The organism is Paenirhizobium selenitireducens ATCC BAA-1503, assembly GCF_900492185.1.
Lineage (GTDB): Bacteria > Pseudomonadota > Alphaproteobacteria > Rhizobiales > Rhizobiaceae > Allorhizobium > Allorhizobium selenitireducens_A.
This window is the reverse complement of the sequence record NZ_UEYP01000014.1, coordinates 1-57,671: the sequence shown is the minus strand read 5'-3', so window position 1 is coordinate 57,671 and position 57,671 is coordinate 1. Positions and strand designations below refer to the sequence as shown.

General features: G+C 63.3%; 47 protein-coding genes and 1 riboswitch (1 of these 48 running past the window's edge). Of the genes, 15 read left to right on the top strand and 32 right to left on the bottom strand.

What is annotated here, in order from left to right; genetic code table 11:
* A protein-coding gene (locus tag RHIZ70P_RS18670) for a 1-phosphofructokinase family hexose kinase (protein ID WP_115671986.1) crosses the window boundary here: on the top strand, positions 1-416 show its final stretch. It extends 508 nt beyond the left edge of the window; the window shows 416 of its 924 coding nt (coding positions 509-924); its start codon lies off the left edge, out of view; its stop codon occupies positions 414-416.
* A gap of 27 nt (positions 417-443) precedes the next feature.
* On the opposite strand, the gene RHIZ70P_RS18665 is transcribed toward RHIZ70P_RS18670, so the two are convergent.
* The 5 genes from RHIZ70P_RS18665 to ppsA form a co-directional block, all read right to left on the bottom strand.
* Positions 444-1,553, bottom strand: a complete 1,110-nt coding sequence (locus tag RHIZ70P_RS18665) for an ABC transporter ATP-binding protein (RefSeq protein ID WP_115671985.1) — start codon at positions 1,551-1,553, stop codon at positions 444-446.
* Positions 1,554-1,557: 4 nt separating this feature from the next.
* Positions 1,558-2,451 (bottom strand): carbohydrate ABC transporter permease, encoded by an 894-nt coding sequence (locus RHIZ70P_RS18660; RefSeq protein WP_115671984.1) that lies wholly within the window; start codon positions 2,449-2,451, stop codon positions 1,558-1,560.
* Positions 2,448-3,347 (bottom strand): carbohydrate ABC transporter permease, encoded by a 900-nt coding sequence (locus tag RHIZ70P_RS18655; RefSeq protein ID WP_115671983.1) that lies wholly within the window; start codon positions 3,345-3,347, stop codon positions 2,448-2,450. The genes RHIZ70P_RS18660 and RHIZ70P_RS18655 overlap by 4 nt, the downstream gene beginning before the upstream one ends.
* 114 nt (positions 3,348-3,461) lie before the next feature.
* Positions 3,462-4,700 (bottom strand): ABC transporter substrate-binding protein, encoded by a 1,239-nt coding sequence (locus RHIZ70P_RS18650; RefSeq protein WP_210209760.1) that lies wholly within the window; start codon positions 4,698-4,700, stop codon positions 3,462-3,464.
* A gap of 222 nt (positions 4,701-4,922) precedes the next feature.
* Positions 4,923-7,319 carry a phosphoenolpyruvate synthase gene (gene ppsA / locus RHIZ70P_RS18645; RefSeq protein ID WP_115671981.1) on the bottom strand — a complete coding sequence of 799 codons (2,397 nt, stop codon included), beginning with the start codon at positions 7,317-7,319 and terminating at the stop codon, positions 4,923-4,925.
* A gap of 231 nt (positions 7,320-7,550) precedes the next feature.
* Between ppsA and RHIZ70P_RS18640 the strand changes: the two genes are divergently transcribed.
* The 4 genes from RHIZ70P_RS18640 (at position 7,551) to RHIZ70P_RS18625 (ending at position 11,192) form a co-directional block, all read left to right on the top strand.
* Positions 7,551-8,513 carry a LysR family transcriptional regulator gene (locus RHIZ70P_RS18640; protein WP_115671980.1) on the top strand — a complete coding sequence of 321 codons (963 nt, stop codon included), beginning with the start codon at positions 7,551-7,553 and terminating at the stop codon, positions 8,511-8,513.
* 189 nt (positions 8,514-8,702) lie between these two features.
* A complete protein-coding gene (gene exbB / locus RHIZ70P_RS18635) occupies positions 8,703-9,749 on the top strand; it encodes a tonB-system energizer ExbB (RefSeq protein WP_419178316.1) in 1,047 nt (348 codons plus the stop codon).
* A gap of 4 nt (positions 9,750-9,753) precedes the next feature.
* A complete protein-coding gene (gene exbD, locus RHIZ70P_RS18630) occupies positions 9,754-10,230 on the top strand; it encodes a TonB system transport protein ExbD (protein WP_115671979.1) in 477 nt (158 codons plus the stop codon).
* Positions 10,227-11,192 (top strand): energy transducer TonB family protein, encoded by a 966-nt coding sequence (locus tag RHIZ70P_RS18625; protein ID WP_115671978.1) that lies wholly within the window; start codon positions 10,227-10,229, stop codon positions 11,190-11,192. Before exbD ends, RHIZ70P_RS18625 begins: the two co-directional genes overlap by 4 nt.
* Here RHIZ70P_RS18625 and RHIZ70P_RS18620 read toward each other — a convergent pair.
* From RHIZ70P_RS18620 to RHIZ70P_RS18610, 3 genes are all read right to left on the bottom strand, one after another.
* The gene (locus RHIZ70P_RS18620; protein WP_115671977.1) at positions 11,189-12,718 is read right to left on the bottom strand and encodes an AAA family ATPase; all 1,530 of its coding nucleotides are present in this window, start codon (positions 12,716-12,718) and stop codon (positions 11,189-11,191) included. The two genes, RHIZ70P_RS18625 and RHIZ70P_RS18620, sit on opposite strands and share 4 nt — an antisense overlap.
* A 182-nt stretch (positions 12,719-12,900) precedes the next feature.
* Positions 12,901-14,442 (bottom strand): aldehyde dehydrogenase family protein, encoded by a 1,542-nt coding sequence (locus tag RHIZ70P_RS18615; protein ID WP_115671976.1) that lies wholly within the window; start codon positions 14,440-14,442, stop codon positions 12,901-12,903.
* Positions 14,443-14,500: 58 nt separating this feature from the next.
* On the bottom strand, positions 14,501-15,784 hold the full coding sequence (locus RHIZ70P_RS18610; RefSeq protein ID WP_115671975.1) for an NAD(P)/FAD-dependent oxidoreductase: 1,284 nt from the start codon (positions 15,782-15,784) through the stop codon (positions 14,501-14,503).
* A 203-nt stretch (positions 15,785-15,987) separates the two neighbouring features.
* Here RHIZ70P_RS18610 and RHIZ70P_RS18605 point away from each other — a divergent pair, with 203 nt between their 5' ends.
* Positions 15,988-16,905, top strand: a complete 918-nt coding sequence (locus RHIZ70P_RS18605; protein WP_115671974.1) for a LysR family transcriptional regulator — start codon at positions 15,988-15,990, stop codon at positions 16,903-16,905.
* A gap of 7 nt (positions 16,906-16,912) precedes the next feature.
* On the opposite strand, the gene RHIZ70P_RS18600 is transcribed toward RHIZ70P_RS18605, so the two are convergent.
* The 3 genes from RHIZ70P_RS18600 to purU all read right to left on the bottom strand — a co-directional run bounded on the left by RHIZ70P_RS18600 (position 16,913) and on the right by purU (position 21,406).
* On the bottom strand, positions 16,913-17,317 hold the full coding sequence (locus tag RHIZ70P_RS18600; protein WP_115671973.1) for a DUF3307 domain-containing protein: 405 nt from the start codon (positions 17,315-17,317) through the stop codon (positions 16,913-16,915).
* Between the two features lie 175 nt (positions 17,318-17,492).
* The gene (locus RHIZ70P_RS18595) at positions 17,493-20,420 is read right to left on the bottom strand and encodes an aminotransferase (protein ID WP_115671972.1); all 2,928 of its coding nucleotides are present in this window, start codon (positions 20,418-20,420) and stop codon (positions 17,493-17,495) included.
* 101 nt (positions 20,421-20,521) lie between these two features.
* Entirely contained in the window at positions 20,522-21,406 is an 885-nt protein-coding gene (gene purU / locus RHIZ70P_RS18590) for a formyltetrahydrofolate deformylase (protein ID WP_115671971.1), read from the bottom strand.
* A gap of 276 nt (positions 21,407-21,682) precedes the next feature.
* On the opposite strand from purU, the gene RHIZ70P_RS18585 reads away from it, so the two are divergent.
* Entirely contained in the window at positions 21,683-22,774 is a 1,092-nt protein-coding gene (locus RHIZ70P_RS18585) for a glycoside hydrolase family 5 protein (protein WP_115671970.1), read from the top strand.
* Here the strand turns inward: RHIZ70P_RS18585 and RHIZ70P_RS18580 are convergent.
* A complete protein-coding gene (locus RHIZ70P_RS18580) occupies positions 22,722-24,095 on the bottom strand; it encodes a UDP-phosphate alpha N-acetylglucosaminyltransferase (RefSeq protein WP_115671969.1) in 1,374 nt (457 codons plus the stop codon). The two genes, RHIZ70P_RS18585 and RHIZ70P_RS18580, sit on opposite strands and share 53 nt — an antisense overlap.
* 39 nt (positions 24,096-24,134) lie before the next feature.
* Positions 24,135-26,165: a GumC family protein gene (locus RHIZ70P_RS18575; RefSeq protein WP_115671968.1), complete on the bottom strand. Its 2,031-nt coding sequence runs from the start codon at positions 26,163-26,165 to the stop codon at positions 24,135-24,137.
* Between the two features lie 336 nt (positions 26,166-26,501).
* Between RHIZ70P_RS18575 and RHIZ70P_RS18570 the strand changes: the two genes are divergently transcribed.
* Positions 26,502-27,689 carry a glycosyltransferase family 4 protein gene (locus tag RHIZ70P_RS18570; RefSeq protein WP_115671967.1) on the top strand — a complete coding sequence of 396 codons (1,188 nt, stop codon included), beginning with the start codon at positions 26,502-26,504 and terminating at the stop codon, positions 27,687-27,689.
* A complete protein-coding gene (locus RHIZ70P_RS18565) occupies positions 27,686-28,837 on the top strand; it encodes a hypothetical protein (RefSeq protein ID WP_115671966.1) in 1,152 nt (383 codons plus the stop codon). The genes RHIZ70P_RS18570 and RHIZ70P_RS18565 overlap by 4 nt, the downstream gene beginning before the upstream one ends.
* 27 nt (positions 28,838-28,864) lie before the next feature.
* Here RHIZ70P_RS18565 and RHIZ70P_RS18560 read toward each other — a convergent pair whose 3' ends face one another.
* From RHIZ70P_RS18560 to epmA, 7 genes are all read right to left on the bottom strand, one after another.
* Positions 28,865-31,339: a glycoside hydrolase family 2 protein gene (locus tag RHIZ70P_RS18560; protein WP_115672022.1), complete on the bottom strand. Its 2,475-nt coding sequence runs from the start codon at positions 31,337-31,339 to the stop codon at positions 28,865-28,867.
* A 9-nt stretch (positions 31,340-31,348) separates the two neighbouring features.
* Positions 31,349-32,317: a DUF1839 family protein gene (locus RHIZ70P_RS18555; protein ID WP_235842277.1), complete on the bottom strand. Its 969-nt coding sequence runs from the start codon at positions 32,315-32,317 to the stop codon at positions 31,349-31,351.
* Positions 32,318-32,321: 4 nt separating this feature from the next.
* On the bottom strand, positions 32,322-33,230 hold the full coding sequence (locus tag RHIZ70P_RS18550) for an amino acid--[acyl-carrier-protein] ligase (protein WP_115671964.1): 909 nt from the start codon (positions 33,228-33,230) through the stop codon (positions 32,322-32,324).
* A gap of 5 nt (positions 33,231-33,235) precedes the next feature.
* The gene (locus RHIZ70P_RS18545) at positions 33,236-34,417 is read right to left on the bottom strand and encodes an acyl-CoA dehydrogenase family protein (RefSeq protein WP_115671963.1); all 1,182 of its coding nucleotides are present in this window, start codon (positions 34,415-34,417) and stop codon (positions 33,236-33,238) included.
* Positions 34,417-34,668: an acyl carrier protein gene (locus RHIZ70P_RS18540; protein ID WP_115671962.1), complete on the bottom strand. Its 252-nt coding sequence runs from the start codon at positions 34,666-34,668 to the stop codon at positions 34,417-34,419. The genes RHIZ70P_RS18545 and RHIZ70P_RS18540 overlap by 1 nt, the downstream gene beginning before the upstream one ends.
* 195 nt (positions 34,669-34,863) lie before the next feature.
* On the bottom strand, positions 34,864-35,904 hold the full coding sequence (locus RHIZ70P_RS18535; protein ID WP_115671961.1) for a lysine-2,3-aminomutase-like protein: 1,041 nt from the start codon (positions 35,902-35,904) through the stop codon (positions 34,864-34,866).
* Entirely contained in the window at positions 35,901-36,965 is a 1,065-nt protein-coding gene (gene epmA, locus RHIZ70P_RS18530) for an EF-P lysine aminoacylase EpmA (protein ID WP_115671960.1), read from the bottom strand. The genes RHIZ70P_RS18535 and epmA overlap by 4 nt, the downstream gene beginning before the upstream one ends.
* A 144-nt stretch (positions 36,966-37,109) precedes the next feature.
* Here epmA and efp point away from each other — a divergent pair, with 144 nt between their 5' ends.
* A complete protein-coding gene (gene efp / locus RHIZ70P_RS18525; protein ID WP_115671959.1) occupies positions 37,110-37,679 on the top strand; it encodes an elongation factor P in 570 nt (189 codons plus the stop codon).
* A gap of 68 nt (positions 37,680-37,747) precedes the next feature.
* On the opposite strand, the gene RHIZ70P_RS18520 is transcribed toward efp, so the two are convergent.
* Complete coding sequence (locus RHIZ70P_RS18520) at positions 37,748-38,752, bottom strand: sodium-dependent bicarbonate transport family permease (RefSeq protein ID WP_115671958.1); 1,005 nt, start codon at positions 38,750-38,752, stop codon at positions 37,748-37,750.
* A 143-nt stretch (positions 38,753-38,895) separates the two neighbouring features.
* The gene (locus RHIZ70P_RS18515) at positions 38,896-39,126 is read right to left on the bottom strand and encodes a YdcH family protein (RefSeq protein WP_115671957.1); all 231 of its coding nucleotides are present in this window, start codon (positions 39,124-39,126) and stop codon (positions 38,896-38,898) included.
* A gap of 102 nt (positions 39,127-39,228) precedes the next feature.
* On the opposite strand from RHIZ70P_RS18515, the gene RHIZ70P_RS18510 reads away from it, so the two are divergent.
* Positions 39,229-40,137 (top strand): hydrogen peroxide-inducible genes activator, encoded by a 909-nt coding sequence (locus tag RHIZ70P_RS18510; protein WP_115671956.1) that lies wholly within the window; start codon positions 39,229-39,231, stop codon positions 40,135-40,137.
* 65 nt (positions 40,138-40,202) lie between these two features.
* Here RHIZ70P_RS18510 and RHIZ70P_RS18505 read toward each other — a convergent pair whose 3' ends face one another.
* Both RHIZ70P_RS18505 and RHIZ70P_RS18500 read right to left on the bottom strand, forming a co-directional pair.
* A complete protein-coding gene (locus RHIZ70P_RS18505) occupies positions 40,203-41,687 on the bottom strand; it encodes an NAD-dependent succinate-semialdehyde dehydrogenase (RefSeq protein WP_115671955.1) in 1,485 nt (494 codons plus the stop codon).
* A complete protein-coding gene (locus tag RHIZ70P_RS18500) occupies positions 41,687-42,970 on the bottom strand; it encodes a 4-aminobutyrate--2-oxoglutarate transaminase (protein ID WP_115671954.1) in 1,284 nt (427 codons plus the stop codon). The genes RHIZ70P_RS18505 and RHIZ70P_RS18500 overlap by 1 nt, the downstream gene beginning before the upstream one ends.
* A 160-nt stretch (positions 42,971-43,130) precedes the next feature.
* On the opposite strand from RHIZ70P_RS18500, the gene RHIZ70P_RS18495 reads away from it, so the two are divergent.
* Positions 43,131-43,961, top strand: a complete 831-nt coding sequence (locus RHIZ70P_RS18495) for a MerR family transcriptional regulator (RefSeq protein WP_115671953.1) — start codon at positions 43,131-43,133, stop codon at positions 43,959-43,961.
* A 102-nt stretch (positions 43,962-44,063) separates the two neighbouring features.
* Here the strand turns inward: RHIZ70P_RS18495 and RHIZ70P_RS18490 are convergent, their stop codons facing one another.
* From RHIZ70P_RS18490 to RHIZ70P_RS18465, 6 genes are all read right to left on the bottom strand, one after another.
* Entirely contained in the window at positions 44,064-45,476 is a 1,413-nt protein-coding gene (locus RHIZ70P_RS18490; protein ID WP_115671952.1) for an efflux transporter outer membrane subunit, read from the bottom strand.
* A gap of 142 nt (positions 45,477-45,618) precedes the next feature.
* Positions 45,619-48,732 carry an efflux RND transporter permease subunit gene (locus RHIZ70P_RS18485; RefSeq protein WP_115671951.1) on the bottom strand — a complete coding sequence of 1,038 codons (3,114 nt, stop codon included), beginning with the start codon at positions 48,730-48,732 and terminating at the stop codon, positions 45,619-45,621.
* A 41-nt stretch (positions 48,733-48,773) separates the two neighbouring features.
* Positions 48,774-49,988 (bottom strand): efflux RND transporter periplasmic adaptor subunit, encoded by a 1,215-nt coding sequence (locus RHIZ70P_RS18480; RefSeq protein ID WP_115671950.1) that lies wholly within the window; start codon positions 49,986-49,988, stop codon positions 48,774-48,776.
* 154 nt (positions 49,989-50,142) lie between these two features.
* Complete coding sequence (locus RHIZ70P_RS18475; RefSeq protein WP_235842279.1) at positions 50,143-50,703, bottom strand: TetR family transcriptional regulator; 561 nt, start codon at positions 50,701-50,703, stop codon at positions 50,143-50,145.
* A gap of 120 nt (positions 50,704-50,823) precedes the next feature.
* The gene (locus tag RHIZ70P_RS18470) at positions 50,824-51,774 is read right to left on the bottom strand and encodes a phosphoribosylaminoimidazolesuccinocarboxamide synthase (protein ID WP_115671949.1); all 951 of its coding nucleotides are present in this window, start codon (positions 51,772-51,774) and stop codon (positions 50,824-50,826) included.
* Positions 51,775-51,968: 194 nt separating this feature from the next.
* Positions 51,969-52,622, bottom strand: coding sequence for an energy-coupling factor ABC transporter permease (locus RHIZ70P_RS18465; protein WP_115671948.1), 654 nt, complete (start codon positions 52,620-52,622; stop codon positions 51,969-51,971).
* A 51-nt stretch (positions 52,623-52,673) separates the two neighbouring features.
* Positions 52,674-52,889, bottom strand: a riboswitch (cobalamin riboswitch).
* A 39-nt stretch (positions 52,890-52,928) separates the two neighbouring features.
* Between RHIZ70P_RS18465 and RHIZ70P_RS23305 the strand changes: the two genes are divergently transcribed.
* Positions 52,929-53,306 carry a hypothetical protein gene (locus RHIZ70P_RS23305; protein WP_235842276.1) on the top strand — a complete coding sequence of 126 codons (378 nt, stop codon included), beginning with the start codon at positions 52,929-52,931 and terminating at the stop codon, positions 53,304-53,306.
* A 38-nt stretch (positions 53,307-53,344) separates the two neighbouring features.
* Here the strand turns inward: RHIZ70P_RS23305 and RHIZ70P_RS18455 are convergent, their stop codons facing one another.
* Positions 53,345-54,223, bottom strand: a complete 879-nt coding sequence (locus RHIZ70P_RS18455; RefSeq protein WP_115671947.1) for a helix-turn-helix domain-containing protein — start codon at positions 54,221-54,223, stop codon at positions 53,345-53,347.
* Positions 54,224-54,343: 120 nt separating this feature from the next.
* Between RHIZ70P_RS18455 and RHIZ70P_RS18450 the strand changes: the two genes are divergently transcribed.
* Both RHIZ70P_RS18450 and RHIZ70P_RS18445 read left to right on the top strand, forming a co-directional pair.
* The gene (locus RHIZ70P_RS18450; RefSeq protein ID WP_115671946.1) at positions 54,344-55,795 is read left to right on the top strand and encodes an aldehyde dehydrogenase; all 1,452 of its coding nucleotides are present in this window, start codon (positions 54,344-54,346) and stop codon (positions 55,793-55,795) included.
* A 58-nt stretch (positions 55,796-55,853) separates the two neighbouring features.
* Positions 55,854-57,299: an aldehyde dehydrogenase gene (locus tag RHIZ70P_RS18445; protein WP_115671945.1), complete on the top strand. Its 1,446-nt coding sequence runs from the start codon at positions 55,854-55,856 to the stop codon at positions 57,297-57,299.
* 179 nt (positions 57,300-57,478) lie between these two features.
* Here RHIZ70P_RS18445 and RHIZ70P_RS23175 read toward each other — a convergent pair.
* Positions 57,479-57,671 (bottom strand): hypothetical protein (locus RHIZ70P_RS23175; protein WP_210209759.1); only part of this gene is annotated, 193 nt, incomplete at its 5' end.

Sequence of the window (57,671 nt, the reverse complement as noted above, 5' to 3'; positions counted from 1 at the left end):
CTTTGCACGAGACGCTGTCGAAGTCTAAAGTCTTCCTCGTCAAGCCGAGCCTTGGCGAACTGGCGAGCTTTGTCGGGCAGGAGATCGATCACGACAATGCGGGTTCCGCCGCCCAGGCCGTCGTGCGCAGCGGTGCTGCAGACTATATCGCGGTCACGCTCGGTGGCGACGGTGCGATCCTCGTTGGTGCCGAAACGATCCAGCGCGTGCCGGCGATCGAGGTGCCGGTTCAGTCGGCGGTCGGCGCAGGCGACAGCTTCGTCGCCGCGATGACCTGGTCACTGGCGGAGGGTCACGAGATCGGCGAGGCTTTCCGCTTCGGCCTGGCGGCGGGTGCCGCCGCCGTCATGACGTCGGGAACGGAACTCTGCCGTCGTGCGGACGTGCTGGCGCTCTATGAGGCAAACAAGGGCTGAGCTTCGCCCGGCCGCTTGGTCGATGCCTCATAGCCGCATGCCGGTCTTTCCGTCGAACAGCTTGGCCTTGCCCATGTTGACCTCGAAGCGGAACGTCTCGCCCGGCCTGACGCGCTCTTCGGGCCTGACCCGCGCGATCGCCTCCATGCCGCCGAGCGTGAAGACCAGCATCGTGTCCGGTCCGGTCGGCTCGACCACGTCGACCGCCCGTTCAAAGACGAACAGGTCGGATTGCGGCGCGCCGTGGGCGCCGACATGGGTGATCGTCTCGGGGCGAAGACCGAGATGGATCTCCTCGCCCTCCCGCCCCTTGACCTTTGCCGCCTGTTCGGACCCGAGCGGAAAGCGGATCGTTCCCTCCTCGTCGGTGACGGCGATGGCATAGCCATCCTCGTTGACGACCTTGCCTTTGACGATGTTCATCGACGGCGAGCCCATGAAGCCGGCGACGAAGAGGTCGACCGGGTTTTCATAGATCTCCTCCGGCGTGCCGAACTGGCGGACGTGGCCGTTGTCCATCACCGCGATACGCGAGGCGAGCGTCATCGCCTCGATCTGGTCATGGGTGACGTAGACGATGGTCTTGCCGAGACGCAGGTGCAGCTTCTTCACTTCCGTGCGCATTTCGATGCGCAGCTTGGCGTCTAGGTTCGAGAGCGGCTCGTCGAACAGGAAGACGTCGGGATTGCGCACCAGGGCGCGGCCCATGGCGACGCGCTGGCGTTGGCCGCCCGACAATTGCCCCGGCTTGCGGTCGAGCAATTGCTCGATATGCAGGAGCTGGGAGACGTCGGCGAGCGCCTTGTCCTGGACGGCGCGATCGACGCCGCGGGTCTGCATGCCGAAGGTGATGTTCTCCTGCACTGTCTTGGTCGGATAGAGTGCGTAGGACTGGAACACCATGGCGATGTTACGGTCCTTCGGCGGCACGTCGTTCACCAGCGTGTCGCCGATGCGAATCTCGCCGCTGGTCAGGGTTTCCAGGCCGGCGATCAGATTGAGCAGGGTCGACTTGCCACAGCCCGAAGGTCCGACGAGCACGACGAACTCGCCGTCGTCGAGGTCGATGCTGACCCCCTTGATGACCTCGACATTGCCGAACTTCTTCCAGACGTCCCGCAGTTCTACTTTCGCCATCTCATCATCCTTTCACGGCGCCTGCGGCCAGACCGCGCACAAAGTATTTCCCCGCCACGATGTAGACGAGGAGCGTCGGCAGGGCGGCGATAATCGCTGCCGCCATGTCGACATTGTATTCCTTCACGCCGGTGCTCGACGCGACGATGTTGTTGAGCGCAACCGTGACCGGATTGCTGTCGCCGACCGTAAACGCGACGCCGAACAGGAAGTCGTTCCAGATCTGGGTGAACTGCCAGATGACGGCGACGACGATGGTCGGCAGCGACATGGGCAAGAGCAGGGTAAAGAAGATGCGGAAGAAACCGGCACCGTCGATCTTCGCCGCATGGACGATGCCGTCCGACACGCTGACGAAGAAATTGCGAAAGAACAGCGTGGTGAAGGAAAGGCCGTAGACGGTGTGGACCAGGATCAGGCCGTAGACGCTGCCGGCGAGGCCAAAATAGCCGAGCATGCGGGCCATCGGCAGCAGCACGACCTGGAAGGGGATGAAGGAGCCGAACAGCATTAGCGCGAAGATGATGTCGGCGCCGGGGAACTTCCACTTGGTTAGTGCATAGCCGTTGAGGGCACCCAGCAGGGTTGAGATGGCGACCGCCGGGATCACCATCAGGATCGAGTTCATGAAATAGGGCTGCAGGCCGGTGCAGCGCACACCGACGCAGGCCGCACTCCAGGCCTTCTCCCAGGCCGCGAAGGTCACGTCCTTCGGCAGGCTGATGAGTGAGGACGTGCGTATCTCTTCCAGCGATTTCAACGAGGTCGAAATCATGACGAAGAGGGGCATCAGATAATAGAGGCAGAAGAGCCCGAGGATGGCGAAAAGCAAGAGCCGCAGCAGCGTGTTCTTCAGGCCGCGGGGTCGGACAATGCCGGAGATGGCGGCTCTACTCATTTCGCCGGCCTCCTCAGTTCCGAATAGAGATAGGGGATGAAGATCGCCGTCACGGTGACCAGCATCATCACCGCACTTGCGGCCGCCGTGCCGAGTTCGCTGCGTTGGAACGCGAAAGAATACATGAACGTCGCCGGCATGTCGGTGGCATAGCCCGGTCCGCCGCCGGTCAGCGCCATGACCAGGTCGAAGCTCTTGATCGCGAGGTGCGCGAGAACGACGAAGGCGGAGAAGAAGACCGGCCGGACGATCGGCAGGATGATGCTCCAGTAGGTCCGGAACGGGCCTGCGCCGTCGATCGCCGCAGCCTTGATGATCTCGTCGTCGACCGAGCGCAGGCCGGCGAGAAACAGCGCCATGACATAGCCGGAGGACTGCCAGACGCCGGCAATGACGACGGTGTAGATCGCCATGTTCGGATCGACGAGCCAGTCGAAATTGAAATTGGGAAAACCCCAGCCCTGGATGATCTTCTCGATGCCGAGCGTCGGGTTGAGGATCCATTTCCACGCCGTGCCGGTGACGATGAACGACAGCGCCATGGGGTAGAGATAGATGGTACGGATCATGCCCTCGGCACGAATCCGCTGGTCGAGCAGGATCGCCAGGAACAGGCCGATCACCATACAGCAGACCATGAACAGGCTAGTGAAGATGAACAGGTTCTCGATCGCCACGAACCAGCGTGGCGTGGTCCACAGCCGCTCATACTGGGTGAGGCCCGCCAGCGTATAGTTCGGCATCACGCCGGATTTGGTGAAGGAAATATAGACCGTCCAGGCGATGAAGCCGTAGACGAACAGCAGGCTCGCGGCAAACATCGGCGACACGACGATCTGTGGCAGCCATCGCTCGAAAAAACGATCGAAGGCGACCCGTCGGCTTTTGGCATTCATTTCCCAGCTCCTCCCCGCCTGGCTTTCTCCCCGCCGCGGTTCTGCGCCGCGTCAACAGGAACCACCGGAGTCCGGCTTGGCCGCACCCCGGTGGGCATCGATCGGAAATGGGCCTTACTGGGCGCGCTTCACCGCTTCGCCCATGGCCTTGGCCGCATCGGCCGAGCTCATGTCCGAGTTGAAGAAGTTGGTGACGACGTCGAGGAACTCGCCGCGCACCGTGCGGGGAACCGCCATTTCATGGGCCATGGACGGAACGAAGGTGTTGTTCTTCACCGCGGCCGTCATGTCTTCGAAGGACTTGAGGGCGCAAGTGTCGAACTTGTCCAGCTTGATGTCGGTGCGCGCCGGGATGGAGCCCTTGGCAAGGTTGAAGGTTTCCTGGAACTCGGGCGACATGATCAGGCTTGCGAGCACCTTCTGGCCTTCGATACGGTCTTCGCCCGAGACCTTGAAGAAGGCGAAGCTGTCGGTGTTGAAGCTGAAGCCGTTGCCAGGTGTCGGGGCGCAGATGAAGTCCTTGCCCGGCACCTTGCCGGCGGCGAGGAACTCGCCCTTGGCCCAGTCGCCCATGATCTGGAAGCCGGCTTCGCCGTTCATCACCATGGCGGTCGCAAGATTCCAGTCGCGGCCGGAGAAACCCGGATCGACATAGCCACGCAGCTTGCGGAGCTGGTCGAAGACCTTGACCATGGTTTCGCCGGTCAGAGCTTCCTGGTCGAGCTCGATCAGGGCTTTGCGATAGAAGTCAGCACCCTCGCTCAAGACGATCGTCTCGAAAACGGTGGCGTCCTGCCAAGGTTGGCCGCCGTGGGCGAGCGGCGTAATGCCGGCGGCCTTCAGTTTGTCGGCTACCGCGTTGAATTCGTCCCAGGTCTTGGGCACTTCGGCGCCGACCTTGGCGAGCACGGCGGGATTGATCCACATCCAGTCGATGCGGTGGACATTGACCGGGGCGGCGACGTACTTGCCTTTGTATTTCATGATTTCAGCCAGCGTCGGTGGGAGGACATCGTCCCATTTCTCGGCCTTGGCCACATCCTCGACGTCGGCGAGGCCACCCTGGTCGGCCCATTCCTGGATGCCGGGACCCTTCAGCTGCACGGCTGCCGGCGGGTTGCCGGCCATCACGCGGGCGCGAAGCGCTGTCATGGCCGCATCGCCGCCGCCGCCGGCGATCGGCGAGTCTTCCCACTTGCCGCCCTGCTTCTCGAAGGCTTCCTTCAGCGTGCCGACGGCTTTCGCCTCGCCACCCGAGGTCCACCAGTGCAGGACCTCCACGGTGCCGCCGGCATGGCCGGCCGCCGGAAGCATGAAGAGGGAAACGGCGGTGGCAGTCAAAATGGATTTCAATTTACGCATGGCATCCTCCCGATTATTGCGGACGCAAGGGTCCGATTGCCGAATGGCTTTGGAAAAGGCTACTTGGTTCTGCGTAGAAACCCGCTCACGAATATGCGCGTTCTGCGGGCATGCGAACGATATCACGATACAACGATAGGGGCTGCATGTTTTGACACCGATCAATCGGTGCGGGAGATTCTGCCCGCACCGCTTCTTCTTGCCGCCGGACCGTCAGCCGCGGCCGGCCTTGGCCTTTTCGGCCGCAGCGACGATCTGCTTGACCGCGATGAAGCTGTCCGGGCTAACGGACATCGAGTCGATGCCGCATTCGACCAGGAACTCGGCGAATTCCGGATGGTCGCTCGGCGCCTGGCCGCAAAGGCCGATCTTGGCGCCCGCCTTGTTGGCCTCGGATATCACCTTTTCGATCATCCATTTGACCGCCTCGTCCTGCTCGTCGAACAGGTCGGCCAGTTCGCCGGAGTCGCGGTCGACGCCGAGGGTGAGCTGGGTGAGGTCGTTCGAGCCGATCGAGAAGCCATCGAAACGGTCGGCGAACTTGGCTGCCAGGATGACGTTGGAGGGGATTTCGCACATGACATAGACCTGCAGGCCGTTTTCGCCGCGCTTCAGGCCGTTCTCCGCCATGACGGAGAGGACCTTGTCGGCCTCGCCGACCGAGCGGCAGAAGGGGATCATGACGACGACGTTGGTGAAACCCATCTCGTCGCGCAGCCGCTTGATCGCCTGGCATTCGAGCGCAAAGCCCTCGCGATAGCGCGGCGAATAATACCGGGAGGCGCCGCGAAAGCCGATCATCGGGTTTTCCTCGGCCGGCTCGAATTCGGCGCCGCCGACGAGGCCGGCATATTCATTGGTCTTGAAGTCGCTCATGCGGATGATGACAGGCTTTGGATAGACCGCGGCGGCAAGACGGCCGAGCCCGCGGGCCAGCTTGTCGACGAAGTAGTCGGGCTTGCTGTCGTAACCCGCCGTCAGCGTGGCGATCTCGGCCTTGGCCGCTTCGTCCTTCAGCCGGTCGAAATGAACGAGCGCCATCGGATGGACGCGGATCGCGTTCGACACGACGAACTCCATACGGGCAAGGCCGATGCCGTCGGCCGGCAGGCGCCACCAGCGGAACGCAGAACCCGGATTGGCAAGGTTCAGCATCACCTTGGTGGTGGTTTCCGGCAGGTCGTTGACGTCGAGTTCCTCGACCGAGAATTCGGCGATGCCCTCGTAGATGAAGCCTTCGTCCCCCTCGGCGCAGGAAATCGTCACGTCCTGGCCGGTATGCAGGATTTCCGTGGCATTGCCGGTGCCGACGACGGCGGGCAGGCCGAGTTCGCGGCTGACGATGGCGGCATGCGAGGTGCGTCCGCCGTGATCGGTGACGATGGCCGCGGCGCGCTTCATGATCGGCACCCAGTCCGGGTCGGTCGTCTGGGTGACGAGGATCGAACCGTCGACGAACTTGTCGATGTCCCTGGCCGTTTCGATCAGGCAGACCTGACCGCTGGCGATGGCATCGCCGATCGACAGGCCCTTGGTCAGGACCTTGCCCTTGTTCTGGACGGTGTAGGACTTGAAGATGCCGACGTCCCGTCGCGCCTGAACGGTTTCCGGACGAGCCTGGACGATGTACATGTCGCCGGTCTTTCCGTCTCGGGCCCATTCCATGTCCATGGGGCAACCGTAATGCGCCTCGATGGTCGCCGCCCAGCGGGCGAGTTCGACGATTTCCGGATCGCTCAGCACCCAGGCGGCGCGCTCGGCCTTGGAGGTCGGCACATTGCGGGTCGGCTTGTCGCCGACCGCATAGATCATCTTGATGGCCTTGGCGCCCTTCTTCTTCTCGATGATCGGCGACAATGCCTTGTGGTCTAGCAGCGGCTTGAACACCTGATATTCGTCCGGGTCCACCGTGCCCTGCACGACGTTCTCGCCCAGGCCCCAGGCGGCATTGATCAGCACGACCTTGTCGAAACCCGTCTCGGTGTCGATCGAGAACATCACGCCCGATCCGCCGATGTCGGAGCGCACCATCTGCTGCACGCCGATCGACAGCGCCACTTTCATGTGGTCGAAGCCCTTGGTCTTGCGATAGCTGATCGCGCGGTCGGTGAAGAGAGAAGCATAGCAGCGACGGCAGGCGTCGATCAGCGCTGTCTCTCCCTTGATGTTAAGGAAGGTCTCCTGCTGGCCGGCAAAGCTGGCATCCGGAAGGTCCTCGGCGGTGGCGCTGGAGCGCACGGCAACCTCGACCTCGTCCATGCCGGCCCGTTTTGACAATGTGCGATAGGCCTCACGGATCGCTACCTCGATCTCGGCCGGCCAATCGCCCTTGAGGAAGATGTTGCGGATTGCCAAGCCGGTCTCGGCGAGCGTCGCCTTGCCGGACTCCCATTCGGCGAGGAAGGACGTCATGCGTTCCTTGAGGTTGTTTGCCGTGACATAATTCCAATAGGCGTCCGCAGTGGTGGCAAAACCCTGGGGCACGCGTATGCCGCCCGCGGCCAGGGCTTGCACCATTTCACCGAGCGAGGCGTTCTTGCCGCCGACGCGCGGCACGTCGTGGCGTCCCAGCGTTTCAAACCATGCGATGGACTGCTGCACTGCGGACATGGAAACCCTCCCGGATGGTGTTCTTGATGACGGCTCGCTCGGAGCGATTGTATGTTGTCGACAATAACCACTGTATTGTCACCGTGCTTTGACAATAATCAAAGAGATGCGCGAATGCGGGCCTCGGTGCAGCCTGTCTTATGACCGGATATTCGACCTGGCCGGACTTGAAGCGGATTTCACTTTTTGGCAGTATTCATTCTCAGGATTCATCAAAGGAATGACTGATTCATGCGCGTCGATTTCCTCGGCCTCGAGGCCTTTCTGTGCATTGCCGAGCGTGGCAGCTTTCACCGGGCGGCCGCCCATCTCAATCTGTCGCAGACGGCGCTCAGCCACCGGATGAAGAAGCTCGAGGACGATCTGGGTCTGAAGCTTCTGGCGCGGACGACGCGTCAGGTGACCTTGACCCCGACCGGGGTCGAACTGCTGCCGAAAGCGCGGCGGATGATGGACGAAATCACCTCGTCGTTCGAGCAGCTTCGCCTGCGGGGCAAGGAGCGGCAGGAGCATATCTCGATCGCCTGCCTGCCCACGATCGCCTCGATCTACCTGCCGCGCATCCTTGGCGGCTTCCTCGAAGACTATCGCGATGTGCGCGTGCGGATCCTCGACCATTCCGCCTCGGAGATCATCGACCACGTTCGCAATGGCGAGGTCGAGTTCGGCATTTCCATCGTTTCCTCCATGGCCATGGACCTGGAGATCACCCCGCTTTTCAAGGAATCCTTCGTTCTTGCCTGCCCCAAAAGCCATCCGCTTGCCAAGGGCGACGCCGCGACCTGGCAGGACCTCGAAGGTGAGCCGCTGATCCGTATCGGCACGCTGACGGGCAATCGCATCCTGATCGACGATGCGCTCGGCAGTCGCCGGGAGAGCCTGCTGTGGCGATACGAAGTGCGCCACATCGCGACCGCCATCAACATGGTGCAGGCGGGGCTCGGATTGACGGTGCTGCCGGAATTCGCACTCGGCGCTAGCCGGGCCTCCGACATCGTCGCCGTGCCGATCCGCAATCCGTCCGTCGTGCGTACCATCGGCATCATCATGCGCAAGGGCATTCCGCTGAGCCCGCCCGCCGAGGCGCTTTGTGCGCTGGTCATGCGGGAATTCCGCCAGGAGAAACCGGTCAGGTCGTCCCGCAAGCCGGCAGATGCCGATCACCTGGATTCGGAGACGGGCAGCGCTGCGTAAACCTCACCGTCTCGCTCAACTTTTTCAGCGCAGCAGGTGCGTTATTACTTGTCAAGATAACTCAAGTTAATTATCGAGGGGTATGCCAGCGCGTGATCGTGGCAGGTCCTGTCGCGATCACGGCGGACAATCATATCATTTTATCAGACAAAGGAGCTCCCAGTGTTTCCTCATCATTCGGGACCTTCCATCACCGGCCTCGCCCTGACCGGATGCCTGCTTCTTTCTTCCGCCGCCGCATTCGCACAGGAGCCTGCGCCTGGGGGTGTTGCGCCTTCCGCGCCCGCAGCAGCGGCGGTCGCGCCGACTCCGGTTCAGCCGGGTCAGGCAGTTTCTTCCGAACCTGTGAGCGATGCGGCGCCGGCCCCAGCGGAAGCGGCAGCGCCTGGCGCGGTTGAAGCGACGCCGGCTGCAGAACCGGTCGCGGTGCAAGCGGTTGCTCCGGTCGTCGGGCCGGGTGCGGCCTCTACGGCGCTGGATGAACCGGCCAGTGCCGGACAGATCGCCCGCGAAGATCTGCCGCATAATCTCTCGCCTCTCGGCATGTTCATGGCAGCCGATTGGGTGGTCAAGGCGGTGATGACCTCGCTGGCCTTCGCCTCCCTCGTCACCTGGACCGTGTGGCTTGCCAAGACGCTGCAACTGGCTGGCGCCCGGGTGCGGGCGACGCGTGGACTGAAGGCCATCCTCAAGGCCCACACGCTCGAAGCGGCCATGGGCGACATGGCTGGTCGCGGTGGCGTCGTCGTCTCGATGCTGCGCAGTGCCAGCGATGAAATCCGTCTCTCCGATGCCGCCGTCGACCGGGCCGGCGGCGCCGGTGTGAAGGAGCGCGTCGCCTCCGCGCTTTCGCGGATCGAGGTGCGTGCCGGCCGCCATATCGCCAAGGGCACCGGGGTATTGGCGACGATCGGTTCGACGGCGCCGTTCGTTGGCCTGTTCGGTACGGTCTGGGGGATCATGAATTCCTTCATCGGCATTTCCGAATCCCAGACGACCAATCTTGCCGTCGTCGCGCCCGGCATTGCCGAGGCCTTGCTCGCCACCGCGATCGGCCTGGTTGCCGCTATCCCGGCGGTGATCATCTACAACGTCTTTGCCCGCTCGGTGACCGGTTATCGCCAGTTGCTGGGCGATGCGGCGGCCGGCATCGAGCGCCTGGTCAGCCGCGATCTCGATTACCGCAAGGTCTCTCCCGCGGCCAAGAGCGCCGCCGTGGCGCTTGCGGCGGAGTAAAGAGATGGCCGGCGGCATTCGGGAAAACCATTCAGGCGACGATCTGGCGGAAAACCACGAGATCAATGTCACGCCCTTCATCGACGTGATGCTGGTCTTGCTGATCATCTTCATGGTGGCCGCACCGCTTGCCACGGTCGATGTCAGCGTCGACCTGCCTGCATCGACGGCGAAGCCGGCCGAGCGGCCGGATACGCCGGTCTATGTCACACTCAAGGAAGACATGAGCCTGTCGCTCGGCAACGAGACGGCTGTCCGCGAAACACTGGGTGCCGATCTCGATCGCCTGACCGAGGGTAACAAGGATGCGCGGATATTCCTGCGCGCCGACAAGGCGGTGGACTATGGCGCCTTCATGGAGGTGATGAACCTTCTGCGCGATTCCGGCTATCTGAAGATCGCGCTGGTGGGGCTGGAAACCCTGCCGTCGCCGCAGCTTTCGCCGGACGAGCCGTCGCCCGCGCCCGGGGTGCAGCCATGACAAGCCACCCGGTGCAGCGCTCCAGGGGCAGGGTGGCGGGTGAAATTCTGCTCTGGTCGGCGGCTGCCGTTTGCGTGGCCGCCGCCCATGCCGGTGCGGTTGCGCTGCTGTTGCAGGAACCGGAGCTTGTTGCAGCCGATGCGGTCCCCCCGTCGGCGATCATGATCGAGCTTGCGCCGGAGCCTGTTGCAGAAAAGGTCGAGGAGGAACAGATCGTCCCCGACCAGGTCGATGCCGAGGAGATCAAGACGGCGTCGCATGAGCCCATCCCGGAGCCTGTCGAGCAGCCGGAACCCGAGCCTATGCCCGAGCGGATCGTGGAGCCGCCGGTCGAGGAGGTCGTGGATCAGGTGCCGGAGCCGGTTGTCGAGCCCGTCGTCGAACCGCCGCCGCTCGAACCCGAGCCGCTCCCGGACCCTGTCGATGAGATCGATCCGATCGAGCAGATGGTGATGGCCCAGCTTGAAAACGTGGCCGTGCCGATCCCGGTCATGCGTCCGCCGCCGCCCGCTCCGAAGCCGGTGGAGGAAAAGCCGAAGAAGCTGGAAGCGAAGAAGCCCGTCGCCAAGCCGAAGGCGCCGCCGCCGCCCGCGTCGGAGGCGGCGCGCAAGGCGAAGGCCGAGGTCGCCCAGGCTGATCGCACGGCGGCAAAGGCGACCAGCAGCGGCGGGGGTCGCAATGTCAGCCCTGCCAAGTGGCAGTCGCGTCTGATGTCGCATCTCGAACGGCGCAAGCGCTATCCGTCGGAGGCCCGCAGCAATCGGGAAGAGGGGACCGTCTATGTGCGGTTCCGGATCGATGACGGCGGCAATGTCCTGTCGGTGTCGCTGTCGCGATCATCCGGCCATTCGAGCCTGGACCAGGCTGTGCTCGATATGGTGCGCCGCGCCTCGCCCGTACCGGCCCCGCCGCCGGGGGCAAGCAAGACGATCACCGCGCCGGTGCGGTTCAACATCCGCTAGGCAGGCTGGCCGAGGAGCGCTTCGACGGCTTCTAGCACATCATCGATCGCACCGGTCGCGTCGATGCGGTGCCAATCCATGGGGCCAAGGTCCCTGGCGAGTTGCATTTCAAGCACGTCGAGCGTGGCGTCGGATTGGCCCTTCGGCCTTGACGCAATGCGCGACTGCAAGGTGTCGGCGCCTGCGTCCAACCAGAAACCGCTGAATGGTACACCCAATTGCTCGACGATGGCGCTTATGTGGCGGCGGTCGTCGGGCCGGTCGAAAACGGCGTTGACGATCGCCGTGCCACCGCCCTCGATCACCAGGCGCGCCCGATCGACCATTTGCGCGTAGACCTTCGCCGAGACGTCCGGTCGATAGGCTTCCGGAGGCAATTGCTGGTTGGCTGCGACGCCGAACATCGCCTTGCGGATCCGGTCGCTTTCGAGGATGCGGGCACCCGGCGGACCGGCGAGACGGGGGGCGAGCCGATCGGCGAGTGTCGACTTGCCGGAGCCGCTCAGGCCGCCGATTGCCACGAGCCTTGGCAATCGGTGGGTGAGAAGCGATGCGGCGAAGTCAAAATAGGTCTCGGCGCTGTGCGCCAGCTTTCCGCCCGCATCTCCGCCCGACTCGATCTGGGTGCCGGTCACATGGGCGCGGACAGCGGCCCTGACCGCCATGAAGAAGGGCAGAAGGGAAAAGCCCTCGTCGTCGTGGGTGATGTCGAGATAGCGATTGGCCGCGACATTCGCCAGATCCGGGAAGCCGCGATGCCACAGGTCCATCAGCAGGAAGGCGAGGTCGTAAAGGACGTCGACGGTTGCGATCTGGTCGTTGAAGTCGATGCAGTCGAACATGCGCGGCCCGGCGGCGCTGAGGAACAGGTTTCTCAGATGCAGGTCGCCATGGCAAAGGCGCACCTTGCCCTCGGCTTCGCGTCGGTCCATCAGGGCTATATGATCCGTCCAAGCGCTTCGGAAGGCCGCGTTCAGTGCAGCGACGGCATCGTCGGGGAAGACATGGCTGGTGGCGAAGCCCGCAGCGTTGATGTCCAGCACCCCGCCAAGGTTGGCCGAGCCGCTGGCGGTGTGGACGATCGGGGCTTGCGCATGGACGGCGGCGATCATCCGCGCCGTTTCCTCCATCAGCGAGGCGTCCAGCTTGCCTTCGTCCGCCATGCGGTCGAACAGGTCGTGTTGGGCAAACCGGTTCATCTCGACGACGACCTCGACGGCCTCGCCCGCGCCGTCAAAGGTCAGGCGCCCGTCGGCTTCGCGGGTGATGCGACGGATGCCGAGGTAGAGGTCGGGCGTGGCCCGACTGTTGAGCTCGACCTCGCGCCGGCAGTAATGCAGGCGAAGTTCATAGGTCGAAAAGTCGGCGTAAGGCAGTTTGACCGCACGCTTCAGCTTGTAGGCGCGGCCATCGATCAGGAAGACGAGCGAGATGTGGGTCTCGATGATCTTGACTGCGCCTGTTTCGCCGTAGGTCTCAGCCGCGCTCAGGAAGGCAATCGCTGCCGACTGATCGTGAATGTTCATTCGCCCGCCCCGAAATGCCGCCAGATCATGCGGGCACCTTGGCCGATTTGAAAGGGGAAGACCAGTGCAGGCCATCAAACCTTGGTCTGAGGCTTTTGAACTTTCACATAAAGTTCAAACAGGAAAGGCCGCGCGGTCTGTTGCAACCGCGTGGCCTTCCCTCGAAACAACGAGAGGGTCGATCAGCCCACGTCGAACTTGACGCCCTGCGCGAGCGGCAGGGTCTTGCCGTAGTTGATCGTGTTGGTGGCGCGGCGCATGTAGGCCTTCCAGGCGTCGGAGCCGGATTCGCGACCGCCGCCGGTTTCCTTCTCACCACCGAAGGCGCCACCGATTTCAGCGCCGGAGGGGCCGATATTGACATTGGCGATGCCGCAATCCGACCCGCGATCCGACACGAAGGCTTCCGCCTCGCGCAGGTCGTTGGTGAAGATCGACGACGACAGGCCCTGCGGCACGTCGTTGTTGAGAGCCAGGGCTTCATCGAAGTCGTTGTACTTGATGATGTAGAGGATCGGCGCGAAGGTCTCGTCCTTGACCGGACCGGTCTGGGCCGGCATCTCGACGATTGCCGGGCGTACGTAATAAGCGTCGGCCGCTTCGTTCTGCATCAGGCGGTCGCCACCGGAGACCTTGCCGCCAGCTGCCTTGGCTTCATCGAGCGCCTTCTGCATACGGCTGAATGAGCCTTCGTCGATCAGCGGGCCTACCAGCGTCGAGGACTGCAGCGGGTTGCCAACGGTGACCGAGCCATAGGCCTGGATCAGGCGCGGGACGAGCTTGTCGTAGACGCTTTCGTGGACGAACAGGCGGCGCAGCGAGGTGCAGCGCTGGCCGGCCGTACCCATGGCGGCAAAGGCGACGCCGCGCAGCGTCAGGTCGAGGTCGGCGGTCGGGCAGACGATCGCGGCGTTGTTGCCGCCGAGTTCGAGGATCGAGCGGCCGAAGCGGGTTGCGACGCGCGGGCCGACGGCGCGACCCATGGCGGTCGAGCCGGTGGCGGAGATGAGCGGAACCTTCGGGCTGTCGACGAGGATCTCGCCGATGTCGCGGCCGCCGATCAGGAGCGTCGAGAGATTGGCGGGCGCCTTGCCGCCATCGGCGACATAGCGGCTGACGGCCTTTTCGAAGATCGCCTGGGTGGCGATGGCGGTGAGCGGGGTCTTTTCCGACGGCTTCCAGATGGTCGAGTTGCCGCAGACCAGAGCCAGAGCCGAGTTCCACGCCCAGACGGCGACGGGGAAGTTGAAGGCCGAGATGATGCCGGTGATGCCGAGCGGATGCCAGCTTTCCATCATGCGATGTTCGGCGCGTTCGGTGGCGATGGTCAGGCCGTAGAGCTGACGCGACAGGCCGACGGCGAAATCGCAGATGTCGATCATTTCCTGCACTTCGCCGAGGCCTTCGGAGACGATCTTGCCGACTTCGATGGAAACCAGGCGACCGAGGTCAGCCTTGGCGGCGCGCAGTTCCTCGCCGAGCAGGCGGATAAGTTCGCCGCGCTTGGGGGCCGGAACGAGGCGCCATTCGAGGAAAGCCTGATGGGCGGCGTCGATGGCGGCCTTGGTGTCGGCGGCATTGATCTCGGCAACGGCGGCGATTTTCTCGCCGTTGATCGGCGAGCGGACGGAAAGCGTGCCGCCGGCGAGGCTGGTGGCGGGCACGCCGAGGCGGCCCATGATGGCGGCCACTTCGGCCGAGAAGTTCAGGTTGGCAAGGGTCATGGTCTTCCTTCCAGTAATTGCGGATGTTCCGTTATCGGTTGTCTTCGAGGGCTTCCGTTCAGAAGCGCGCCCCGGCGAAATGGGCGATCTGGGCGCCGGCTTCGTAATAGGCGCCCTTCAGGTTGCGAAGCGGAGCTTCGACGACGTCCCTGACCGGCAGCGGCAGATCCGTCTCCGAAAGTTCGCCGAGGATATGGCGAGCCAGTGTCTTACCGAAAACCGTTCCCGGCGCAATGCCGCGGCCGTTATAGCCGGAAAAGCCCACGACATTTGGCGCGAACTTGTGGAAACGCGGGATGGCGTCGTTGGTCATGCCGATGCGGCCATACCATTCGGTTTCGAATTCGACCTTGCCGAGGTCGGGAAACAGCTTCTTGAGCGCCCTTTTGGCCCAGGAGCGGTGAATGGCGGCGCCTGTGTTGCGAAGGGCGCCGCAGCTGCCGAAGACAAGGCGGCCGGCCTTGTCCATGCGGAAGGAGGAGAGCACTTCTTTGGTGTCCCAGCAGCCCTCGCGGCCCGGCAGGATCCTTTTCAACTGTTCGGCCGAGAGCGGCTTGGTGGCGAAGTTGAAATAGGGCAGCAGGACCTGTTCCTTGCGCACCGCTTCCCACGGACCGGTCGAGTAATATTCGGAGGCGACGATGATCCAGTCGGCCGACACCGAACCGTTCGCCGTCTTCACCACCCAGCGGCTGCCGTCGCGTTCCGTCGAAACGGCGGCGCTGCCGGTATGGATCTTGGCCCCGGCAGCGATCGCCGCCTTGGCCAGCCCCCGAACATAGGCCAGCGGCTGGAGCGTGCCGGCCCGCATGTCGAGCAGCGATCCTGCATAGGCCGTCGTGCCGATCCGCTTGGCCGTCTCTTCCGCCGAGAGAATACGCACGTCGGCGCCCCGCGCTGCCCACTGGCTGCAACGCTCCTTGATCTCCTCAAGCCCGGACTGGCCGACGGCGCAGTGGAGTGTACCGTTCTTTTCGAGCTCGCATTCGATGCCGTGCTTTTCGATCAGCGCGCGGACCAGGAGCGGTGCATTGCCCAGCAAGTCGAGAACGCGCTCGCCATGGACCGGGCCGAGAACACCGGGGATTTCGGAGGGCATGACCCACATGCCGCCGTTGATCAGACCGACATTGCGGCCGGCCCCGCCGAAACCGATCTCGGTTGCTTCCAGCAGGACGACCTTGGTGCCAGCCTCCGCCAGATGCAGGGCGGCGGAAACACCGGTATAACCGCCGCCAACGATGACGACATCGGCGTCGACCCGGCCGGAAAGCGGCGGGGTTGCCGGTGCCGCCGGTGCAGTCCTTTCCCACAGGCCGTGGGAGCGGGGGTCGTTCAGCATGATCTGTTCCTCTAGGGTGGCCGTGGGAGACGGCCGATAGGACGTTTCGTTGCGTCGGAGGCGAGCGCGGTTCTCGAGGAAGTCGCAGTCCAGGCGTCGCTCGCTCACATCATTCCGAAACATGAAGTCTTGCGAAATCTAGAAGACGAAACTAACCCGTTCCAACGATAATTTATCAAGAGTTCATTCCGTCGAGGTATAACATGCTGCCGGCCCGGCGCTTTCTTCCGTCGCTCTCATTGCTCGCAGCCTTCGAGGCTGCCGCGCGAACCGGCAGCATCACGGCTGCGGCCCGAGAACTCGACCTCACCCAGAGCGCAGTCAGCCGCCAGATCAAGGCGCTGGAGGACCAGTTGGGTGTCGCGCTGTTCCTGCGCGAGCGCCAGACCATTCGGCTGACGGTCGCGGGGGATGGTTATGCGCGGGAAATCCGCGAGGCCTTGCGGCGCATTTCCAGTGCCTCGCTCAACCTTCGGGCCAATCCCAATGGCGGGACGCTGAACCTAGCCGTGCTTCCGACCTTCGGCGCGCGGTGGCTGGCACCGCGTCTTGCCGGTTTCCTCACGGCCCATCCCGGCATTGCCATCAATCTGATCACCCGCCTGTCGCCCTTCGATTTCCATCTGGATTCGATCGACGCGGCAATCCATTTCGGCGCCCCGGTCTGGCCAGGCGCCGAACTGACCCCGCTGATGGGGGAGACGACGATCCCGCTGTGCAGTCCCTCGTTCAAGGCGGCACACCGGCTGGAGGCCGCCGCCGATATTCTCGATGTGCCGCTGTTGCATCTGACGACGCGCCCCGATGCCTGGGAAAAATGGCTTTCCGCCAATGGCGTGGCTTTCGAATCCGTGCATGGCATGCTGTTCGATCAGTTTGGCGCGGCCTCGCAGGCCGCTGTCGGTGGGCTTGGGGTGGCTTTGCTGCCGGCATTCCTGTTCCGCGAGGAAGTGGCGCGGGGCGATCTGGTGCCGGCGATCAATCAGGAGGTCGACAGCGAGGGAGGCTACTATCTGGCCTTCACCCGAGAGCGCGCCAGCTACCTGCCGCTCGTCGCCTTCCGCAACTGGATTCTCGATGAAATCGCCCGCGAGCACGCTCCGTCACCTCGATCCGGCTGACCGGCGCTCAGAGGGTCTGGCTGATGGCGAGGACGGTGGCAAAGCCGAGATGGGTCAGATGATGCAAGGTCTGGTCGGTTCCGAGCAGCCACCAGAAGCCGGTATGGCTCGTGTCGAAGCCGAGGCGCGACTGGGTCACCGCCTTTGCCCTGTCGATGGCCGAATGGACGATGAAATCGACAAGGCCGATCCAGGCCAGCGACGGGGCGAAGATCGAGAAAATCAGGCCGGTCAGGGCTCCGTGCAATGCCGCATGCAGGGCGAGAGGCGCCAGCCATCCCTGTCGCCGTTGCTTGCCGATGGCGATCCCGCCCGTCTGCAGCAGGAAATCGGCGACAAGGTGCTTGAGGAGGAACAAGGCCATGCCCCATACGATCCAGGGAGTGGAGATCATTTCGGGCATGCTCGGCATCGAGTTTCCTTCACCTTTGACTGTCGAGGCGGAGGATAGACACGCTGCAAACGGGCTGTGAAGCCGGCTTCCGGGGAAGCCTGGTTTTGCGATTTGCGAAGCGTTTACAGCATGCCAAAATTTGAGCAATCGGCGTTATGTTGAATTAAGCACCGCGCCGGAGCATCATTGGTGCTCACCAGCCGTCGGAAAGCACCTTTTCCAGCATTGCGGCGAAGAAGTCGGCGCTGTCTTGCGACAGGCAGAGCGGCGGCTTTATTTTCAAAATGTTAAGATGATCGCCCGTTGGTTGCATGATGACGCCGAGGTCCAGCAGGCGGTCGCAGATGGCGGCGGTCTCTTGCGTTGCCGGTTCCAGTGTTTCCCGGTCACGGACGAATTCAAGCCCGAGATATAGCCCCATGCCGTGAACCGCGCCGACGAGCGGAAAACGCTGGCCGAGCGCCTCCAGCCGTGACTTCAGGTAGTCGCCCGTATTCTTTGCATTTTCCTGAAGGCTCTCGTCGCGCATGATGTCGAGCACCGTCATGCCGACGACGCAACTGACCGGGCTGCCGCCGGCCGACGAGAAGAAATAGCCTTCGTTCTCCAGCGCATCGGCGATCGCCCGGCTGGTGATGACGGCGCCGAGCGGCTGGCCATTGCCCATGCCCTTGGCGATGGTGATGATGTCGGGGACGACGCCCTGCTGCTCGAAGCCCCAGAAGAAGTGCCCGAGCCGGCCATAGCCGACCTGCACCTCGTCGGCGATGCACACGCCGCCGCGCGCGCGGATCATGCCGTAGACCTCGGCGAGGTAGCCGGGCGGCAATGGAATGCCGCCGGCATTGCCGTAGACGCATTCGCAGATGAAACCGGCGAGCTTTTCCCCGGCTTCATCAATGGCATTCAGTGCCTTGGCGACGCTTGCCACATAGTCGGCAGTCGACGTGGCGCCGCGGAAGGGGCCGCGATAGGTGTTCGGCGCGGTGACCGGATGAACCCATCCGGGGCGTGTTTCGAGGGCGCGCGGGTTGTCGGCGATAGAGGTCGAGACCGCATCGCTCGCTACCGTCCAGCCGTGATAGGCCTCGAGCAGGCTGACGATGTTGTGCGACCCGGTCTTGGCCCAGGCGAGGCGGAGCGCCAGGTCGACGGCCTCCGAACCGCTGTTGACGAGAAAGACGGTGTCGAGGCCGTCCGGCGCGAGCGAGGCCAGCCGGTCGGAGAATTCCGCGACCGAGGCATAGTGGAAGCGCGAATTGGTATTGAGGAGAGACCACTGGCGCCCGGCCGCGCGTGCCAACCGTGGATGTCCGTGGCCGAGGATGGTGACGTTGTTGACCATGTCGAGGTAGGACCGGCCGGTCACGTCGAACATATGCTCCTTCCAGCCCCGCTCGATCTGCGGCGGATTGGCGTAATAGTTCTTCTGTGGCTTGGCGAAGCTGCGACGGCGCATGTCGAGCAGTTCCGCACTGTGCGGCCCTGGTGCATCCAGCTCGCAGCCCAGCAGGGCGGAGGGCGAGGGGCAGAGGCCCGCCCAGACCCTCGCATGGGCAGGGCGGGCAAAGAGCGGCGGAACGAGATCGGCGTCGCGGCAAAGCTGCACCCGCAGTCCTCCGATGGCACCGAGCACGCCGGCGACGACACCGATCGGCTCGCCCGACCTGATCTCGCCGCCATCCTCGAGCGGGCAGTCGACCCCGTCGATATGCAGGGATATGTCCGCGGAGGAGAGGATCAGGTGGTGTCCGTCCTTGATCACGCGCGCATCGATCGGAGCCGAAACCGGCGTCGCGGCCGGCAGGCAGATGTCAACATGGAGCGCGAAGGTCGCGGGCTCACGTTCCGACAGGGTGCGGGTATAGGAAAGGCGGTATTCACCATAGCGGGTCGAGGCGACGCCGGTCTCGGCGGCCGCGCGGGCCAGCAGCTTCCAGTCGATCTGCGGGTCGGACCAACTGTCCTCGACCAGGGCATCGCTCATCACCGACAGATCGGTGACCCGCACCGTTTCCGGAGCGATGTCGGGAAGCAGCTGGCCGAAAACGCTTGAGTCGAAGCCTTCCGCGCCATGGCCGACCGCATCGAGAATCGCGGCCTCCATCAGCGCGAAGGGAGCAGACGTTGCGACGTCGAAAATTTCGCGCTCATGCGCCGCGTTTCCCTGGACGTAGGCGTTATCCGGGTCGATGGCGAGTTGCTGTTCGGAACTGGCGACGAGTACGCCGGCACGGGCCACGATCAACGGCCAGAGCGCCTTCAGTTCGGCCTCGTTGAGGGGGCAGCGCTCCTGAAAGGCGCGGACCGCCGGCAGGATGAAGAAGGGGTCGCCGTCGGCATGGTGAAGGAGCGCGGTGCAGGTGACAGCCAGATCTGCGACCAGCCAGCCGCTGACGAGATCACCGAAATCGATGACGCCATCCGGCATCAAACGGCCTTCCCGGTCGGGCCTCGCCACGACGTTGTCGTCGGTGATGTCGTGGTGGATCGGTTGCACCCGCAGTTTGCCTGCCAGCGGCTGGATGCGCTTGACGGCGGTGACCATGGCCTTGGCGATGCGGTCGCGCCGTGACTGGTCCGTCACCGCCTTCAACAGGTGGAGTGCGACCGGCCCGGCGCGGCGGAGATCCCATTGCAATTCGCGCTCGAGGCCCGGATGGGTAAAGTCCTTGAGACCGACGGCAATGCGGGCGGTCAGCGCGCCCAGTCCGGCAACGACCGGCGGCGCCAGAAACTTGCGCTGGGTCAGCGGCTCTCCGTCGAGATAGGTGAGCAGCCGGACCTGATAATCCTCGTCGTCGACCGTCAGGAAGAGAATGTCCTCGCCGCCCGCGGCGAGTATGGGGGCAGGAACACGCACCATGTCTGTCAGGGTCGCCAGATGACGCATGGCGGCGTTCTGCGCAGCAAGCTCGATTGTCGCATATTCCGACCGGCAGATTTTCAGGACATAGCGGTCCTCACCGGTATCGATGCGGAAGTTGCGATCCTGTTGGCTGCCGAGTTCCTTCAGACTGCCTTCCAGCCCGTAGTGCTCCTTGAGAATGTCGGCCGCCTGACTTTCCGACACGTTGGGACGCGGCAGTTCGGTGCGCTTGAGCAGAGCGGAGTCGGGCATGGCTGTTCTCCCTCGAGAATCACATAGCCGACATTATCAAAGGCAGGACAGCCGTCCATCCCGTGGCCGAAGCCGCTATTAACTCGGCTCCGGGCGCTTGTTCAGCCCATGCGTTCGGAAGCGTAGGAGCCCGGGCTCGCCGGGAAGACCACCGTGCGGTTTCCGTTGATGAAGGTGCGGTGGTGGATATGGGCGTGGATCGCCCGCGCCAGCACCTGGCTTTCGACGTCGCGTCCGATCGAGACATAGTCGTCGGCGCTCTGGGCGTGGGTGATGCGGGCGACGTCCTGCTCGATGATCGGCCCCTCATCGAGGTCGGCCGTCACGTAGTGGGCGGTCGCGCCGATCAGCTTCACGCCGCGCTCATAGGCCTGCTTGTAAGGGTTGGCGCCCTTGAAAGACGGCAGGAACGAGTGGTGGATGTTGATGATCCGGCCGGACATCTTCCGGCACAGGCTGTCGGAGAGCACCTGCATGTATCGGGCGAGCACGATGAGTTCCGTGCCGGTCTGCTCGACCAGTTCGAGAAGCTGGGCCTCGGCCTGCGGCTTGTTCTCCTTCGTCACCTTGATGTGGTAGAAGGGGATGTCATGGTTCACCACGACCTTCTGATAGTCGAAATGGTTCGAGACGACGCCAACGATGTCGATGGGCAGGGCGCCGATCTTCCAGCGATAGAGCAGGTCGTTGAGGCAATGGCCGAAACGCGACACCATCAGCAGCACCTTCATCCGGTGCGCCGTATCGTGGATTTCGCTTTCCATGTCAAATTGTTCGGCGATCGGCTTGAAGCCTTCCAGCAGCGTGTCGCGCGCGATGCCCTTTTCGGAGATGAAGCTGACGCGCATGAAGAACTTGCCGGTGCCGAGATCGTCGAACTGCGAGCTATCGACAATGTTGCAGCCTTCGGCGGCAAGGTAGCCGGAAATGGCCGCCACGATGCCACGCGTGGATGGGCAGGATACCGTCAGTACATAGCTCGTCATCTTCTCAAACCTTCTTCTCGCCCCGAGGGTGGACGGGCTGTCTTATCGCAGTCATGCCGTGGCGGAAAGATCGGCACCTGATTTGCGACGGACGCTGCCTGTCTTTCCCATTGGCGCCAAGCTTAGGGACGGTCGAGGAAAACTCCGTTCCCATTGCGTCTTTCATCAGCGTATCCCCGTCGTCACGGTGTGGGGGTTCGGATGGCGGATCGGAGTGGATCGGTTGACCTCGGATTGGAAGTCTTTAACCTCGCCGCATCAAACATTAAGGATACCATGGATCACACCCGTCATTGTTCCGGCGTCATCGCGTTTCCTTCCAGACCACGCAAGCGGATCGCGCCGCTGCTGCTCATCCTGGGGCTGGTTGCCCAGCCGGTGCAGGCGGCGGAACCGTGTTTTCGCGGCATCAACCTCTCCGGTGCCGAATTCGGCAATCCCGACGGCGTGGCGGGGACGGATTACGTCTATCCCTCGGAAGCCACCATCGCCTATTTTGCCGGCAAGGGTTTCACTTCGGTCCGCCTGCCCTTTCTCTGGGAGCGTCTGCAACCTCGCCTGCGGGGGGATCTCGATGAAGGTGAACTGGGGCGATTGCGGGAAAGCGTCGAGAAGCTCAGGGCTGCCGGCCTTCGTATCGTTCTCGATCCCCACAATTACGCGCGTTACCGGGAGGCGGTCATCGGATCGGCCGAGGTAAGCAGCGATGATTTCGCCGACTTCTGGGGGCGTCTGGCGCGTCACTTCGCCAATCAGCCGGACATCACCTTCGGCCTGATGAACGAACCGCACGACATGCCGGCGACGCAATGGCTGGATGCTGCCAATGCGGCTCTCGCCCGCATCCGCGGCGAGGGCGCCGACAATCTCGTGCTCGTTCCGGGAACGGCCTGGACCGGCGCGCACAGCTGGGAGGGCGGGACTTATGGCGAGCCGAACGGTGAGGTGATGCTCGGTGTCATCGATCCTGTCGACAACTATGCCTATGAAGTGCACCAGTATTTTGACGATGATTTTTCGGGCACGAAGGCCAATTGCAGCCGTGCCGGAGATGCCGTCATGGCCATCGAGAGCTTTTCCCGCTGGCTGCGAACCCATGGCAAGCGGGGTTACCTGGGTGAATTCGGCGTGACGGGGGACGAGGCTTGCGTCTCGGCGCTTGCCGACATGGTCTCCGAGGTGGAAAGCAATCGCGAATTGTGGGTCGGCTGGGCCTACTGGGTCGCCGGCGACTGGTGGCCCGATACGGAAGTGCTCAACATCCAGCCCACCGCCGAGGGCGACCGTCCGCAGTTGAGGGGGCTGGCGACCGCGCTCAAGGACTTCTCGGCAAGCGGTTCGTCGTGCCCGGCGCTTCAGTCGCGGTAAGGCCCGGCCGGATCATGGCAGGCGCGGAAGCCTTCCCCGTTGGCGATCCTGCGGGCGCGGGCGAGCGCCGGGACAGACCTGCCCAATCCACGCGATGGGCGGTTCCGAGCACGAACCACAGCAATGCCGCGGTCTTGATCGAGAAGAACGAGTTGCTGATGATCATCAGCAGCAGGAGATAGATCAGCACCATGGAATGGAAGACCCAGGCCTTCGGATCCTTGAATGGGGCGACCACCAGCATGGCCCAGAGCGCGACGAACCCGAGCAGACCGAATTTGGTCAAGGTGTAGGCGAGCCCCGAATCGGCGGTAAACTCGTCGGTGGTGGCGATCCCGAGGACAACCGGCAGGTCCAGCCGGGTGAGAATGGCGGCGGTCACCTTGAACCGCCCGGCCACGTCGTTCGCGCCGCCCTCCGTGCCGGTCGCCAGGCCGTAGATCGCGATCAGCGCCAGCAGCAGGAAGGGCAGCGCGATCCAGATCGGCTTTGCCACCAGCCGGTAGAAGGGCAGCATCAGGGTCATCAGGATGCAGGTGTAGAAGCCGAAGCGGGCATCGGCGAGCACGACCGTGGCGAGCGCCGCCGCCATGACCGCGAAGCGATAGCGCATGTCGCTGCGAAACAGCGCCCAGGCAAAGACGATCGCACCGAAATTGCCGGCGGAGACCGGTTCGAGGAAGACGGAGGACACCCGGTGCTGGCCGAGGAAGGACAGCAGCGTTCGTGGCTCGGGGCGAAGGCCGCTGATGAACAGGCCGCGGGTCGCGCCGAAGGTTTCCTCGAGTGTCAGCGAGCCGCGGGCGATGAAATAGCCAAGCACGTTGAAGACATCGAGATAGAGCTCGGTCAGGAAATATTCGAACAGACCGAAGGCAAGGACGATGGCGATCGAGACCGCCACCAGGCGGTCGGCGAGTTTCGTGTCGCGGACCTGCGTCCCCATGAAATAAAAGCCGATCGGAATGAGGACGTCACGCAAGGCCTTGAGGTCGATGGCGCCCCGCAAGGCAAAGAGGAGGAGCATGTAGCTCAGGAACAGTGCCGAGACGAGATAGAGATCGATGCGGCGGCCGAGGGCCGCCAGAAAGGCGCAGCCGATCAATGCCATTTCAAACAGCATCACATGGCTTTCCCGAATTCCCGTCACATTGGTGTTGAGGAAGCAGAGGAAGGCATTGAAGGTGAGGCCGCCCAGGACCGCGATGGTTGCAAGCTGGCGGCGCAGGACCTCATAGCCTGATGCGGGCAGCGCTTGCGGGTCCGGCCCCGCTGTCGGCACCGGAATTGCGGCGGCGTACCGGCTGTCAACCGGAAGCATGGCCAGGCTTCCCAGAGATCGTGCCGTTCCTGGCGATGATCATTGCGCGCCCTCCACGAGGATGCAGCCGAGGACGAGATCGCGCGCATTGCCGATCGCTTCAAGCGTTGCATCGACATCGGCAAGGGTGAGCGCCGTTGGATCCGCGAGGACGACGATGGCGTCGGCGCTGGCGATCAATCCGGCGAGGTGCTGCGCAGCGGCCGTCTGGCAGGCGTTGATGAGGATGAGGTCGCTGTCGGATTGCTGCGCCTTTTCGACATAGCGCGACAGCGTCGGCCGGGCGGGCCGCGACGGGGACGTAGTCGCCGGGAAATGTTCGTATTTCAGAATGGCGGAGAGCGGTGCGGTGTCGGGCCAGTCGCGAGCGAGAGCTGCGGCGAGGCTCGGCGAGGGGCCAGCGCGCAGGCGCGACCGTACTTCCAGACTGCCCGGCGCATAGAGAATGCCGAGTCCTGAATCGATGAGCGCGTGAACGATGTCGGCGACGACGCCGGAGGCCTGCGGAACTGGGCCGGCGGCCAGGAAAAGGACGGTGGCCGGCTGATGGGCCGCGGTGAGTTCCCGCAAGGAGCGCGCGGCCTTAGCTATTCCATTGCCCTCGAGCGGTTCTGTCGAGGAGCGAGGCCGGCGACGGAAACCGAGCACCGAACGCCAACCGGAACGCGGTTTCTCCGCCGTCCTGGCTGGCGCGGCGATGTGGGCAATGATCGGAAATCCGAACCTGTCGAGGGCCTTCTGCTCGGGGCGCCGGAAGCTGGAAAGGACTTCTCTCAGCACGGCGAGGCCGCTGCCAAGCACGGTGCCGAACAGCCCGGCGGCGACGAGGATCATCAGCTTCAATTTCAACGACGACTTCGGCATGGGCACGGCGGCCGTGATCACGCGAGAGTTGTTCATGTTCATCGATTGCTGCTGGGAGAGTTCCTCCGCCCGATTGAGGAAGGTCTTGTAGAGGGTGCGCACCGCTTCGGCTTCGCTTTCCAGCTGGCGCATCTTGATCTGCGCCGCGCTGCTGTCGAAGCTTGTTTTCGTCAGGTTTTCCAGCCGCTCCGTCAAAGCCTTCGTATTCGCGGCGGCGCGTTCGTAGTTCACGCGCATCGACTGGCGCACGCGATCGAGTTCGGCCTGGATCGCCTGCTGCATGTTGGCGACCTGGGAATTGATCGCGCGCAGTTGCGGATGATTGGCGCCGAGATTGGTGGCGAGCTGTGAACGCGTGTCGAGGAGCTGAGCGTAGCGATCCCTCAGCAGGCCGATCGACGTCGACTGCAGCACTTCGGGGATCGCACCGGCCTCGATCGCGCTCATCGTCAGGCTCCTGGCCTGCTCGTAGATCGTCTGCTGCTGTTCCTCGGTGCCGCGCGCGGCAATGAGCTGATCGTTGATGCCGGCGACCTGTTGGTCAATGACCAGACCCTGGCTGCCGGTGCTGACCAGGTCGTTTTCGGCCTTGAATTTCTCGACCGCCAACTCCGCCTTGAGGACGCGGTCGCGAAGTTCGCTCGCCTGGACCTGGAAGGAATTGCTGGCCCGACGGGCGACATCGCCACGCGCCTCGTCGAGTTGTCGCAGATAGACGCTGGCCACGGCATTGGCAATGTCCGCGGCCTTGCCGGCATCGGGGTGCTCGGCGGAGATCGTGAAGACCAGGGATTGGCCGGCGCGCGCGATCGTTACGTGGGACTTGAGGGCTTCGGCGACCGCGACGAGCCGATCGGCTTCGCTAACTGGCTTGGCATTCGATGTCGGTTTCGGGGCAAAGAACGGATCGTTCGCAAGGTCGAGCTTGCGGGCCACGTCGCTCATGACGCCACGCGACTGCATCACGTAGATCTGGCTGTCGAGATTGGATTGGTCCTGCTGGGCGGAGCTGCCGGTCCCCTTGCTGTCGACGGGCTCGGCAGCGAGCCCCAGAGGGTCCAGCAGGATTTCGGCGGTCGAGGCAAATTTGGGGGTCAGTTGCAGTACATAGACCGAGGCAAGCAGTATGCACAACGCGACCGCGATCACGACGTAATGAAACCGTCGCCTCAAGATCCCCGGTAGTTGAAAAATGTCGATGTCCATTTTCCTGCCCAGAACCGCTGGCCGGCCATGTTTCGTTTCTGCGTCGATCGGACGGAATACCCGAGGTGGAGACGGGGTGCCCGCATGAATGGGAGACTGCCGCCGGATCAGAAAGAGGCCGTCGGGCAAGGGCCGGCCGGTCGGTTCCCATCGAAACGATCCTCGCAGATCGTGGTTAACGAGTTCTGAACGAAAGCGGCAAGGCTCGTTAACCTTGAGGTCGTGATGCGTTTCGAGAAAGCGTCCGGCAAACGCGATCTTAAGAGTTCGCGTTGCACCATTGCTCGTAACAATTTGCTCTCACGCGCGTCGATGAACGGCGCCGACAGGTGAAGAATGAAGCGCTTCAATCGGCCGGAACCGGATACCGCCGGAGCGCCGCTGATCGTCCAGGTGGTGCGGCAATACGCGCCCGGACGTGGTGGCCTCGAAGACGTCGTTGCCAATCTCAGCCGGCTTCTCCTGCGGCGCGGCTTTCGCGTGCGTGTCGTCACACTGGACAGCCTGTTCCGCTCGCGCGACCAAAAGCTGGCCGAACACGAGGTCATCGACGGTGTCGAGGTCGTACGCATCCCATGGAAGGGGTCGACCCGCTATCCGCTGGCTCCGGCTGTGTTCCGCCATATCGGCGATGCCGATCTCGTTCATGTTCATGGAATCGATTTCTTCTTCGATGCGCTTGCCCTGACGCGTCCCTTGCATGGAAAACCGCTCGTCGCGACGACCCATGGAGGGTTCTTCCACACACCGAAATTTGCTGCGATCAAGCATATCTGGTTCCGGACCGTGACGCGGCTCTCGGCGCTCGCCTATCGCTCGCTGCTGTGCTGCAGCCGGTCGGACCTGGCGCTTTTCTCCCGGATCGCGCCGCGTCGGGCCGTGCTGGTCGAGAATGGCGTGGATACCGAGAAATTCGCCGGTCTATCCTCGGCCATGGCGCAGCGACGGATCGTCACCATCGGTCGTTTCTCCGTCAACAAGCGGCTCGATCGTCTGTTCGATGCCATGCAGGCCCTCAACGGCGTGTCGCCCGAGTGGAAGCTCGATGTCGTCGGGTCGCCGTCCGATCTTAGTGAAGAAGACCTGCGCCGGGAGATCGCCGGGCGCGGGCTGGCCGGGCAGGTAGCCCTGCACATCGGCGTCGACAATGCGCAAGTGCGCCGGCTGATCGCCGAGGCGTCACTGTTCGCCTCCGCCTCCGAGTACGAAGGCTTCGGCCTGGTCGCCGTCGAGGCGATGAGTGCCGGGCTGGTGCCGGTGTTGCATCCCAACGATGCCTATCGGGTACTCGGCGCGCAGCATCCGGGCGTTTGCCTGGCCGATTTCTCCCGACCGGAGGAATGCGCCGCGCGGATCGAGCAGACCTTTCAAGCCCTGCGCGCCAATCCGGCCGCTACGCGCGCCGACATGATGTCGGGTGCTGCCGTCCATGCCTGGGAGAGCGTTGCCGATCGCTATATCGACGTCTATCGCGCGGCATTGGGCGACAGGCTCCCGCCGCCACTGCGGAGCCTGCCGGCATGACGACCTCGCCTGCAAAGCGACGGGTGCTGATCGTCACCGGTCACCATTTCGCCGAGGCCGCGCGCAAGGTCGACCTGCATTTCATCGCCGACACCTTGCGCGCCGGCGGTGATCATGTGGATTTTCTTGCTTGCCGCCTGAGCTTCCTCAGCCGTTTCCTCAAGGACGGTCGTTTCGACCATGCCAGGCAGCGTCCGCTCAATCGCTGGAACCGCATTGCCGAAGGGCTCGAGGAATTCCTCTGGTACGCGCCCTTCCATCCGATGAACCTCAAATCGCCGCTGCTCAACGGACTGACGGCGCCCGTCTTCCGTCTCTATGATCGATTCCTGCCGAGGGCCGTCATGGCGCGGATGGCGAGCTATACGCATATCCTGATCGAGAGCGGACCGCCGCCGCTGCTCGTTCACCGGATACGCCAAGCCGCACCACAGGCGAGGATCATCTATCATGCAGCGGACCGGTTGCGCACCATCCACGTTCATCCCTGCATCGAGGCGGCTCTTGCAGACGGAATTGGCGATTACAATCTGATTCACATCATGGCCGAAGCGATGCGGGCGGATTTCCCGGACGATGCGCCGATCCTCTATCTGCCGCATGGGATTGCCAAGGAGACCTTCGATCGGGCGACGGTCAGCCCCTATGCCGCGTCGCGCAATGCGGTGAGCGTCGGTGACATGCTGTTCGACGCGCAGGTCATCGACACATTGGCTGCCGCCTATCCAGACTGGACGTTCCATCTGTTCGGCAAGAAGGCCGTGCCGTCCGTGCCACGCGCCAACATCGTCGTGCATGGCGAAGTCGCCTTCGAGACGATCGTTCCCTTCATCAAGTTTGCCGATGTGGGGCTCGCCCCCTACCGTCAGAGCGAGGCGGCGGATTATCTCAGCCAGTCGAGTCTCAAGATGATCCAATACAGTTATTGCCGACTGCCGATCGTCGCGCCGGTCTTCGCGGCGGCGGGAAGAAGCCATATCTGCGCCTACCGCCCGGGCGACGCGGCTTCCGCCGTGGAGGCCTTCCGACGGGCTCAGGCCTTCGATCGGGGAACGATCGAAACTGCGGGCATCCTCAGCTGGGAGGAGGCGGTGCGGCGGCTGTTTGATCACGAAGTGATGGAAGGGCGTGGTCGGCGGCAGCTTTAGACTGCCCATCGAGCGGTCGGCAGATCCCTAGAAGGAAACAAGCCTACGCGCGCCGAGTTGGGCAATTGTGCCGGTGGGCCTCTGGCTCATGACTGTGCCATCCCGAGGGCCCAACGCGATCCGACGTTCTGAGCCCGGCGCCAGGTGGAACCAGTCGTCCTCGGGTCGATAACCATCGACCTCGATATGGATCGACTGGGCGAAGACCGGTGTCGACAACCGTAGAACCCAGCGGCCATCCTCCTCTTCGACGACCGTCTCGATCGGGGCATCGACCATGGCCTTGTCCCGGCCGAGGGGGAAATGGCAGGCCTCGGCGACGAAGCGGCCGGTCTCAGGCTCGATCAGTCGGGCGACCGTCACGTCATGGGACGGTGGACCGAAACGGAAGGCATAGGTCGTATCGAAAAACGCGCCGAACAGGTCGGTTGCCGAAATACGCAGCGTGCCTCGTGCGGCGACGGCCAATGAACGCTTCCCGCTGATGACCGGTTGGCGGCCGTCGCGGAGACAGGTGAGTTCGAGAACGAGTTCCCGGCTGTCGCCCGTCTCGTTCAGCACATGGACATCCAAACCGTTGGTGCCCTCGTCGGTGAGATTGACCTGTACCGGACGGAAGGCGCGTTTGAGCGCGTACCAGACCGGCTTCGGTTCGCCGGTGGAGTCGATGACGCCCCAGCCGGGGCCGGGCGTCAGATCCTGCAACGTCCAAACCAGCGCCCCTTTGCACGTCGATGCGGCGCGGCGCCATTCGGCATAGGTCTCGGTCACGACTTCGCCGGTGACGGCGCGCGACAGGTCGAGATAGCGGGCGGGTTCCTCGCGTCGCAGCCGGGACGGGTCGAGCTTGTAGAGGTCCTGGAGATAGTGATCGCGGACGTCCTCGAAGTCCCAGGATGCACCGCGGTCGCGGGGGACGCGGGCCTTCCAGCGCGGATCATGGACGGGGGCGACGGGCAGGTGGGCATCGAGCGTTGCCTGTTGCGGGACATGGGCAAAGGCCAGGCTCTCTGCGGCAAAGCGAACCTCGGCGCGGCGCGCATCCTCCAGCGGCCGGCAATAGGCGCCGACGCCGTAATAATGGGTGACGCCTTCATTGGGCGAAAACGGCATGGCGCCCCCCGAGGGCGAATTTGCCACACAGGGCACGTCCGGGCGGGTTTCTGCGGCGAGAGACGGCAGGGTCTCCTCGTAGAACGACGTCTTCCAGATGCGCTCGGGCAGGCCCAGCATGGCACCCTGCTGGTAGACCTCGCTGCCGCCGCACAGAACGGCGAGGGAGGGGGAGCCCTGGATGGAGCCGAGGAACTGGCGCATCTCGCGATCGATGCTTGCGCCAAAGGCCTCATCTGCTGTCGGGTAGTCGAAATTGGCGAACATCAGGTCCTGCCAGACCAAAAGCCCCAACCGGTCGCAGAGGCGGAAGAAATCGGCGCTCTCATAGGTCATCGTGCCGCCGATGCGGATCATGTTCATGCCGGCCTCGGCCGCGAGCGTCAGCCACGGCGCATAGTCTTCAGCGGCGCCCGGCAAGCGCAGTATATCGGCATTGGCCCAGACCGCGCCCCGACAAAAGACCGGTTCGCCGTTGACGAAAAGGCCGAAGCCAAGTTCGTCCGGCCCCCGGTCGATCTCGATGCGACGGAAGCCGACGAGGCCGAGCGAATGCGGCTGGCCGTCGATCGTCAGCCGCGCATCATGGAGTTTCGGCTCGCCGTGGGTGCGCGGCCACCAGGGCTCGACAGCAGGAAGGGTGAGTTCGGCGGTCCATTTGCCGTCGTCATCGAGTTGAAGCCGGGTGTCGTCACCGGCGCAGGACAGACGCAGGTCCTTGGCCTCGCCCTCCAGTGCGAAGGACACGAAAAGCCGACCGGTTCCGTCGGGGTCGAGGCCGGCACGGACGGCAAGATCGGAAATCGCGTGCCTGGATCGGCGGATCAGGCTGATCGGCCGATAAGGCCCGACGGGGTGGATTTCGGGGCACCAGCCGGGCATGTGGCCGAGTGGCGTCGTGCGGATCAGCCGCAGGCCTTGATGATCCATCATCTGCGGGCGCCAGCGCGCCCGGGGGCCGCGTTTATCGAGATGGGGCGCAAGGGCCCTGAAGCAGATGGCGATCTCGTCATGGCCGGTGAGGGCAAGGTCCAGATCATGGGCCTCATACATGCTGTGCGAGGCGAGGCGCAACTCGCCATTGATGTAGATTTCGGCAATGGTCGCAAGGCCGGCAAAGCGCAGGATCGCCGGGCCTTCCGCTTCGCCTTCGAGCGAGCGGAAATACCAGGCGTCCTTGTCGTGCAGCGGTTGCGGCTTCTCCGGATCGAAGAGGCCGGCGGCGGCCAGCGCCGAAGCCACGGTGCCTGGAACAGGTGCGGGAATGCGAACGGCGGGGCGATGGACCTCGTTTGGAGCGGCATAGCGTCCGGCCTCGGTGACGAGCAGCGTCCAGCCGTGCTCCAGCGGGCGTTCGTCCGCTGCGAGGTAAGTGGTCATGCCCGTCATCATGCCTCCTCAGGCGAGGGTTTTGCCAAGTTCTTCGATGAGCTTGTCCCAAGCCTCGGCCGCCGGGTCCAGAGCGGATCGCAACGGATCGAACTTTTTCCGCGTGACGGCCCGGGCCAGCTGGAACTGCACGGTCTTGGCCGTCTCCGAGATTTTCAGGGCATGCGCCGCGGCGTCCTCGAATTGCGACGGCGATAGCCAGGCCAGATGGCTGGCAAGAAGCTCGAAGTTCGCGCCGAACTGCCGCAGCGTGTTGAAGGCGTATGTGTGGAAATAGCCAAAGGGCCGCTCCGCGATCGCCTCGACCTGGTTCGGAAAGACCTCGGCAAAAGCGGCGATCGGATTGGCGTCGGGCCGACGGGCGAAATGCCGCATCAGCAGGCGGCGGGCGGTTTCGCGCTGGTGCTCTTGCGAGGGCAATGCTGCGGGGAATTTGGCGAACTCGGTATAGGGCAGGAAGGGCAGGGAGCCTTCCGGCAAATGATGCTGGAAAAGCCCGTCGACGTCTTCGCCTTCGACGCGGAAGAAGCCGCCATTGTGGAAGTAGTCCATCGTCCGGCCTTCGAGGTCGAGGCGGTTGATGGCGACCGTCGTCTTTCCATGCTCCTGGCGATAGCCGACGCCGCGGGTGTCCGGCAAGAAATAGCTGTCCATCTCGACGAGGCAGAGGCGGCCACGGGCGATCTGCGCGGCGACATGGGCCTCGACGCTGTCGAAGATCGCCAGCTCCGTCACGCGGATGCCGTAGAGATCCTCGAGGTCTTCCAGAGGAACCTTGAAGAAGGTCATCTGGTCGCCCTCGAAGTCCTGGGTCAGCGTGAAGCCGAGCATGGCCTCCGGGGCGGCGCCAAGGGTGGCCAGCACCTCGATCCAAAGGTCGACATAGCAGTTGGTCTCCGGCCACATGCGTTCGCTCGCATGCAGCGCATGGGGCGTATAGGTAGCCGGATCCAGTCCGGGAAAGACCGCAGGCGTCACCGGATCAGCCCCAGAGTGCGGCGCGAACCGATGCGGGCCACTGGTCGACGTCGAGGCCATGATGATGGAACAGCGCGAGCGCGATGCGTTCCAGGCCGAAGCCGACGCAGGCTGTGTGTGCCACCGAACCGTCGGCGAGGTTCAGGCCCCATTTCGAGCCGAAGGCGTCCTGGTGATAGTTGAAGCTCATGCAGGCCGTCGGATTGGAGACCGAGGTGATCGGGATCAACAGCTCGAACTTGAGGTTTTGGTCGCGCTGGTTGTTGGCAAGCATCTTGCCGGCGCGGCCGAAGAACGGGTCGTTGGCGACGTCGATCTCGACCGGCAGGCCGACCTCCGCCATGATCTTCACGCCGCGATCCATCCAGGTCTGGCGGAAGTCGGTGACGTGTTGCTGGCTGCCCATGCAGACATATTCGCGCATGCGGAATAGCTGCTGGCGGGCCGGATCGTTGGACGGCTCATGACGGAAGCAATAGGATTGCAGGTCGTAGAGCCCGCCTTTCTCCGGCAGGTTGCCGCGCTTGGCGATCGTCGGATAGAGCGGATAGCAGGCCGCCGGCGTCAAGACGATGTCGGTCGCCTTCTGCTCGGCCGTCCAGTCCTCGTCGGCGTCCATGCATTTCAGCAGGCTGACATGGTCAAGTTCGTTGCCGCAGAAGCTGTGCACGGTTCCGGCCAGCTGCGGGAAGCTCTTCATGTAGCCGCTTTTCTCAAAATAGGCGCGGTTCATGCCCGGCGGGAAACGGATCGCTTCCGCACCGTCGGCAGCGCCATATCGGTCGATCAGCCGCTCGAAGGCGGCGATCACGTCTTCAAACCGCCCACCACGGCCATAGAGGCCGTCGACGCCGGTTTCGATGAGGAGACCGCTTTCGAACAGGCGGTCGAGGAAGCTTACCTGCATATCCATGGTTCTTATCCCAGCAATCCGGTTTCCTGCTTGTGAACAAGCAGCATGGTTGAGGTGTTGGCGAGGATGCGGTCATTGGAGATCATCAGTTCGGCCGAATGCGCGTCGCGCAAATGCCGGCCGAGGCTGTAGGGCGTGCCGTTCTTGTAGCCGAGGATGCCGCAGATGCGCATGGCCTGGTTGATGATCGGCAGGATCATCTCGGAGGAGGCAATCTTCACATTGTTCATCGCCACGGCGAAGCCCATGGAGGACAAGCGGTCCTGATCCTTGCGGGCGGCTTCAAAAGCTTGCAGGCCGTTGACGATGTTGGCGCGGACGACCTGAAGCTGGCTCGACATTTCGGCGAGCTGGACCAGGCCTGGCGGCTGAGTGCCGGGCGATTTGCGAGCGGCGGCGCGCACGAAGTTTTGGGCACGCGCGAAGGCATCGACCGCGATGCCGTACCAAAGCGAACTCCACAGGAGATGCGCGCTTGCCAGCATGGACTGGGCGGCGATCTCGGCAAAGGGTTGCGGCAGGATCTGTTCGGCCGGCGCCTCGCCCTTGAAGATGAAGCCGTCCGAGCAGGTGCCGCGCATGCCGAGCGTGTCCCAGGTCTGGGTGCGCTCGAGCGTGTACTGGTCCTTGAGGAAGACCGTCATCACCTGGTCGGAGGAGGCCGCGTCCTTGTGGCTGCGCGAGGTGATCAGGATGGCGTCGCAGTCGATGCCGTAGGAGATGACGGTCGCGTCCTTCTCCAGATAGCAGCGGCCATCCTTCACCTCGATCGCGCAAATGCTGTTGCGCATGTTGCCGCCGATACCGGCTTCGGTCGTCGCCGAGCCGAGGAGCAGCTGTTCGGTGGCGACCCGGCGCATGAATTCGCGATGCCACTCGGCTTCATGGCCGTGCGAGACGAGGCTCGAAACCTTGATCTGGTGCATGGCGAAGATCATCGCGCTCGAAGCGCAGGCCTGGCCGATAATGGTACAGACCTCGGCGATCTCCGAGGTCGACAGGCCTTCGCCGCCCAGTTCCGAGGGGATCATGATGCCCATCAGCTTGACGGCCTTCATTTCCTCGATCGCCTCGCGGGGGAAGCGTCCGGCCTTGTCGACGTCGTCGGCATAGGCGGCGGCGACGGTGGCAACCCGAATGGCGCGGGACTTCAGGTGCGTCTCTTGGGACTTGGCGGAGAGGTCCATCAGGCGACCTTTCTATCCTCGAGAATGGATTGGATGGTCGCCTCGATCGCGGCGATGCTGGCGAACGACTTGCGGTTCAGCAGGTGATCGGGAAACTCGATATCGAAGGCTTCCTCGAGGCCGAGCATGAGTTGTACCGAGGCAAAGGACGACAGGCCGGCCGCATAGAGATCGCCGTCATTGGCGATGGTGTCGACGGATACAGGCAGGCCACCGAGTTTTGCCAGCAAAGTCCGAATTGTCTCGTTCATCTACTTACCCTTCCCGGATGCTATTCTCCAAAATGCTGGGTAATTTCTTAGGGGCGAAAGCATAAGATTCCGCTAAATGCCGTAGTTAAGGAAAAATGAGCGGTTCTGACATCCGTCAGTGGACCCTCAGCGGGGCATCTCAACGGTTCGCAGGACCAGAAAAATTTGCATCTTTTCCAGAAGGTTGCGACGCTCTCAGGGGTAGTGATGAAGTGCGTTGTGGCGATCGAGGACGGCATAGCGGCCTGGCTCGATTTCGCTTAGCATGCCATCGCCGACGGAGACCTTGCCGTGCCCGCCGGGCAGGTCGAGGATATAGGTCGGGATGCAGAGGCCGGAAACCTTGCTGCGCAAGGCCTTCATGATGGCCTGGCCCTCGGCGAGAGACAGGCGGAAATGGCCGGTGCCTGGCGCCATGTCGGGATGATGCAGGTAATAGGGTTTGACGCGGCATTCGACGAAGGTGCGCATCAGTTCAGCCAGAATGTCCGGGTCGTCGTTGACGCCTTTCAGAAGCACGCTCTGGCTGACCATGGCGATGCCGGCATCGACGAGCCGGGTGCAGGCATCCCGGACGGGTGGCGACATTTCGCGCGGATGGTTGGCGTGCATCGCGACGAAGACCGTCTTGCCGCTCGCCTTCAGCGCGTCGATCAGTTCGGGGCTGATCCGTTGCGGATCGACAGCCGGGACGCGGCTGTGGATGCGGACGATCCTGACATGCGGTATCGCCGCCAGTGCCGTCATGATGTCTCGCAGCCGGCGCGGTGACAGGATCAGGGGATCGCCTCCGGTCAGGATGACTTCCCAGATCTCGGCGTGGGAGGCGATGTAGCGAAGCGCGTTTTCCAGTTGTCCCGGCGTCAGACTGCCGTCGCCCTGGGGGCCCACCATTTCGCGGCGGAAGCAGAAGCGACAATAGACCGGACAGACGTGAACGACCTTGAGGAGCACCCGATCCGGGTAGCGATGGACGATGCCCTCGACCGGGCTGTGGGCGTGATCCCCGATCGGGTCGGCGCGCTCGTCCGTCGTTTCGATCAGTTCCGCCGCCGTCGGTACATATTGCAGGGCAATCGGGTCGGCGGGGTCGGATGGGTCGATCAAGCCCCGCACCGTTGGGGTGAGGGCGACGGCATATCGTGACGCGACGCGATTGAGTGCGTCCCGCTCGTCCGGGGAAACAAGACCGGCACCGATCAGGTCATCGACGCTGTGCAGGCTTTGTGCGGTCACGGCGCCGTCTCCGCGACGGGGGCCCACATCACCTGGTCGATGCGCACGGCGCCTGTTGCCAGCATGACCAGCCGGTCAAATCCCAGCGCGATCCCCGAAGCCTCCGGCATGATGGCAAGTGCTTCGAGGAAATCCTCGTCGAGCGGATAGGTCTCGCCATAGACGCGTTGCTTCTCGATCATCTCCGCCTCGAAGCGGCGGCGTTGTTCGCCGGCATCCGTCAGTTCGCCAAAGGCATTGGCGAGTTCGACGCCGCAGGCATAGAGTTCGAAGCGTTCGGCGACGCGCGGGTCGCTTGCGGATGGACGGGCCAGCGCCGCCTCCGCCACCGGGTATTCGTCGAGGATGGTGAGGCGTCCCATGCCGAGATGCGGCTCGACCTTCTCGACGATCACGCGGCTGAACAGGTCCGCCCAGGTGTCGTCGTCGGCCACCCGCATGCCGGCCTTGCGCAGCTGCGCCGCCAGATGATCGCGGCTCGTTGCGCCGCCGGCCTCCACCGAGCCAAGCAGGTCGATGCCGGCATGGCGCCGAAAGGCCTCGGCAACCGAAAGACGCTCAGGCTCAAGGAAGGGATCGCAGTTCTTGCCACGATAGGAGAAGCCACGCGTCTTCATTGTTTCCCCCGACAGGGCGACAAGCGCCGCCGCATCGGCCATCAGCGTCTCGTAGCCCTCGCCCGCGCGATACCATTCCAGCATGGTGAATTCGGGGTGGTGCAGCGGGCCGCGCTCGCGGTTGCGATAGACGTGGGCGAAACAGGAAATGCGGCGTTCCCCGGCGGCCAGCAACTTCTTGCAGGCGAATTCGGGTGAGGTGTGGAGGTAGAGCGGGGACGCGATGCCGTCATGACCGATCGCTTCGGTGGCAAAGGCGTGCAGATGGGCCTCGTTGCCGGGCGAGATCTGTAGCGTCGCCGTATCCACCTCGATGAAGTCGCGATCGGCGAAATAGGCACGAAATGCCGACTGGATGGCGTTGCGGCCGAGCAGGAAGGGGCGGCGGTCGGCGTGGGCCGAAGGCGTCCACCATGGGGCAGAGGAGCGGCGGCGATCGTTCATTCCGGCTTTCTCGGTCCTTGTTGCAAGGTGGGCTGGCTATTTGGCCGATTTTGGGTTAGTTGCGCCCAGGAAAATTCAAAAGACATCAGCAGGGACGGCGGGTCGTCCTTTACGACGGGTCTTTCGCAGTTACAAGGAATTCCAATGGTCAAGGTCATCGCCTCTTCGGTTCGCAAGGGCAACGTTCTCGATGTGGACGGCAAGCTCTATGTGGTTCTTACCGCCGAAAACTTCCATCCCGGCAAGGGTACGCCGGTCACCCAGGTGAACATGCGCCGCATCGTCGACGGCGTGAAGGTGTCGGAACGCTGGCGCACCACCGAGCAGGTCGAGCGCGCCTTCGTCGAAGACGTCAACTTCCAGTTCCTCTACGAGGACGGCGAAGGCTTCCATTTCATGAACCCGGAATCCTACGACCAGGTCGTGGTCGATGCCGAGACCATGGGCGACCAGAAAGCCTATCTGCAGGAAGGCATGACCTGCATCCTGTCCATGCACGAAGGCATCGCGCTCGCCATCCAGCTGCCGCGCCACGTGACCCTCGAGATCGTCGAGACCGAACCGGTCACCAAGGGCCAGACGGCGTCGTCTTCCTACAAGCCGGCCATCCTGTCCAACGGCCTGCGCACGCTGGTGCCGCCGCATATCGAGGCTGGTACCCGTGTCGTCATCGCGACCGAAGACAATTCCTACGTCGAGCGCGCGAAGAACTGATCTTCGCTCATCATCCGGAAATCAGGCCCGGCATCCCAGGGATGGGATGCCGGGCTTTTCGTTTCGGGTCAGGAACTGATCGCCTTGGCCAGGATGACATAGACCGGGATACCGATCAGGATGTTGAGGGGGAAGGTGATCCCCAGCGCGAGGCTGAGCGAGATGGCCGGCCGGGCCTCCGGTACGGCCAGACGCATGGCGGCGGGAACCGCAATATAGGAGGCGCTTGCCGCGAGCGTCATCAGCAGAGCCGTGTTGCCGACCCCAAGGCCGATGCTGCCAGCGAAAAGCCCGGCAAGGGTGGCGCCGGTCATCGGCATCATAACGGCAAAGCTCAGAAAGCCTGGCGTCAGATCCCGCCAACCGGTGCGCAGGCCGCGGCCCGCCTGGGCGCCGAGGTCGAGCAGGAAGATGCAAAGTGCGCCGGTAAACGGAGCGACCAGGAAAGGCTCGACGCTGCGCAGACCCGTCTGGCCCGAGACCAGGCCGACGACGAGGGCGCCGAGCAGGATGACGATGGTCTGGTTGAGGAAGACCTCGTTCAACACCGAACCGATGCCCGATGCCGGAACCTGGTTTGAAGCACCCTCGGCGCTTGAGGCGCGGGCGCGGTTGATCAGGAGGAGGGCGGTGAGAATGGCGGGGGTCTCCATAATTGCGGCAACGGCCACCATGGCCCCGTCATGATGGATGCCGAGCGTGGTCAGGGCGGTCGCAGCGGCGACGAAGGTCACGATCGAGACAGAGCCGTAATGCGCGGCTACGGCGGAGCGTTCGATCGGGCCTAGCCGTGAGATGAAGCGCAGCAATCGCTCGCCGATCAGCGGCATCAGCGCCGAGAGTGCGACGCCGGCAAGGAGCAGCCAGGCGAGCTGTGCGCCGGCGCCGCCGACCGAGAGGGCGGCACCACCTTTGAAGCCGATCGCGAGGATGAGGTAGACGGCAAGCATCTTGTTCGCGCCCTCGGGAAGGGAAAGCTGTGCGCCGGCAAGGCTGGCGAGAAGGCCGAGAATGAAGAAAAGCACCGGCGGTGAAAGGAGATTGGCTGACGCTATCTCTGAAAATACGGTCATGACGGGGGAACCTGTTGGCTGGCAATGAACGGGTGCGGGTGGCAGAAATGGCCCGAAAAAAGACCGGTAAGCGGTGCTTACCGGTCTCAGACAAACGTGTCTTTGCACTGCTACGGCTGCAGCGCTCGAACGTTTGTGCCGAACTAGCGGATGGTCGACAACTGCCTGCCGAACGGACGGAACCTGTCGGTCGCGGGCGTCGTGCGGGTTGTTTCTGACCGCTCAAGGAAGGCGATCTGCTCCTTCAGGCGAAGCTTGATCTTTTTCAGGGAGCGGACCCGAAACCCGTCCGGCTGCGGGCGCCTTTGCTCGTCGTCGATCTTGTTGGCTACCAGGGCATGGCGGGCCCTGAGGGCTTTGAGCAGTTGCTTCATGTTCGGTCTCCTCTTGTACAAGACAGAGTATCGCGCATAGCACTTGATTGGGCCAATTCATTGATTGTATGGTTCCAATAGTTTTTAACTATCGGAAGTGTCATGCCGTATCGCCCGACCCATCGTCAGCTCGAATACCTCGTGGCGCTTGGAGAAACAGGCCATTTCGGAGAGGCTGCGCGGCGCTGCAACGTGTCGCAGCCGACGCTTTCGGTGCAGTTGGCGCTGCTCGAAAAACAGCTCGGCGCGACCTTGATCGAGCGGATGCCGGGACAGGTGGCACCGACACCGGTCGGAGCCGAGATCATTGCTGCGGCACGGGTGGTGTTGCACGGTCTGGACGAGATCAGGGCTCTTGCGGCCAGCTCCAAGGGCAATCTCGGCGGCAGCCTGCGGCTTGGGGTCGTTTCGTCCTTCGGGCCCTATTTCCTGCCCTATCTTTTGCCTCGGTTGCACAGGGAGCACCGGGATCTCAAGGTCTACATCCGCGAGGATCGTCCCCGCCTGCTGGAGCGGGCGGTCCTGGAGGGAGAGACGGACTGCGCGCTTGGGCAGATTCCGGACCAGGAGGACCTGTTCTCGTTCCGCCACATCTGCCGCGAGCGCATCTATCTCGGCGTCCCGAAGGAACATCCGCTGGCCCGGCTGGAACGCGTGCCGGTCTCGGCCCTCAAAGGCGAGCGGTTGCTGACGCTCGGGCCGGGGCATCGGCTGCTCGATGATGTGCGAAGCCTGGCCACGGTTTCGGGCGCCTTGCTGGCCGAGGACTACGAAGGCTCGAGCCTCGACGCGCTGAGGCAGATGGTGTCGATCGAGATGGGGCTGTCGCTGTTTCCGGAACTCTATGTTCGTTCCGAGTTCGAGAAGGAGCAGAATGTCCGGCTGCTGACGCTGGACGGCTGGTCGGGAGAGCGGCAGATCGGTTTCTTCTGGCGCAAGTCGAGTGCGCGGGGCGGGCACTTCGAGGCGCTGGCACGCCTCGGCGAGGCGGTGGCCCAGTCGCTGTTCTGAGGGGCGGCGGAGACGAAAAAACCCCGGCGCGAGGCCGGGGCTGCAATTGCTGCTCCAAGCTGGGGTCAGGCGATCCCGCCGAGACACATGTATTTCAGCTCGGTGTAGTCATCGATACCGTATTTCGAACCTTCGCGGCCGAGGCCGGATTGCTTGATGCCACCGAACGGTGCGACCTCGGTGGAGATCAGGCCGGTATTGATGCCGACCATGCCGTATTCGAGCGCTTCGGCAACGCGGAAGATCTTCGCCACGTCCTTCGAGTAGAAGTAGGAGGCGAGGCCGAACTCGGTGTTGTTGGCGAGCTCGATCACCTCTTCCTCGGTCTCGAACTTGAAGAGCGGCGCCACCGGACCGAAGGTTTCCTCGACGGCGACCTTCATGTCGGAGGTCACGCCGGTCAGAATCGTCGGCTGGAAGAACAGGCCGCCCTGGTCGGCCGGCTTGCCGCCCAGTGCCACCTTGGCGCCCTTGGAGACGGCGTCGGCGACGTGCTCCTCGACCTTCTTCAGGGCATTGGTGTCGATCAGCGGACCGGTGGTCACGCCTTCGGCAAAGCCATCGCCCACCTTCATCTGGCCGACGCGCTCGGCGAGCTTGGCGGCGAAGGCATCATAGACGCCCGCCTGGATGTAGAGACGGTTGGCGCAGACGCAGGTCTGGCCGGCATTGCGGTACTTGGAGATCATTGCGCCTTCGACGGCGGCGTCGAGATCCGCGTCGTCGAAGACGATGAACGGGGCGTTGCCGCCCAGTTCAAGGCCGAGCTTCATGATCTGGTCGGCACCCTGGCGCATCAGGATCCGGCCGACATTGGTCGAACCGGTAAACGTCAGCTTGCGGACCTTGTCATTGTCGCAGAACTCCTTGCCGACCATGGCGGCGTCGGTCGAGGTGATGACCGAGAAGACTCCGAGCGGCAGGCCAGCGCGTTCGGCGAGGATGGCGAGCGCCAGGGCCGAAAGCGGAGTCTGGGCGGCGGGCTTCGACACCATGGCGCAACCGACGGCGACGGCGGGTGCCATCTTGCGGGCGAGCATGGCGTTGGGGAAGTTCCACGGCGTGATGGCGCCGACAACGCCGACCGGCTGGCGGATGACCATGATGCGCTTGTCGGCCTGGTGACCGGGAATGGTGTCGCCGTAGACGCGCTTGGCTTCCTCGCCGAACCACTCGACGTAAGAGGCGCCGTAGAGGATTTCGCCGCGGGCCTCCGGCCAGGGTTTGCCCATTTCCATGGTCAGGATGGTGGCCAGGTCGTCGGCATTGGCGACCATCAGGTCAAACAGTTTGCGAAGGACGCCGGCGCGTTCCTTGCCGGTCTTCTTGGCCCAAGCCTTCTGTGCCTTGTCGGCGATTTCGATAGCGCGGGCGACTTCCGCCTGGCCGAGGTTCGGCAGAACGGCGATCACGTCGCCGGTCGCCGGGTTGGTCACTTCAAAGGTCTTTCCGCTGGAGGATGCCGAGACCCACTCGTCGCCGACAAGAGCCTTGTCGGTGGCAAGCGAGGCATCCTTGAGCTTCGAGGCGAGGATGTTGGAAATGGTCATTACTTCTTTTCTCCCACGACTTCGCGGATCGAGGCTTCGATAATGTCGAGCGCTTCGTTGAAGACCTCGTCCTGGATGGTGATCGGCGACAGGAAGCGGATCACGTTACCATAGACGCCGCAGGTGAGGAGAATAAGGCCCTTCTCCAGCGCCTTCAGGCGGATGGCATTGGTCAGGTCAGCGTCCGGCTTGGTTGTGCCGGCCTGGGCGAATTCGACGGCAACCATGAAACCCGGGCCACGGATGTCGGAGATCTGCGGAATGTCGGCGCGCAGGGCTTCGAGGCGCTGCTTGAGACGGCCTCCGAGCTGGTTGGCGCGGTCGCAGAGCTTTTCCTCCTCGATGACGTCGAGAACGGCATGGGATGCGGCGATCGCCAGCGGGTTGCCGGCATAGGTGCCGCCGAGACCGCCGGGGCCAGGGGCGTCCATCAGTTCGGCGCGGCCGGTGACGGCGGACAGCGGGAAGCCGCCGGCCAGGCTCTTCGCCATGGTCATCAGGTCAGGCTGGACGTCGTAGTTTTCCATGCCGAACAGCTTACCGGTACGGGCAAAGCCGGTCTGCACTTCGTCGGCGATCAGCAGGATGCCGTGCTCGTCGCAGATCTGGCGCACCGCCTTCATCAGCGCACGCGGCACTTCGTAGAAGCCGCCTTCGCCCTGCACCGGCTCGAGAATGATCGCGGCGACGCGCTTCGGGTCGACGTCGGCCTTGAACAGCTTGTCGAGAACGTCGAGTGATTCCTCGACGCTGATGCCGTGTAGTTCGATCGGGAAGGGGACGTGGAAGACATCGCCCATCATCTGGCCGAACCCGACCTTATAGGGAACGACCTTGCCGGTCAGCGCCATGCCCATGAAGGTGCGGCCATGGAAGGCGCCGGTAAAGGCGATGACGGCCGAGCGGCCGGTGGCGCAACGGGCGATCTTGACGGCATTTTCGACGGCTTCCGCGCCGGTCGTGGCGAAGATGGTCTTCTTCGGGCCGGCGATCGGAACCAGCTTGTTGAGGCGCTCGGCCAGCGCGACATAGTTCTCGTAGGGCATGACCTGGTGGCAGGTGTGCGTGAAGCAATCGAGCTGCTTCTTCACCGCCTCGATGACCTTCGGATGGCGATGGCCGGTGTTGAGAACTGCGATACCGCCGGCGAAGTCGATGTAGCGACGACCCTCGACATCCCAGACCTCGGCGTTTTCGGCCTTGGCGGCATAGACCTGGGTGGTCATGCCGACGCCGCGCGAGATGGCTTCGTTCTTGCGAACTGCGATTTCGGAGTTCTTCATTTCAAAAATTCCTCTGGTGACGGTTTGACCCTCGGCGTCGGCCATTCGTGTTCGATCGCAAGGCTGCAATATTTCCTACATTTTTTCTGTAGACTTGCAATATGGTTTGTCGCAATTATCACGCATGGCAATGACATCGCGCTGACAGGGTTCGATCCGCATGGATGACATCCGTTTCAAGATTGCCGAGGCCGCCAGGATGGCGGGCGTCTCCGCTTCTACGCTCAGGCTGTGGGAGACGCAGGAACTGATAGAGCCGCTCCGGACTCCCTCCGGTCAGCGGCTTTATGATCGCGCGCTTGTCGAGCGACTGAAGACCATTGCCTGGCTGCGCAGCGAAAAGGGGCTCAATCCGGCGGCGATCCGGCAAAGCCTCCGGGACGAGGATGCGGCGGACGAAGCAGGCTTTGCCGAGGGCGAAGCGGACGGTGGTTCCGAGCAGGCGGAAATGCCGGTCGGGCTCAAGATCCGCCGCCTGCGACGGGATGCGGGCAAGACGCTCGAGGCGGTGGCCCAGGCCACCGGCGTTTCGGTGTCGCAGCTCTCCACCTTCGAGCGCACCTCTCAGGGCCTTTCCTTCACTGCGCTGCACGGCGTCGCCGCCTTTCTCGGCACGACGCTCGCGTCGCTCAGCGGCCAGGAACAGGGCCAGGGCGGGGAATCCCTGATCCGCGATGGCCGATGGCCGACCTGGCCGACGACGACGTCCGGGGTGAAGGTGCAGGTGCTGGCCGAAGGTCGCAACCAGATGGAATGCAACCGCTTCCAGCTGGCGCCCGGCGCTTCCAGCGAAGGGGCCTATCAGCACGAAGGCGAAGAGTTCATCCATGTGCTGTCGGGTAGCCTGGAGATCATCCTCGACGGGGATCGTTTCTTCGAACTGCATGCCGGCGACAGCTTCTATTTCGAAAGCCGCAGGCCGCATTCCTGGCACAACAGCTTCGATGGGGAGACTGTGCTCTTGTGGATCAATACGCCGGCCACGTTTTGAACGGCATCGCCACCGCGACCAACCGCGATCGGACGCCTGGAAAAGAAAAGCCCGGCGATCGTCTCCGATCGCCGGGCTTTCTGCTTTGATGTCCGGCCGGGCTTACATGCCGGCCTTCTTGTCGAAGGCATAGCCGCCGCCGATGGCGACGTTGAGTGCGACATAGTCGGCCGCCATTTGCTGGACGGCCTGGGCAAGGCTTGCCTGCGCGGTCGACACTGAACGCTGGGCGTCGAGTACGTCGAGCAGCGAGGAGGCGCCGTCCTTGTAGCTTGCCGTCGAAAGCGACAGGGCTTCCTCATAAGAGCGAACGGTCGCCGTCAAGGCATTGACGGTCTGGCTGTCGCGGTTGACCGCGGCGAGCGCGTTTTCGACTTCCTCGACCGCATTGAGCACGGAGGCCTTCCAAGCCAGATAAGCGCCGCGTGCGGACGATTCCGCGATGTCGACATTGGCCTTCAGGCGTCCGCCGTCGAGGATCGGCAGGGTCAGGCTGGGGCCAAAGGACCAGGAGGTGATGCTGCCGGCCAGCGACTTCGTCGAAACCCAGGAGGGCGAGATCGAGCCGCCCAGCGTGATGGACGGATAGAGCTGTGCCTCGGCGACGCCGATTTCGGCGACGGCAGCGGCGAGTTCGCGTTCCGCCTTGCGGATGTCCGGACGGTTGCGGATGAGGTCGGCCGGAACGCCGGCATTGACGCTACGCCGCGCGATAGGCTGGGGCGCACCCTTCTGCAGGTCGGCGATGAGCGCGGAGGCCGGCAGGCCCAGCAGGGTGGCGATGTGATGCGCCGACTGACGGAAATTCGTTTCCAGGCCCGGCAGATCGGCGAGCGTCGAATTGACCAGACCTTCCGACTGCACGACGTCGAGACGCGATGCGGCGCCCGCTTCGAGCTGCAGCTTGGTCAGATCCAGCGTCTCGCGCCGCGAGGCAAGGTTCTTACGGGCGATGGCGATGCGTTCCTGATAGTAACGCGCATTGATGTAGGAGGTCACGAGGTCGGACAGATAGGACAGCTTGGCGACGTCGGCGCTGGCATAGGCAGCATCGAGCGAGGCCATGGCCCCTTCCTTGGCGCGGCGATACTGGCCGAAGAGGTCGAGGAGCCAGGACACGCTGAGCCCGGCACTCGCCGTCGAGGTCGTATCGGTGGTGCGGGTGACGTAGTCGCCGGTGCCCCCGGTCTTCGAGAGCGATTCGTCGCCCGACAGGCCCAAAGACGGCAGGCCGCCGGCGCCGGCGACGACGACACTCGCCTGCGCCGCGCTGATGCGCTCGAGCGCCTGCAGGACATCGAGGTTCTGATCGAGACCCTGCTCGACGAGCCCGTTGAGGCGTCGGTCGTTAAAGGCGGTCCACCAGGCTGCCATGGCAACTTCGCCATTGCTCTTCTTGCCGCCTTCGGCAAATTTTTCCGGAAGCGGGGTCTGCGGCGGCGTGTGATCCGGGCCGGTCACACAGCCGGACAGCAGCAGCAGGGCGAGGGGGGCGGCTACGCGAATGGATACCATCGTCTTATCCTAGATTGTAATCAGGGTGTCGAACGCAAGAGCAGGCCTAAAAGACCAATCGCCGTGCGCCCCATGCCTCAACTGCGCCGTGATTCGCAAATCGCGGCGCAGGTATTTTGTTAACCTAGCAAGCCATTGAATGTCATGACAGTGCCTCTTTCGTTTTTGCACGGGTTGTAAGCTTCCGAACGATCACGAAGAAGGAGGGCACGAAGAAGATGCCGAGCGCGGTTGCGGCCAGCATGCCGCCAAGCACGCCGATGCCGATCGAGTTCTGCGCCGCCGAACCGGCACCGGTGGCGATCGCCAGCGGCACGACGCCGAGGATGAAGGCGAGCGAGGTCATGATGATCGGACGCAGGCGAAGGCGCGCGGCCTCTAGCGTTGCGTCCAGGAGGTCTGCTCCCTGCGCCATGCGATCCCGGGCGAACTCGACGATCAGGATGGCGTTCTTCGCGGCAAGGCCGATGGTCGTCAGCAGTCCGACCTTGAAGTAGACGTCATTGGCCTGATCGAAGAAATAGGCGGCGGCAAGGGCGCCGAGCACGCCGACCGGCACGGCCATGATGACAGAGAACGGGATCGACCAGCTCTCATACAGGGCCGCGAGGCAGAGGAAAACGATCAGGATGGACAGGGCGTAGAGAAGCGGAGCCTGCGAACCGGAAAGGCGTTCCTGGTAGGAAATCCCCTGCCAGGCGACCGAATATCCGCCTTCCAGGCCCGCCGTCAGGCGCTCCATTTCGTCCATCGCATCGCCGGAACTGATACCGGGACCCGCTGCACCCTCGAGCGAGATGGCACTGGTGCCGTTGTAGCGCGCCAGAGTGGGCGGGCCACCGACCCAGGAAACCTGGCTGAAAGCCGAAAACGGCACCATCTCGCCGGCCGTGTTGCGGGCATACCAATGACCGAGGTCGTCCGGCTGCATGCGGTAGGGCGCGTCGCCCTGAACGTAGACCGGCTTCAGTTCGTTGTTCAGGGTGAAGTCGTTGACATCGCGGCCGGCGAAGATCGTCGACAGCATGGAATTGACGGTCGCAAGGTCGACGCCCATCGCCCCCATCTTCTCCTGGTCGAGCAGGATCTTCAGCTGGCTCTCTGCATCCGGGCTGTTGGAGCGCAGCGAACTGACCTTGGCATTTGTGGTGCCCAGTCCGATCAGCTGCTTGGAGGCGGCAGTCAATGCCTCGGTGCCGTTATTTCCGCTGTCGACCAGATACATGGAAAAGCCGCTGGAGGTGCCGAGGCCGGGAATGGCCGGCGGCTGGAGCGGGAAGACCATGGCGTCACGGAGGGTGAAGAAATAACCCATCGCCCGCTGCACGACCGCGGAGGCGGCGAGTTCCGGCGCCTTGCGTTCGTCGAAGTCCTTGAGCTTGGCGAAGACGAGTGCGTAGTTCTGGCCCTGGCCGACAAAGCTGAAGCCGGACACGGCGAATACGTCCTGGATCGCGTCCTTCTCCTTCTCAAGGTAATAGTCCTCGATCTTCTTGATCACCTCTTCCGTGCGCGCCGTCGTTGCGCCGTTGGGCAACTGCACGATCGTCATCAGGACGCCCTGGTCTTCCTGCGGCAGGAAGGAGCTCGGCATTCGCATGAAGATCCAGGCGCAGCCACCTATGACGATGGCGAACATCAGCATGACGCGCATCGGGCGCTTCAGCAGGTAGCCGATGCTGGACACATAGCCGTTGGTGGTCCGGTCGAAGTTGCGATTGAACCAGCCCCCAAGCCCCCGGCGTTCCTTGGTGTGGTCGATCGGCTTCAGCATGGTGGCGCAGAGCGCCGGCGTCAGCACGATGGCGACGACGGCGGAAAGCAGCATGGCCGAGACGATGGTAACGGAGAACTGGCGGTAGATGATCCCGGTCGAGCCGCCGAAGAAGGCCATCGGGATGAACACCGCGGTCAGCACGAGTGCAATGCCGATGATCGCACCGGTGATCTCGCCCATCGACTTCTCGGTCGCCTCTAGCGGCGACAGACCTTCCTCCGACATGATGCGCTCAACGTTCTCGACCACGACGATGGCGTCGTCGACGAGTAGGCCGATGGCGAGAACCATGGCGAACATGGTTAGCGTGTTGATCGAGTAACCGGTCAGCGCCAGGATTCCGAAGGTTCCGAGCAGGACGACCGGAACGGCGATCATCGGAATGAGGGTAGCGCGCAGGTTCTGCAGGAAGATCAGCAGGACGAAGAAGACGAGGACGATCGCCTCGATCAGCGTATGGACGACCTTCTCGATCGACAGCTGGACGAAGGGTGAGGTATCGTAAGGATAGGTGATGATCACGTTTTCCGGCAGCGACGGTGCTATGGCCGCGAGTGCCGTTTTTACCCGTTCGGCCGTGTCGAGCGCGTTTGCGCCGGTCGCCAGATTGACCGCAAAGCCGGTGGCGGGATTGCGGTTCGCCCTTGTGTTGGTCGAATAGCTTTCCTGGCCGATCTCGATGCGGGCGACGTCGCTCAGGCGAACCGTGGCGCCGTCGGTCTCGACCTTCAGGATGATGGATTCGAAATCCGAGACGTTCCGCAACTGGCTCTGCGCGGTTACCGTCACACTCAGCTGCTGGCCGGCCGCGACAGGCTGGTTGCCCAGCGAGCCGACGGACACCTGGGTGTTCTGGGCTTGAATGGCGCTGGTGACATCGGTGGGGGTCAGCTGGAACTTGTTGAGCTTGAACGGGTCCAGCCAGACGCGCATGGCGTAGCCGGTACCGAAGACCTCGATGCTGCCCACACCTTCGAGGCGCTTGATCTGGTCCTCGATCTGCGAAGAGAAGATGTCGCCGAGCTCGACAGGCATACGGGCGCCGTCCGTCGATACCAGCGCGCCGACGAGCAGAATGCTCGACGTCGAACGGGTGACGGAAATGCCGGCCGACTGAACCACGTCGGGGAGTTGGGACTGCACGAGCTGAAGCTTGTTCTGTACCTGAACCTGGGCGATGTCCGGCTCGACGCTGTTGCCGAAGGTCAGCGTGACCGAAGCGCGGCCGGTGCTCGACGAGGAAGTCATGTAGGTCAGGTCATCGAGGCCGGTCATGCCGTCCTCGATGATCGACGTCACCGATTTCTCGACCGTTTCGGCGCTTGCGCCGTTGTAGGTCGCGGAGATGCGCACGGTGGTCGGCGCGATTTCCGGATATTGTGAGATGGAAAGCGTGGAAATCGCCAGGGCTCCGCCCAGCATGATCACGATCGCGATCACCCAGGCAAAGATTGGACGACGAATAAAGAACTTGGCCATTGGTTACCCCTTAGCGCCTTTGTACTGCCTGCCGCGCCCGTTCAGGGTTTTGCGGCCGGGCTTGTTTCCGGTGCCTTCGGCGTTTCAACGACGAAACCCTTGTCATCGACGGTTGCTTCGACCGGGGCGACCGGGGCGCCATCGCCGATCCATTGGAACCCGTCGACGATCAGCTTGTCGCCGTCGGCTATCCCTTCGGTGACCAGCCAATTGTTGCCGGATACGGCGCTTTCGGCGAAGGTGCGCGTCTCCACGACACCTTCGGCATTGACGAACTTTGCTGTCAATTCACCACGCGCATCGCGGTTGGCGGCGCGTTGCGGAATGAGATAGCCGTTCTCCTTGCCGACCGTCACGGTGGCGCGGACATACATGCCCGGCAGGATGAGATTGTCCGGGTTGTCGAAAACGGCACGGATCGAATAGGTGCCGGTCGTTTCGCTGACGGCCATTTCCGACATGTCGAGTTTGCCGACATGCGGATATTCTATGCCGTCCTCCAGCGTCAGCTTGATGTCGGCAGTTTCGTCGCCGTCGCTCATCCGGCCGGCCGCGATCGCCTGTTTCAGGCGCAGCAGGTTGGCACTGGATTCGGTGAGTTCGATGTAGATCGGATCGAGACGGCGCAGCGTGGTGAGCGCATCCGTCTGGTTGGCGGTCACGACATTGCCGATGGAGAAATTCGATGCGCTGGTGACGCCTTCGAAGGGGGCGTGGATCTCCGTCAGGTCGAGGTTGATCTGGGCGGCATTCAGCGCCGCCTTGGCCTCGGCGACATCGGCCTTTGCCTGCAGCAGCGTGACCTTGGCATTTTCGAATTCGATCTGGGTGGCGCCGCTGCCGACCAGACGCTCATAGCGGGCAAGGTTGGCCTCAGCGCTCGGAACGCCGGCCTCGGCCTTGGCAAGGCTTGCCTCTGCCTGTGCGACCTGTGCGCGATAGGTGTCGTCCTCGATCTTGTAGAGGAGGGTACCCTCCTTGACTTCATTGCCTTCCTTGAAGGCGATCTCCTTGATGATGCCGCTGACGCGGGGACGAATTTCGGCGACCTGGAAGGCTGCCGCGCGTCCGGGCAACAGCGAGGTCAGCGGTTGTTCCGCCTTCTTCATGACAACGACGCTGACCGGTGATGGCGGTCGTTCGGCCCCGGCCCCAGCCCCGGCCGGAGCCTTGCCAGCGGTTTCTGAATCGTTACAGCCCACCAGCACGGCGGAGAGTACCAACAGGGCTGTGGTCAGCTTAAAGTGTCTTTTCATTGTCGTTTCCGGGTCATCAATGGGGCGGGTCGGTCTAGCGCTACAGCATCACGGGCCGCCATGGAAATTAACTCTCGTTAATCGACGAGGCGCATGACGGAGCAATACAATAAAGGTCTGGCATCAACTGCCAAGTGACGTATTCAAGTTATCGTCACTTGGCAAGAGGGTTTTGCAGCGCAGCATTAATGAGCGCGACGACATCTTCGCAGCGTGTTGCCAATATGTCAGCCTTTTCGTTTGCGATCATGACCGGATGCAAGACGCAGCTGAGTGCGAGAAAGGCCGAATTCGCGGCCTTGTGGCTATTGGCGACCTTGTAGCTGCCTTCCGCAATTCCTTCTTCGATAATGACAGTCAAGTCTGCAAGGAGCCGGTCCCGATAGCGATGGCCGCATTGCAGGTCCTCCTTGGCTGTCAGGAGGACCATCTCGAACAGGTAGGGATTGTCCGCCAGGTCGCGCAGATGACTTTCCATCAGTCGCTTGACGAAGTCCAGCAGACGTTCCGGCGCCGGCTTGGTCGTTTCCAGGCCACTGAGGCGGTCAATCATTTTCTCGATGTGACGCGCCGAAATCGCGTCGACGAGGTTCGTTTTCGAATGGAAATGCTTGAAGACATTGGCGGGCGACATGCCAAGCTCGGTGGCGATGTCGGCGATGGCGACACTCGCATAGCCACGGGTGCGAAAAAGGTGGTCGGCCGTGTTGAGGATGTCCTCGCGCGTTTCCTCGGCCGGCCGGCGGAGGCGGCGCGACGGGGAGCGAGCGGTGCCGTCGTTCGTCGGGACGGCCTTGGTCGATCTAGCCTTTTCGCGCGCGATGGGCACGGTCGGTCAACTCCCGGGGAAGTAGGGGGCGAGGTTCATCCGGACGCGGTCGCGCGGTGTCTCGCCGCGATCATCCGGCTCGAACCGGAGCCCGGTGATGGTTTCGTAGGCCTTTATGTAGACCTTCGAGGTCGCCTCGACCAGTTCGACCGGGATTTCCGGGATCTCGTCCTTGTAGGGATCGCAGCGTTCGGCGACCCATGAGCGGACGAAATCCTTGTCGAAACTCGCCGGGCGCTCGCCCTTCTCGAAGCTCTCTCGATAGCTGTCGGCGATCCAGTAACGGCTGCTGTCCGGCGTGTGGATCTCATCGGCGAGCAGGATCTTGCCGTTGGCATCGGTGCCGAATTCATACTTCGTATCGACAAGGATCAGGCCGCGCTTGGCGGCGATTTCCTGGCCACGGGCGAACAGTGCCAGCGCATAGCGCGAGACCGTATCCCACTGTTCCTGCGTCAGCAGACCTTCCGAGACGATCTGCTCCGCACTGAGCGGTTCGTCGTGACCGCCATCGAAGGCCTTGCTCGTCGGGGTAATGATCGGCTCGGGCAAGACCTGGTTGTCACGCAGGCCGTCCGGCAGGGTGATGCCGTACATCTTGCGCTCGCCCTTCTTGTAAAGCGTGAGTACCGAGGTGCCGGTGGTGCCGGCGAGATAGCCGCGCACGACGATCTCCACCGGCAAGATGTCCAGCCGCTTGCCGACCACGACATTCGGGTCGGGATAGGCGACGACATGATTGGGGCAGATGTCGGCGGTCTCCTCGAACCAGTAGCGCGCCGTCTGGGTCAGCACCTGTCCCTTGTAGGGAATGCAGGTGAGGATCCGGTCAAAGGCGCTCAGCCGGTCGGTCGAGATGATGATGCGGTTGCCGTCGGGCAGATCATAGTTCTCGCGCACCTTGCCGCGATAATAGTTCGGCAGTTCGGGGAAGTGGGCTTCGGAGAGAATGCGCAACGGCGTTACCCTTTGATCAGCGGGTCGAAACGGCCGATGTGCCAGCCGGACCAGGATTTCGAGCCGACCGTAATTCGAGCGGTGGCTTCTGTAAGGCCGGTACCGCAAGCCGGCGTCTTTTTCAAAGAAAAAAGCGCGTGACCCAGGGCCACGCGCTTCGCGTCGTCATTCCTGCGGAACAGCTCCGCAGGCCATCAGGCGAAAGTCAGGCGGTTCACTTCGGTCATGCGCGAGACAAGACCGTTCGAGCGAACGCCCTTGATGACCGATACGACCGAGAAGGTGATCACGGCCTCGGCGACGAAGACCGGGAAGTAGGCGGCGACCCAGGTTGCCCAGTCGGCAAGGGCAAAGCTGTCATTCGAGATCATCAGCCAGAAGCCGACCATGGCGGAGACGCCCGCATAGTAGACGGCGTCGATGCGCAGGACCTTGCCGAGGCTGAAGCGGTCGCGAAGGTTCGCGTCGAACAGGCGGCGGCCGAAGCTATAGTGAGCGGCGACCATGGGGATCATCAAGGACAGGGCGTTGACGCCGAGATGCGGGATGTCGCCCGGCTCAAACAGGAATGCCTGCAGGACGAGGCCCAGAGCGAAACCGAGCATGGCTGGCGCGAAGCCGAACAGCATGTAGATGGTCGTGGCGCCGATCAGGTGGAGCTCGGATGGGCCGACCGGCAGGTGCCAGATCTGCATCATGGCGGAGAAGCCGACAGCGGCCAGGATGGCCTTCGGCAGGACCAGCGGATTCCGGACGACCGCCGGGAGTTGAGCGGCCACGAGGGCGAGGGCGGCTGCGTTCGCCAGGGCGAGGCGCGCCGGATCGATGATTCCAACTTCGATATGCATTTGTCGTTCCTTTCGTCCGCGCCCACCGCGCGGTTCTTCAGTGGATGCCGCTTTCGCGGCGCGTGCGATGGCAGGTCTCCTGGCTCACGGGTCTCGGCTCGGTCCGCCTTATCAGCCGTTTTCGGCCAATGGCATTCTGGACGTCGCTCGCCGTTTACAGTTGCGGGGGCAGCCACGGTTTCGGCCCCTGATGGGTAGTCCTCACCGTATTCCCTCTTCGTCCGCCTCTCCGTTCGGTTTGGCAGAACCATCACGATCACACTAATAGGATCATTGCGCGACGCATGTCCAGAAGCGGCATGTGTTTTGCCGCAGTTCAGCCGTTTCGGCGAGCGGCCATTCGTCGATGGCTACCGGACGGGCGCCTCGCCACATCTGGCCAATGTCATTTTGCCGCATTGCTGCACATCGCCTCAGTCAGTAGGGGTGACGAATGTCAAGATTGCGCGACCCGGGAAGGATGAAGCGATGATTGCACGGATGATTTACCGATTGCCGTTGTTCGGTTGGATGCTGAAGGAAGCGGTCGTCGGACCGACCACGGCAAAGGTGCTGTTCGTTCTCAACCTGCTGCTGGTCTGGTTGCTCGCGATCCTTGCCTTCGGCTATCCCGCCATCATTCTTCCCGCACTGGCAGCTGTGCCCACCATGTTCGTGATCCTGATCCTGATCACCAAGGGGTAAGTCCCGAAGCAGCGGGACGACCGATCTCGAAGCGCCGTTCAGGGCCAGTCGGCATAGGTTGCCGTGAAGGTTCCACGCTGTTCGTCACCCGCGACCCGGGCCCGCCGGCGATAGGCGGCCGGAGGCAGGCCGGTCTGGCGCTTGAAGAAATGGCTGAAATAGGTGGCGTCGCGGAAGCCGAGCGTATCGGCGATCTCCTGAATGCTGCGCGTCGAGCGTTCGAGGTTGAGTGCTGCCTCCCGCGTCAACCGTTCATGGACGAGTTGCAGTGGTGCGCGGCCCGTTGTGCGTCGGCATATGTCGTGCAGGCGGTCGGTGGTTATGCCGAGTTCGCCCGCATAGGTGGCGATCGAGCGCTGGCTGCGGAAATGACGCTCGACCAGTTGACGGAAGCGAAAGAGTAGGTTTGTCGAACCCGGTTCCTCTGCGGTTCGTCCCTGGTCGGGAAGCACCAATCGGCAGGTCTCGATCAGGATCAGGGTGACATAGGCCTCGGTGGCCGTGCGGGCCTCTCCGTTTTCCTCCTCTCTTTCGCGGGCAAGGCCGGCGAGCAGCGGCGCAAGGCGCGCCATATGACGCCGCTCGACGGGGATCCCCCGAGGCTCGGCGGACAGAAGGCTGCACAAGAGTTCGCCATTCGCAGATTTGCTCTCATCAATATCTGCCCGCGCAAGTCCGATCAGCGAGGCGTTAGATCCCGCTTCCACGACGAGTTTCATTGGGCCGGACCCGGGCAGGAAGGCGAGGCAGGGGGCTTGCCAGGCGTCGTTGCCGGCGACGTGTTCGCGGCTGACCTTGCCGCTTTCGACGAACAGCAGGTGGCCGAGCGTCTCTGGGGCGGAAGCGACCTGTAGGGTGCGCGCCGCAAGCGTCGGCTCGAAGTGGCGAAAATCGACTTCCCCCTTTGCACGAACCATCGCCTTGCCCCTGTCGAACCTTTTCCCGAAAAATCACAAGATAAACCCAACTTTCCGCATTCTCAATGCGCGCCTCGGCGGCTAGTCTCGTGTCGCCTTTGGGAGGAGGCTCATTCAGGCATGTTCCAGGCGAAGCTCATCATCGACAACCGCGACCAGGAGGCGGAAGGTTCGGCCACCTTCATGCGGCACGATCCCGTCGGCGGCGCCGTGGTGACGATTGCGTCCGCCGCCTCGATGAATGACGCGCGCCGGGCGGCCGATGCCGCGGCTGCGGCCTTCCCGAGCTGGTCGCTGACCGGGCCAGGCGAAAGACGCGCCATTCTCCTTGCCGCCGCCGATCGTCTCCTTGCCCGTTCCGGTGAAATCAATTCGGCGATGACCGCCGAGACGGGAGCCACGGACGCCTGGTGCCGCTTCAACATCGAGCTTGCGGCAGAAATCCTGCGCGACGCTGCGGGCATGACCACCCAGATTTGCGGTTCTCTGCTCCCCTCCGACCAGGGAGCATTGCTCTCCATGGGCTTGCGCCAGCCGGCCGGCGTCTGCCTCGGCATGGCGCCATGGAACGCGCCGATCATCCTCGGCGCAAGGGCGATCGCCATGCCCCTCGCCTGCGGCAACACGGTGGTGCTCAAGGCATCCGAGCTATGCCCGCACACACACCGTCTTTTGGCCGACGTCCTGATCGAGGCCGGCACGCCTGCCGGTGTCGTCAATGTCGTCAGCAACGCGCCGCAGGATGCCGAAGACATCGTCGAGGTGCTGATCGGCCATCCCGCCGTCCGTCGCGTCAATTTCACCGGCTCCACCCGTGTCGGCCGGATCGTCGCGCAGATCGCCGCACGGCATCTCAAGCCTTGCCTGCTGGAACTCGGTGGCAAGGCGCCGCTCGTGGTGCTCGCCGATGCCGATCTCGATCATGCGGTCGACGCGGCGGCCTTCGGCGCCTTCTTCAACCAGGGCCAGATCTGCATGTCGACCGAGCGGATCATCCTGCTCGACCCGATCGCGGACGAATTTGCCGCGCGGTTTGCCGCGAAGTCCCGCTCCCTCAAGGCCGGCGACCCGCGGATCTCGGGCATTGCGCTTGGGCCGATGATCGGTGCCGAGGCGGTCCAGCGGGTGAGGGGCCTCGTTGCCGATGCGCAGGCCAAGGGGGCATCGCTGCTTGTCGGCGGCACGACCCATGACAGTTTCATGGACGCAACCGTGCTCGACCATGTCACGCCGGTGATGCGGCTCTACCGCGAGGAGAGTTTTGGCCCGGTCGCGGCACTGATCCGGGCGGAAAGCCTCGATGAGGCGGTGACGATCGCCAATGACTGCCAGTACGGCCTGTCGGCCTCGGTCTTCGGGCGGGACATCGGCCAGGCGATCGCGGTCGCGCGTCGCATCGAGTCCGGCATATGCCACGTCAACGGCGCGACCGTCACGGACGATCCCCATGCTCCTTTCGGTGGCGTGAAGGCCAGCGGCTACGGCCGTTTCGGCGGCCAGCAGGCGGTCGAGGCGTTTACCGAGCTACGCTGGATCACCGTCAATCCGCACCGCCGGCCTTATCCCATCTAGGACGGCTTCAGCTCCATCAGACACACCATTGCCCACGACAACGAGAGGATATCAGAAAATGGACATCAAGCAGATCATTAACGGCAAGCCGGTCGGAGCGATTTCCGGCAAGACCTTCGTACGCCACGATCCCTTTACCGGCGCCGTCGCCAGCGCCGCCCCGGCCAGCGGCATTGAGGATGTCAAGGCAGCGGTGGCCGCTGCCGCTGGCGCCTTCCCGGCCTGGTCGAAGATCGGCCCCGGCGCCCGGCGCGCCCTTCTTTCCAAGGCCGCCGACGTTATGGATGCAAAGGCCCCGGATTTCATCGCCCTTCTGACCGCCGAGACCGGCGGCACGGCCCCTTGGGCCGGGTTCAACGTCATGCTGGCCGCCAATATGTTGCGCGAAGCGGCGGCGATGACCACGCAGATCCATGGCGAGATCATTCCGTCCGACAAGCCGGGATCGCTGTCGATGGGCGTGCGCCAGGCGGCCGGCGTCTGCGTCGGCATTGCGCCGTGGAACGCGCCGGTCATCCTCGGCACAAGAGCCATCGCCATGGCGCTCGCCTGCGGCAATACCGTCATCCTCAAGGCGTCGGAACAGTGCCCCGGCCTGCATGTGATGATCGGCCAGGTGATGGTCGAGGCCGGCCTGCCGGATGGCGTCGTCAACGTCATCACCAATGCGCCGGAAGACGCGGCGCAGGTGGTCGAGGCGCTGATCGCCGCCCCCGAGGTCAAGCGCGTCAACTTCACCGGCTCGACCCGCGTCGGCCGGATCATCGGCGAACTGTGCGGCCGGCACCTGAAGCCGGCGCTGCTCGAGCTCGGCGGCAAGGCTCCGTTGATCGTGCTCGACGATGCCGACATCGACGGTGCGGTCAATGCCGCGGTGTTCGGCGCCTTCATGAACCAGGGGCAGATCTGCATGTCGACCGAGCGCTTCATCGTCGACGAGACGGTGGCCGATGAATTCGTCGCCAAGCTGTCGGCGCGTGCCGCCCAGCTGCCGGCAGGCGATCCGCGCGGTCATGTCGTGCTCGGCTCGCTGGTGAGCCCGGAGGCTGCCGCCAAGATGGAGGCCATGGTCGCCGACGCGGTGGGGAAGGGTGCCAAGGTCGTGGCCGGGGGCAAGCGACACGGCTCCGTTTTCGAGGCGACGGTGATCGACGCCGTGCATGACGGCATGCGGGTCTTTACCGAGGAATCCTTCGGTCCGGTCAAGCCGGTGATCCGGGTATCGGGTGAGGAAGAGGCCATCCGTGTCGCCAATGACAGCGAATATGGCCTGTCCTCTGCCGTCTTCAGCCGCGATGTACAGCGGGCCTTGCGGGTGGCCGAGCAACTCGAGACGGGGATCTGCCACATCAACGGCCCGACACTGCACGACGAGGCGCAGATGCCGTTCGGCGGCGTCAAGGGGAGCGGCTATGGCCGTTTCGGCGGCAAGGCGGCGATCAACGAATTCACCACGCTGCGATGGGTGACGATCGAGGACGCGCAGCAGCACTATCCCTTCTAGTCCTGACAAGGGACTGTGCCAGCCGCGTTGACATGCGGCTGGCATAGCCTCAAGTGGCATTGGTCGCTGGCCTTGAAATCCCCGATTGAACACCCCAATTGATGAAGGGAAGTCTGAGAGTTTAGTTCTGTCGGCGACCAAGCGCTCTGCCGGAGGGTGGTTAAAATTTCTTATTTTTTTCAATGACTTGAGAAAAACGACAGTTTTTTGACAAAAGGCTGTTGACTTGTTTCTGGGGGTGAGTTTATAACCCCGCTCACTGAACGAGGGCGGCGGCGCTGCTGGCGACGAAGTCTTTCGTTCATGAGAAATCTTCTGGAAATTGGCTGAGATGCTGATGGGTTGCCGGACTGGATGGTTTGGCGGGAAGAT

Coding starts and splice junctions, on each gene's coding strand:
- RHIZ70P_RS18570 (WP_115671967.1), top strand. CDS start 26,502: ATGAAGCGCTTCAATCGGCCGGAACCGGATACCGCCGGAGCGCCGCTG.
- RHIZ70P_RS18665 (WP_115671985.1), bottom strand. CDS start 1,553: ATGGCGAAAGTAGAACTGCGGGACGTCTGGAAGAAGTTCGGCAATGTC.
- RHIZ70P_RS18450 (WP_115671946.1), top strand. CDS start 54,344: ATGTTCCAGGCGAAGCTCATCATCGACAACCGCGACCAGGAGGCGGAA.
- RHIZ70P_RS18660 (WP_115671984.1), bottom strand. CDS start 2,451: ATGAGTAGAGCCGCCATCTCCGGCATTGTCCGACCCCGCGGCCTGAAG.
- exbD (WP_115671979.1), top strand. CDS start 9,754: ATGGCCGGCGGCATTCGGGAAAACCATTCAGGCGACGATCTGGCGGAA.
- RHIZ70P_RS18500 (WP_115671954.1), bottom strand. CDS start 42,970: ATGAAGAACTCCGAAATCGCAGTTCGCAAGAACGAAGCCATCTCGCGC.
- ppsA (WP_115671981.1), bottom strand. CDS start 7,319: ATGTCCGCAGTGCAGCAGTCCATCGCATGGTTTGAAACGCTGGGACGC.
- RHIZ70P_RS18595 (WP_115671972.1), bottom strand. CDS start 20,420: ATGCCCGACTCCGCTCTGCTCAAGCGCACCGAACTGCCGCGTCCCAAC.
- RHIZ70P_RS18625 (WP_115671978.1), top strand. CDS start 10,227: ATGACAAGCCACCCGGTGCAGCGCTCCAGGGGCAGGGTGGCGGGTGAA.
- purU (WP_115671971.1), bottom strand. CDS start 21,406: ATGACGAGCTATGTACTGACGGTATCCTGCCCATCCACGCGTGGCATC.
- RHIZ70P_RS18585 (WP_115671970.1), top strand. CDS start 21,683: ATGGATCACACCCGTCATTGTTCCGGCGTCATCGCGTTTCCTTCCAGA.
- RHIZ70P_RS18540 (WP_115671962.1), bottom strand. CDS start 34,668: ATGAACGAGACAATTCGGACTTTGCTGGCAAAACTCGGTGGCCTGCCT.
- epmA (WP_115671960.1), bottom strand. CDS start 36,965: ATGAACGATCGCCGCCGCTCCTCTGCCCCATGGTGGACGCCTTCGGCC.
- RHIZ70P_RS18455 (WP_115671947.1), bottom strand. CDS start 54,223: ATGGTTCGTGCAAAGGGGGAAGTCGATTTTCGCCACTTCGAGCCGACG.
- RHIZ70P_RS18560 (WP_115672022.1), bottom strand. CDS start 31,339: ATGACGGGCATGACCACTTACCTCGCAGCGGACGAACGCCCGCTGGAG.
- RHIZ70P_RS18605 (WP_115671974.1), top strand. CDS start 15,988: ATGCTGCCGGCCCGGCGCTTTCTTCCGTCGCTCTCATTGCTCGCAGCC.
- RHIZ70P_RS18545 (WP_115671963.1), bottom strand. CDS start 34,417: ATGGACCTCTCCGCCAAGTCCCAAGAGACGCACCTGAAGTCCCGCGCC.
- RHIZ70P_RS18620 (WP_115671977.1), bottom strand. CDS start 12,718: ATGAACATTCACGATCAGTCGGCAGCGATTGCCTTCCTGAGCGCGGCT.
- RHIZ70P_RS18465 (WP_115671948.1), bottom strand. CDS start 52,622: ATGCATATCGAAGTTGGAATCATCGATCCGGCGCGCCTCGCCCTGGCG.
- RHIZ70P_RS18550 (WP_115671964.1), bottom strand. CDS start 33,230: ATGGATATGCAGGTAAGCTTCCTCGACCGCCTGTTCGAAAGCGGTCTC.
- RHIZ70P_RS18480 (WP_115671950.1), bottom strand. CDS start 49,988: ATGAAAAGACACTTTAAGCTGACCACAGCCCTGTTGGTACTCTCCGCC.
- RHIZ70P_RS18565 (WP_115671966.1), top strand. CDS start 27,686: ATGACGACCTCGCCTGCAAAGCGACGGGTGCTGATCGTCACCGGTCAC.
- RHIZ70P_RS18610 (WP_115671975.1), bottom strand. CDS start 15,784: ATGCTGAACGACCCCCGCTCCCACGGCCTGTGGGAAAGGACTGCACCG.
- RHIZ70P_RS18575 (WP_115671968.1), bottom strand. CDS start 26,165: ATGGACATCGACATTTTTCAACTACCGGGGATCTTGAGGCGACGGTTT.
- efp (WP_115671959.1), top strand. CDS start 37,110: ATGGTCAAGGTCATCGCCTCTTCGGTTCGCAAGGGCAACGTTCTCGAT.
- RHIZ70P_RS18510 (WP_115671956.1), top strand. CDS start 39,229: ATGCCGTATCGCCCGACCCATCGTCAGCTCGAATACCTCGTGGCGCTT.
- RHIZ70P_RS18495 (WP_115671953.1), top strand. CDS start 43,131: ATGGATGACATCCGTTTCAAGATTGCCGAGGCCGCCAGGATGGCGGGC.
- RHIZ70P_RS18520 (WP_115671958.1), bottom strand. CDS start 38,752: ATGACCGTATTTTCAGAGATAGCGTCAGCCAATCTCCTTTCACCGCCG.
- RHIZ70P_RS18515 (WP_115671957.1), bottom strand. CDS start 39,126: ATGAAGCAACTGCTCAAAGCCCTCAGGGCCCGCCATGCCCTGGTAGCC.
- RHIZ70P_RS18600 (WP_115671973.1), bottom strand. CDS start 17,317: ATGCCGAGCATGCCCGAAATGATCTCCACTCCCTGGATCGTATGGGGC.
- RHIZ70P_RS18615 (WP_115671976.1), bottom strand. CDS start 14,442: ATGACCCTTGCCAACCTGAACTTCTCGGCCGAAGTGGCCGCCATCATG.
- RHIZ70P_RS18445 (WP_115671945.1), top strand. CDS start 55,854: ATGGACATCAAGCAGATCATTAACGGCAAGCCGGTCGGAGCGATTTCC.
- RHIZ70P_RS18580 (WP_115671969.1), bottom strand. CDS start 24,095: ATGCTTCCGGTTGACAGCCGGTACGCCGCCGCAATTCCGGTGCCGACA.
- RHIZ70P_RS18485 (WP_115671951.1), bottom strand. CDS start 48,732: ATGGCCAAGTTCTTTATTCGTCGTCCAATCTTTGCCTGGGTGATCGCG.
- RHIZ70P_RS18505 (WP_115671955.1), bottom strand. CDS start 41,687: ATGACCATTTCCAACATCCTCGCCTCGAAGCTCAAGGATGCCTCGCTT.
- RHIZ70P_RS18655 (WP_115671983.1), bottom strand. CDS start 3,347: ATGAATGCCAAAAGCCGACGGGTCGCCTTCGATCGTTTTTTCGAGCGA.
- RHIZ70P_RS18490 (WP_115671952.1), bottom strand. CDS start 45,476: ATGGTATCCATTCGCGTAGCCGCCCCCCTCGCCCTGCTGCTGCTGTCC.
- RHIZ70P_RS18640 (WP_115671980.1), top strand. CDS start 7,551: ATGCGCGTCGATTTCCTCGGCCTCGAGGCCTTTCTGTGCATTGCCGAG.